The 55,478-nt window shown below is 74.0% G+C and carries 56 protein-coding genes and 1 pseudogene (2 of these 57 only partly in view); 41 read left to right on the top strand and 16 right to left on the bottom strand.

Features of this window, described 5'->3' with window-relative positions:
- The 9 genes from car to ACH414_RS17555 all read left to right on the top strand — a co-directional run.
- Nucleotides 1-631: the final stretch of a carboxylic acid reductase gene (car, locus tag ACH414_RS17595; RefSeq protein WP_398942351.1), read on the top strand. Its footprint begins 2,771 nt before the window's first position; only the last 631 of its 3,402 coding nucleotides appear in the window; the start codon falls outside the window, past its left edge; its stop codon occupies nt 629-631.
- The gene (locus ACH414_RS17590; RefSeq protein ID WP_398942349.1) at nt 628-1,413 is read left to right on the top strand and encodes a glucose 1-dehydrogenase; all 786 of its coding nucleotides are present in this window, start codon (nt 628-630) and stop codon (nt 1,411-1,413) included. The genes car and ACH414_RS17590 overlap by 4 nt, the downstream gene beginning before the upstream one ends.
- Nucleotides 1,414-1,534: 121 nt before the next feature.
- The gene (locus tag ACH414_RS17585) at nt 1,535-2,227 is read left to right on the top strand and encodes a ScbR family autoregulator-binding transcription factor (protein ID WP_398942623.1); all 693 of its coding nucleotides are present in this window, start codon (nt 1,535-1,537) and stop codon (nt 2,225-2,227) included.
- A gap of 347 nt (nt 2,228-2,574) precedes the next feature.
- Nucleotides 2,575-5,286, top strand: coding sequence for a class IV lanthionine synthetase LanL (lanL, locus tag ACH414_RS17580; protein ID WP_398942348.1), 2,712 nt, complete (start codon nt 2,575-2,577; stop codon nt 5,284-5,286).
- Between the two features lie 45 nt (nt 5,287-5,331).
- Nucleotides 5,332-5,487, top strand: a complete 156-nt coding sequence (locus ACH414_RS17575; RefSeq protein ID WP_382534038.1) for a VenA family class IV lanthipeptide — start codon at nt 5,332-5,334, stop codon at nt 5,485-5,487.
- A 132-nt stretch (nt 5,488-5,619) separates the two neighbouring features.
- Nucleotides 5,620-6,750: an ATP-binding cassette domain-containing protein gene (locus ACH414_RS17570; protein WP_398942347.1), complete on the top strand. Its 1,131-nt coding sequence runs from the start codon at nt 5,620-5,622 to the stop codon at nt 6,748-6,750.
- Complete coding sequence (locus tag ACH414_RS17565) at nt 6,747-7,601, top strand: ABC transporter permease (RefSeq protein ID WP_398942345.1); 855 nt, start codon at nt 6,747-6,749, stop codon at nt 7,599-7,601. Before ACH414_RS17570 ends, ACH414_RS17565 begins: the two co-directional genes overlap by 4 nt.
- Nucleotides 7,602-7,701: 100 nt before the next feature.
- A complete protein-coding gene (locus ACH414_RS17560; RefSeq protein WP_382534043.1) occupies nt 7,702-8,739 on the top strand; it encodes a vWA domain-containing protein in 1,038 nt (345 codons plus the stop codon).
- A gap of 161 nt (nt 8,740-8,900) precedes the next feature.
- Nucleotides 8,901-9,086: a CsbD family protein gene (locus ACH414_RS17555; protein ID WP_382534045.1), complete on the top strand. Its 186-nt coding sequence runs from the start codon at nt 8,901-8,903 to the stop codon at nt 9,084-9,086.
- Nucleotides 9,087-9,147: 61 nt separating this feature from the next.
- Here the strand turns inward: ACH414_RS17555 and ACH414_RS17550 are convergent, their stop codons facing one another.
- Nucleotides 9,148-9,474, bottom strand: a complete 327-nt coding sequence (locus ACH414_RS17550; protein ID WP_382534047.1) for a plasmid stabilization protein — start codon at nt 9,472-9,474, stop codon at nt 9,148-9,150.
- A 177-nt stretch (nt 9,475-9,651) separates the two neighbouring features.
- Here ACH414_RS17550 and ACH414_RS17545 point away from each other — a divergent pair, with 177 nt between their 5' ends.
- The 3 genes from ACH414_RS17545 to ACH414_RS17535 are packed head-to-tail and all read left to right on the top strand — an operon-like array spanning nt 9,652 to nt 14,286.
- Nucleotides 9,652-10,626 (top strand): LLM class F420-dependent oxidoreductase, encoded by a 975-nt coding sequence (locus ACH414_RS17545; RefSeq protein ID WP_386566837.1) that lies wholly within the window; start codon nt 9,652-9,654, stop codon nt 10,624-10,626.
- Nucleotides 10,623-12,422, top strand: coding sequence for a thiamine pyrophosphate-requiring protein (locus tag ACH414_RS17540; RefSeq protein ID WP_398942344.1), 1,800 nt, complete (start codon nt 10,623-10,625; stop codon nt 12,420-12,422). The genes ACH414_RS17545 and ACH414_RS17540 overlap by 4 nt, the downstream gene beginning before the upstream one ends.
- 4 nt (nt 12,423-12,426) lie before the next feature.
- On the top strand, nt 12,427-14,286 hold the full coding sequence (locus tag ACH414_RS17535; protein WP_398942342.1) for a glycoside hydrolase family 15 protein: 1,860 nt from the start codon (nt 12,427-12,429) through the stop codon (nt 14,284-14,286).
- On the opposite strand, the gene ACH414_RS17530 is transcribed toward ACH414_RS17535, so the two are convergent.
- Together ACH414_RS17530 and ACH414_RS17525 are read right to left on the bottom strand one after the other, a co-directional pair.
- Entirely contained in the window at nt 14,215-14,721 is a 507-nt protein-coding gene (locus tag ACH414_RS17530; protein WP_382534055.1) for a hypothetical protein, read from the bottom strand. The genes ACH414_RS17535 and ACH414_RS17530 overlap by 72 nt on opposite strands.
- A gap of 5 nt (nt 14,722-14,726) precedes the next feature.
- Nucleotides 14,727-15,827, bottom strand: coding sequence for an SDR family oxidoreductase (locus ACH414_RS17525; RefSeq protein ID WP_382534057.1), 1,101 nt, complete (start codon nt 15,825-15,827; stop codon nt 14,727-14,729).
- Between the two features lie 158 nt (nt 15,828-15,985).
- On the opposite strand from ACH414_RS17525, the gene ACH414_RS17520 reads away from it, so the two are divergent.
- From ACH414_RS17520 to ACH414_RS17510, 3 genes are all read left to right on the top strand, one after another.
- Entirely contained in the window at nt 15,986-17,086 is a 1,101-nt protein-coding gene (locus tag ACH414_RS17520; RefSeq protein ID WP_391768819.1) for a glutamate--cysteine ligase, read from the top strand.
- 57 nt (nt 17,087-17,143) lie between these two features.
- On the top strand, nt 17,144-17,479 hold the full coding sequence (locus ACH414_RS17515) for a DUF3040 domain-containing protein (RefSeq protein ID WP_382534060.1): 336 nt from the start codon (nt 17,144-17,146) through the stop codon (nt 17,477-17,479).
- Nucleotides 17,480-17,643: 164 nt separating this feature from the next.
- Entirely contained in the window at nt 17,644-18,315 is a 672-nt protein-coding gene (locus ACH414_RS17510) for a HemK2/MTQ2 family protein methyltransferase (RefSeq protein WP_382534062.1), read from the top strand.
- Nucleotides 18,316-18,371: 56 nt separating this feature from the next.
- On the opposite strand, the gene ACH414_RS17505 is transcribed toward ACH414_RS17510, so the two are convergent.
- The 3 genes and pseudogenes from ACH414_RS17505 to ACH414_RS17495 form a co-directional block, all read right to left on the bottom strand.
- Nucleotides 18,372-19,076, bottom strand: coding sequence for a UdgX family uracil-DNA binding protein (locus ACH414_RS17505; protein ID WP_382534064.1), 705 nt, complete (start codon nt 19,074-19,076; stop codon nt 18,372-18,374).
- Entirely contained in the window at nt 19,060-20,343 is a 1,284-nt protein-coding gene (locus ACH414_RS17500) for a cytochrome P450 (RefSeq protein WP_398942337.1), read from the bottom strand. The genes ACH414_RS17505 and ACH414_RS17500 overlap by 17 nt, the downstream gene beginning before the upstream one ends.
- Nucleotides 20,344-20,646: 303 nt before the next feature.
- Nucleotides 20,647-21,105, bottom strand: a pseudogene (locus ACH414_RS17495) (SRPBCC family protein); the annotation flags it as partial.
- Nucleotides 21,106-21,312: 207 nt separating this feature from the next.
- Here ACH414_RS17495 and ACH414_RS17490 point away from each other — a divergent pair.
- From ACH414_RS17490 to ACH414_RS17455, 8 genes are all read left to right on the top strand, one after another.
- Nucleotides 21,313-21,762, top strand: coding sequence for a CDGSH iron-sulfur domain-containing protein (locus ACH414_RS17490; protein ID WP_398942335.1), 450 nt, complete (start codon nt 21,313-21,315; stop codon nt 21,760-21,762).
- Entirely contained in the window at nt 21,759-22,799 is a 1,041-nt protein-coding gene (locus tag ACH414_RS17485) for an iron-containing redox enzyme family protein (RefSeq protein WP_382534068.1), read from the top strand. Before ACH414_RS17490 ends, ACH414_RS17485 begins: the two co-directional genes overlap by 4 nt.
- A 50-nt stretch (nt 22,800-22,849) precedes the next feature.
- Nucleotides 22,850-23,554 (top strand): hypothetical protein, encoded by a 705-nt coding sequence (locus ACH414_RS17480; protein ID WP_398942333.1) that lies wholly within the window; start codon nt 22,850-22,852, stop codon nt 23,552-23,554.
- Nucleotides 23,555-23,594: 40 nt separating this feature from the next.
- Nucleotides 23,595-23,957 carry a BON domain-containing protein gene (locus ACH414_RS17475; protein ID WP_398942332.1) on the top strand — a complete coding sequence of 121 codons (363 nt, stop codon included), beginning with the start codon at nt 23,595-23,597 and terminating at the stop codon, nt 23,955-23,957.
- The gene (locus ACH414_RS17470; protein WP_398942330.1) at nt 23,954-24,742 is read left to right on the top strand and encodes a metallophosphoesterase; all 789 of its coding nucleotides are present in this window, start codon (nt 23,954-23,956) and stop codon (nt 24,740-24,742) included. The genes ACH414_RS17475 and ACH414_RS17470 overlap by 4 nt, the downstream gene beginning before the upstream one ends.
- A 25-nt stretch (nt 24,743-24,767) precedes the next feature.
- On the top strand, nt 24,768-27,176 hold the full coding sequence (locus ACH414_RS17465; protein ID WP_398942329.1) for a SpoIIE family protein phosphatase: 2,409 nt from the start codon (nt 24,768-24,770) through the stop codon (nt 27,174-27,176).
- 102 nt (nt 27,177-27,278) lie between these two features.
- Nucleotides 27,279-28,469, top strand: coding sequence for a zinc-dependent alcohol dehydrogenase (locus ACH414_RS17460; protein WP_382534077.1), 1,191 nt, complete (start codon nt 27,279-27,281; stop codon nt 28,467-28,469).
- On the top strand, nt 28,466-29,497 hold the full coding sequence (locus ACH414_RS17455; RefSeq protein WP_382534079.1) for a DNA topoisomerase IB: 1,032 nt from the start codon (nt 28,466-28,468) through the stop codon (nt 29,495-29,497). Before ACH414_RS17460 ends, ACH414_RS17455 begins: the two co-directional genes overlap by 4 nt.
- A 16-nt stretch (nt 29,498-29,513) precedes the next feature.
- Here the strand turns inward: ACH414_RS17455 and ACH414_RS17450 are convergent, their stop codons facing one another.
- Together ACH414_RS17450 and ACH414_RS17445 are read right to left on the bottom strand one after the other, a co-directional pair.
- Nucleotides 29,514-30,215, bottom strand: coding sequence for a DUF6766 family protein (locus ACH414_RS17450; protein WP_398942326.1), 702 nt, complete (start codon nt 30,213-30,215; stop codon nt 29,514-29,516).
- Nucleotides 30,216-30,296: 81 nt separating this feature from the next.
- Nucleotides 30,297-30,710, bottom strand: a complete 414-nt coding sequence (locus ACH414_RS17445) for a hypothetical protein (protein WP_382534082.1) — start codon at nt 30,708-30,710, stop codon at nt 30,297-30,299.
- Between the two features lie 195 nt (nt 30,711-30,905).
- Here ACH414_RS17445 and ACH414_RS17440 point away from each other — a divergent pair, with 195 nt between their 5' ends.
- From ACH414_RS17440 to ACH414_RS17410, 7 genes are all read left to right on the top strand, one after another.
- Nucleotides 30,906-31,466: a hypothetical protein gene (locus tag ACH414_RS17440; protein WP_382534084.1), complete on the top strand. Its 561-nt coding sequence runs from the start codon at nt 30,906-30,908 to the stop codon at nt 31,464-31,466.
- A 15-nt stretch (nt 31,467-31,481) separates the two neighbouring features.
- Nucleotides 31,482-32,123 (top strand): hypothetical protein, encoded by a 642-nt coding sequence (locus tag ACH414_RS17435; RefSeq protein WP_398942324.1) that lies wholly within the window; start codon nt 31,482-31,484, stop codon nt 32,121-32,123.
- A 58-nt stretch (nt 32,124-32,181) separates the two neighbouring features.
- Nucleotides 32,182-33,522: a cytochrome P450 gene (locus tag ACH414_RS17430; protein WP_398942322.1), complete on the top strand. Its 1,341-nt coding sequence runs from the start codon at nt 32,182-32,184 to the stop codon at nt 33,520-33,522.
- A gap of 130 nt (nt 33,523-33,652) precedes the next feature.
- Nucleotides 33,653-34,216 carry a type 1 glutamine amidotransferase domain-containing protein gene (locus ACH414_RS17425; RefSeq protein ID WP_398942319.1) on the top strand — a complete coding sequence of 188 codons (564 nt, stop codon included), beginning with the start codon at nt 33,653-33,655 and terminating at the stop codon, nt 34,214-34,216.
- Nucleotides 34,217-34,483: 267 nt separating this feature from the next.
- The gene (locus ACH414_RS17420; protein ID WP_398942317.1) at nt 34,484-35,449 is read left to right on the top strand and encodes an LLM class F420-dependent oxidoreductase; all 966 of its coding nucleotides are present in this window, start codon (nt 34,484-34,486) and stop codon (nt 35,447-35,449) included.
- Between the two features lie 12 nt (nt 35,450-35,461).
- Entirely contained in the window at nt 35,462-36,136 is a 675-nt protein-coding gene (locus tag ACH414_RS17415) for an HAD family hydrolase (protein ID WP_391768807.1), read from the top strand.
- A 102-nt stretch (nt 36,137-36,238) separates the two neighbouring features.
- Nucleotides 36,239-36,790: a DUF6328 family protein gene (locus ACH414_RS17410; protein ID WP_382534095.1), complete on the top strand. Its 552-nt coding sequence runs from the start codon at nt 36,239-36,241 to the stop codon at nt 36,788-36,790.
- Nucleotides 36,791-36,926: 136 nt separating this feature from the next.
- Here the strand turns inward: ACH414_RS17410 and ACH414_RS17405 are convergent, their stop codons facing one another.
- Nucleotides 36,927-38,681, bottom strand: coding sequence for a VanW family protein (locus ACH414_RS17405; RefSeq protein ID WP_382534097.1), 1,755 nt, complete (start codon nt 38,679-38,681; stop codon nt 36,927-36,929).
- 161 nt (nt 38,682-38,842) lie between these two features.
- Here ACH414_RS17405 and ACH414_RS17400 point away from each other — a divergent pair, with 161 nt between their 5' ends.
- From ACH414_RS17400 to ACH414_RS17375, 6 genes are all read left to right on the top strand, one after another.
- Nucleotides 38,843-39,622, top strand: a complete 780-nt coding sequence (locus ACH414_RS17400) for an IclR family transcriptional regulator (protein WP_382534099.1) — start codon at nt 38,843-38,845, stop codon at nt 39,620-39,622.
- 46 nt (nt 39,623-39,668) lie between these two features.
- Entirely contained in the window at nt 39,669-39,989 is a 321-nt protein-coding gene (locus tag ACH414_RS17395) for a putative quinol monooxygenase (protein ID WP_382534101.1), read from the top strand.
- 171 nt (nt 39,990-40,160) lie between these two features.
- Entirely contained in the window at nt 40,161-41,198 is a 1,038-nt protein-coding gene (locus ACH414_RS17390) for a phosphoesterase (RefSeq protein WP_382534102.1), read from the top strand.
- A 45-nt stretch (nt 41,199-41,243) separates the two neighbouring features.
- A complete protein-coding gene (locus tag ACH414_RS17385; protein ID WP_391768803.1) occupies nt 41,244-43,469 on the top strand; it encodes an NADP-dependent isocitrate dehydrogenase in 2,226 nt (741 codons plus the stop codon).
- 98 nt (nt 43,470-43,567) lie between these two features.
- Nucleotides 43,568-43,858, top strand: coding sequence for a hypothetical protein (locus tag ACH414_RS17380; protein WP_382534106.1), 291 nt, complete (start codon nt 43,568-43,570; stop codon nt 43,856-43,858).
- Between the two features lie 138 nt (nt 43,859-43,996).
- A complete protein-coding gene (locus tag ACH414_RS17375) occupies nt 43,997-45,583 on the top strand; it encodes a sigma-70 family RNA polymerase sigma factor (protein WP_398942313.1) in 1,587 nt (528 codons plus the stop codon).
- Between the two features lie 203 nt (nt 45,584-45,786).
- Here ACH414_RS17375 and ACH414_RS17370 read toward each other — a convergent pair whose 3' ends face one another.
- Complete coding sequence (locus tag ACH414_RS17370; protein ID WP_398942311.1) at nt 45,787-46,191, bottom strand: STAS domain-containing protein; 405 nt, start codon at nt 46,189-46,191, stop codon at nt 45,787-45,789.
- 110 nt (nt 46,192-46,301) lie between these two features.
- Between ACH414_RS17370 and ACH414_RS17365 the strand changes: the two genes are divergently transcribed.
- Together ACH414_RS17365 and ACH414_RS17360 are read left to right on the top strand one after the other, a co-directional pair.
- Complete coding sequence (locus ACH414_RS17365; protein ID WP_382534112.1) at nt 46,302-46,691, top strand: helix-turn-helix transcriptional regulator; 390 nt, start codon at nt 46,302-46,304, stop codon at nt 46,689-46,691.
- A 189-nt stretch (nt 46,692-46,880) separates the two neighbouring features.
- Nucleotides 46,881-48,356 (top strand): glycoside hydrolase, encoded by a 1,476-nt coding sequence (locus tag ACH414_RS17360; protein WP_386570158.1) that lies wholly within the window; start codon nt 46,881-46,883, stop codon nt 48,354-48,356.
- Between the two features lie 5 nt (nt 48,357-48,361).
- Here the strand turns inward: ACH414_RS17360 and ACH414_RS17355 are convergent, their stop codons facing one another.
- From ACH414_RS17355 to ACH414_RS17340, 4 genes are all read right to left on the bottom strand, one after another.
- Nucleotides 48,362-49,045 (bottom strand): CAP domain-containing protein, encoded by a 684-nt coding sequence (locus ACH414_RS17355; protein WP_398942310.1) that lies wholly within the window; start codon nt 49,043-49,045, stop codon nt 48,362-48,364.
- Between the two features lie 106 nt (nt 49,046-49,151).
- The gene (locus tag ACH414_RS17350) at nt 49,152-50,039 is read right to left on the bottom strand and encodes a universal stress protein (protein WP_386570153.1); all 888 of its coding nucleotides are present in this window, start codon (nt 50,037-50,039) and stop codon (nt 49,152-49,154) included.
- Nucleotides 50,040-50,164: 125 nt separating this feature from the next.
- On the bottom strand, nt 50,165-51,556 hold the full coding sequence (locus tag ACH414_RS17345) for an acyl-CoA dehydrogenase (RefSeq protein ID WP_382534120.1): 1,392 nt from the start codon (nt 51,554-51,556) through the stop codon (nt 50,165-50,167).
- A gap of 156 nt (nt 51,557-51,712) precedes the next feature.
- Nucleotides 51,713-52,171 (bottom strand): RrF2 family transcriptional regulator, encoded by a 459-nt coding sequence (locus ACH414_RS17340; protein ID WP_382534121.1) that lies wholly within the window; start codon nt 52,169-52,171, stop codon nt 51,713-51,715.
- A 390-nt stretch (nt 52,172-52,561) separates the two neighbouring features.
- Between ACH414_RS17340 and ACH414_RS17335 the strand changes: the two genes are divergently transcribed.
- A complete protein-coding gene (locus ACH414_RS17335) occupies nt 52,562-53,443 on the top strand; it encodes a glutathione S-transferase C-terminal domain-containing protein (protein ID WP_398942306.1) in 882 nt (293 codons plus the stop codon).
- Between the two features lie 4 nt (nt 53,444-53,447).
- On the opposite strand, the gene ACH414_RS17330 is transcribed toward ACH414_RS17335, so the two are convergent.
- Nucleotides 53,448-54,485, bottom strand: coding sequence for an NAD-dependent epimerase/dehydratase family protein (locus ACH414_RS17330; RefSeq protein ID WP_382534125.1), 1,038 nt, complete (start codon nt 54,483-54,485; stop codon nt 53,448-53,450).
- 164 nt (nt 54,486-54,649) lie between these two features.
- Here ACH414_RS17330 and ACH414_RS17325 point away from each other — a divergent pair, with 164 nt between their 5' ends.
- A complete protein-coding gene (locus tag ACH414_RS17325; protein ID WP_382534126.1) occupies nt 54,650-54,916 on the top strand; it encodes a DUF5133 domain-containing protein in 267 nt (88 codons plus the stop codon).
- Between the two features lie 60 nt (nt 54,917-54,976).
- Nucleotides 54,977-55,300, top strand: a complete 324-nt coding sequence (locus ACH414_RS17320) for a DUF3040 domain-containing protein (protein ID WP_382534128.1) — start codon at nt 54,977-54,979, stop codon at nt 55,298-55,300.
- Between the two features lie 52 nt (nt 55,301-55,352).
- On the opposite strand, the gene ACH414_RS17315 is transcribed toward ACH414_RS17320, so the two are convergent.
- Nucleotides 55,353-55,478, bottom strand: the 3' portion of a protein-coding gene (locus tag ACH414_RS17315; protein ID WP_382534247.1) for a DUF6058 family natural product biosynthesis protein. The gene runs 408 nt beyond the window's last position; 126 of the gene's 534 nt are visible here — the last part of the coding sequence; its start codon lies off the right edge, out of view — the gene reads right to left on this strand; it ends in the stop codon at nt 55,353-55,355.

Genomic DNA, 55,478 nt, shown 5'->3' with positions numbered 1-55,478 from the left:
GTGCGGACTGCCCGTCACCACCTTCCGCTCCAACATGATCCTCGCGCACAGCCGGTACGGCGGACAGCTCAACGTCCCCGACATGTTCAGCCGCCTGCTCCTCAGCGTCCTCGCCACCGGGATCGCGCCGCGCAGCTTCTACCGCGCGGACGGGGACCGGGCCCACTACGACGGGCTGCCCGTCGACTTCACGGCCGCGGCCGTCGTCGCCCTGGGCGGGCGAACGGGCCGGTCGGCCGCGCCCCAGTACCGGACGTTCAGCCTGGTCAACCCGAACGACGACGGCGTCTCCCTCGACCGGATCGTGGACTGGCTGACGGAGGAGGGACACCGCATCGAGCGGGTCGAGGACCACGCGGACTGGTACGTCCGCTTCGAGTCGGCCATGCGGGCCCTGCCCGAGTCGCTGCGGGCGTACACGGCGCTGCCCATCCTGCACGGCTTCGAGCACCCTGAGGAGTCGGTACCGGGCTCCGTCATCCCCTCCGACCGCTTCCGCGCCGTCGTCCAAGCCGGCCGAGTGGACGGCCACGAGGACATACCGAGCCTCGGCCGCGGCCTCGTCGCCAAGTACGCGAAGGACCTGAAGGGCCTGATGGACGCCTCGACCGGGGTAGGCACGCGGGCATGACCACCATCACGAAGAACACGCACGGCGATCTCCTCGCGGGGAAGGTCGCCCTCGTCACCGGAGCGAGCAGCGGCATAGGCGCCGCAGCGGCGCGGCTGTTCTCCCAGGAGGGCGCCACCGTGGTGCTCGCCGCGCGCCGCGAGGAGCGCCTCGCGGAACTGACCGAGGAGATACGCGCCAAGGGCGCCGAGGCCGCGTACGTCGTCTGCGACGTGACGCGACCCGAGGACGCCGCGCGCGCCGTGGAGTTCACCGAGGAACGGTACGGACGGCTCGACGCGGCCTTCAACAACGCCGGCATCGGCGGCGACCGGACCCCGCTGCACCTGATGCCCGACGACGTCTACGAGACCGTCATGGACGTCAACGTGCGGGGCGTCTGGAACTGCCTGCGCCCCGAGATCGCCGCCATGCTGCGGCACGGCGGGGGAGCGATCGTCAACAACAGCAGCGTGGCCGGGCTCGTCGCCATCCCGGCCGCCGCGCCCTACATCGCCGCCAAGCACGCCGTGGTCGGGCTGACCAGGGCGGCGGCGGACGAGTACGCCAAGGAGGGCATCCGGGTCAACGCCCTCGCCCCGGGCACCACCCGGAGCGAGATCACCGAGGACTGGTTCCGGCGCAACCCGGGTCTCGAGCGGACCGTCAACTCCATGACTCCGCAGGGCCGTACGGCGGCACCGGAGGAGATCGCGGCCGCGGCCGCCTGGCTCCTCAGCGACCGCTGCCCGTTCCTCACCGGGACGGTGCTGCCCGTCGACGGCGGTTTCGTCAACCAGTAGGCGAGCCGCCCCCGGTCGCGGGGCGGAGGGACCCCCGCCCTCCGCCCCGCGTCCCCCAACAGGCCCTTGGGAACGCTTGGTAACATACCGAGCCTTCGTCAGCCCGCCGCCGGCGGCCACGGTGCCGTCGGGGCGTGGGGGAGAGCCGAGGAGAGTCCGAGGGGGCGGCCGAGTGGCGCGGCAGGAGCGGGCCATCCGCACGCGGGATTCCATCCTCGAGTCCATGGCGAGCCTCTTCATCGAGGTCGGCTACGAAGCCGCCACCATCGCCGCCCTCGTCGAACGGACCGGCCTGACCCGCGGCGCCCTGTACTTCCACTTCCCGACCAAGGAGTCGATGGCCCACGGGGTGCTCACCCGGGCGGTGACCCGCGAGGGCCTCCAGCCGCAGACCTACAAGCTCCAGGAATGGGTCGACCTGGGCCTCCTCCTCGCCCACCGGCTGCCCCGCGAGCCGATGCTGCGCGCCGCCGTCCAGCTCTCCGTCGACCCCAAGGCCCGCAGCCTGTTCGGCACCCGCTGGCCGGACTGGATAGCCCTGGGCGAGGACCTCCTCGCCGAGGCCGGCCGACGCGGCGAACTCCTCCCGCACGCCGTGCCCGCCGAGATCGCCCGCCTGGCCGTCGGCGCCTGGACCGGCGTCCAACTGGTCACCGAGGCCCTGCCGGACGAGCGGACCCTGTCCGAGGAGATCGCCCGGCTCTACCAGCTGATCCTCCCCAACATCGCCAGCATCGGCGTCCTCGCCAAGCTGGACACCTCGGCCTACCGCGCGGAACGCCTGCTCCGCTCGGCGGAGGAGTTCACGGGCTGACCATCCGGCCTGCGCGGGCGCGACGCCGAGCGCCCCGTGCCCTCCCGGGGCGGCCCGGCCGAAGGAGCGGATCCGCGTCCCGGCGACCGCCTCGCTCGTCCGGCGCAGCCCCGCCTCCACCCCCTCCCGCGCGTCCCGGGCCGCCGGCGGACGCGTTTCCCGTGCGTGGAGGGGTTGGCGCTGCTGAGTGAGCGTCAGTGCGCCCTTCTGCGCCGGTAGCGCCACAAGGTGGCACAACGGAGCCGTGCGCTCGCCGAATCAAGTGAATCCAGCGGGGTGTGTGTTGGTATGACAATGCCCCCGGGCACCTTCCCGCCAGCGGTACTCGCCGTTGAGAGGGATGGGGCATGACGAGCCAAGCCACCGAGTCCGAGCTGGAGACCTTTCTCCACCGCGCGCTGGATGCCACGGGCACCGGCACGCGGTGGACGACCGAGTCCGACGAGATGTGGTGCCGTCTCGCGCCCCGGTCCGGGTCCCCGCTCGAGCAGGGCTGGAAGCTGCACGTGTCGGCGACGGTCGCCTCCGCGCCGACGGTGCTCGCACGGGCCCTCGACGTGCTGCTGCGCGACGAGTCGGCGTTCAAGTTCGCCCGCTCCCTCGAGCAGGTGAGCGCGCTCAACTCCCGGGCCACCCCCCGCGGAAGCTCGGGCAAGTTCCTCACGGTCTACCCGCGCTCCGACGCCGACGCCGCCCGGCTCGCCGAGGCACTCCACACGGCGACGGCCGGTCTCGCCGGCCCCCGGATCCTGTCCGACCAGCCGTACGCGGCCGGCAGCCTGGTGCACTACCGCTACGGCGCCTTCGTCGGGCGACGGCGGCTCTCCGACCAGGGCCTGATGGTCTGGTACATCGTGGACCCCGACGGCAACCCGGTGGAGGACAAGCGCACCGGCCACTACTCCCCGCCCCCCTGGGCGGTCAGCCCCTTCCCCGCCTCGGTGCCCGTCACCCCGCGCAAGGCGGAGGCTCCCAAGGGCCCGGTGCTGCTCGGCGGCCGCTTCTCCGTACGGGAGGCCATCCGGCACACCAACAAGGGCGGTGTCTACCGGGGCAACGACGTCAGCACCGGCGCCCCCGTGGTGATCAAGGAGACCCGGCCCCATGTGGAGGCCGACAGCTCCGGCTCCGACGTCCGCGACTGGCTGCGCGCCGAGGCCCGCACCCTGGAGAAGCTGAAGGGCACGGGGCTCGCCCCCGAGCCGCTGGCGATGTTCGAGCACGCGGGGCACCTGTTCCTGGCCCAGGAGGAGGTGCCGGGCATTCCGCTGCGCACCTGGGTCGCCGAGCACTTCCGCGACGTCGGCGCCGTGCGCTACCGCGCCGACGCGCTGGCCCAGGCCGAGCGCCTGGTGGAGCTCGTCGAGGCCGCGCACGCCCGCGGGTGCGTGCTGCGCGACTTCACCCCCGCCAACGTGATGGTGCGCCCCGACGGCCGGCTCCGTCTCATCGACCTGGAGCTCGCCGTCCTGGAGGACGACGTGGCCCTGCCGACCCGGGTCGGGACCCCGGGCTTCAGCGCCCCCGAGCGCCTGGAAGACGCGCCGGTCTCCCCGACGGGCGACTACTACAGCCTCGGCGCCAGCGTGTGCTTCGTCCTCACCGGGAAGGTGCCGAACCTGCTGGACGAGGAGCCGGCCGACCGGCCGGCGCAGGAGCGGCTCGCCGAGTGGCTGGACGCCTGCGCCGCCTCGCTCGACCTGCCCGACGGCCTGCGGGAGATGATCCTCGGACTGATGAGGGACGACCCCGCCGAGCGCTGGGATCCCGCCCGGGCCCGCGAGGCCCTCCGGGCGAGCACGACCGGGGCGCCCGCGCGGGAGGGTGCGCCGCTCGCGGCGAGGCACTCCGGCACGGCCGGCACCGATGCCGCCGCTCGGGCGGACTCCGACGCCGAGGTGACGGAGATGGTCGTGGCCGGGATCGTCGACCACCTCGTCGACTCGATGACACCGGACGACGAGCGACGGCTGTGGCCCGTCTCCACCAAGGCGGGCGAGACCGACTCCTGCACGGTGCAACAGGGCGCCGCCGGGGTCCTGGCCGTCCTGACGCGGTACTTCGAGCTCACCGGCGACACCCGGCTGCCGAAGCTGATCTCCACGGCCGGCCGCTGGATCGTGGAGCGCACCGACACCCGCTCCGTCCGTCCCGGCCTGCACTTCGGCGGCCGCGGCACCGCCTGGGCGCTGTACGACGCGGGCCGCGCCGTCGACGACCGGACGCTCATGGACCACGCCCTGGCGCTGGCCCTCGCACCCCAGGAGGCGACGCCCAGCCACGACATCACCCACGGCTCCGCGGGCAGCGGCCTCGCGGCGGTCCACCTGTGGCACCGCACCGGCGACCCGCGCCTCGCCGAGCTCGTCGTCGACGCGGCCGACCGGCTGGCCGCCGCGGCACGGCGCGAGCCGTCCGGGGTGAGCTGGCCGGTGCCCGCGGAGGGCGTGGTCGAGGAGGCCGGGAAGCGCTATCTCGGCTTCGCGCACGGCACCGCGGGCGTCGGCTGCTTCCTCCTGGAGGCCGCTGCCGTCTCGAAGAACCCCGAGCACCGGGAGCTGGCCGTGGCGGCGGGCGAACACATGGTGGCGCACGCCGTGACGGTCGGCGACGCCGCCCACTGGCCGGCCCAGGAGACCGACCCGCCGACCGCCCCCTACTGGTGCCACGGCTCGGCCGGTATCGGTTCCTTCCTCGTACGGCTGTGGCGGGCGACCGGTGACGAGCGGTACGCCGAACTCGCCCGGGGGAGCGCGCGGGCCGTGGCCGAGCGCACCTCCCGCGCCCCCCTCACCCAGTGCCACGGCCTCGCGGGGAACGGCGACTTCCTCCTCGACCTGGCCGAGGCCACGGGCGACCCCGCCTACCGGGCGACGGCCCGGGACCTGGCCCGCCTCATCGTCGCCGAGCGGTCCCACCGCGGCCGCCACGTCGTCTTCCCCAACGAGTACGGGGACGTCTCGACGAGCTGGAGCGACGGCTCCGCGGGAATCCTGGCGTTCCTCCTGAGGACACGCCACACAGAGCCCCGGCACTGGATGGTCCAGCAGCCGGTCTGAGCGGCAGGAACGCCTGTCGCCACGTCACTAGAGAAGGAGATTGTCATGGAGAACCAGGACTTCGAGCTGCTGGCCCACCTGCACGCCCTTCCGGAGACCGACCCGGTCGGCGTCGACGGCGACTCGTTCAGCGGAACGTGCGCGTGCGTCGGCCTGCTGACGCTCCTCAACACCGTCTGTATCGGCATCAGCTGCGCGTAGCGGCAGCACCCTCCGGCCGGCGGGCCGCCCCCACGGGCGGCCGCCGGCCGGAGCGGGCCGACCGCCCGGCTCCCCGCACACCGGGTCGGCCGCCTTCGCCGACCCGTGGACGACGGACGAGGACCAGACCACATGCAGCTCTCCGCCGGTGACGACGATCTCGCCGCAGCCCCCCTCATGACCGCAGCCGCCGGCAGCCCCCTGCCGAGGGACCGTCCGCACGCCTCCGGCTACGCCATCAGCACGCGGGGACTGGTCAAGTCCTACCCCGGCCCGGGCGGCACCGGCACCGGCACCGACGCGGTGGGCGGCCTCGACCTCGATGTGCACCGCGGGGAGACCTTCGCCTTCCTCGGCCCCAACGGCGCCGGGAAGTCCACGACCATCGCCATGCTCTGCGCCCTGGTCCGCCCCACCTCCGGCCATGCCACCGTGGCCGGCTTCGACGTGCTCACCCGGCCGCACGACGTCAGGCGCCAGGTCGGCATCCTCTTCCAGCACAGCGCCCTCGACCCGGACCTGACGGTCGAGCAGAACCTCCGGGTCCACGCGCGCCTCTACGGTCTGCGCCGCCGCGAGATCCGCCGGCGGACGGCCGAGGTGCTCGAACCCGCCGGACTGACCGACCGCCGCCGTTCCCCCGTACGCACCCTGTCGGGCGGCATGCGTCGGCGTCTCGAGATCGCCCGCCAGTTGCTGCACTCCCCGAGCGTGCTGTTCCTGGACGAGCCGACGACCGGACTCGACCCGCATGCCCGCGCCCAGATCTGGGAGCACCTGAGGTCCCTGCGCGAGCGGCACGGCAGCACCCTGTTCGTCACCACGCACTACCTGGACGAGGCGGAGAACTGCGACCGCATCGCCATCATCGACCGCGGCCGGCTGGTGGCCCAGGGCACCCCGCGGGCGCTCAAGGAGGCGATCGGCGACGACCGGGTGGTGCTGCGCACCGGTGACGACACCCGCGCCCGGAAGGTCGTCACCCAGGCCGCCCCGCCCGACCGGCCCGTCACCGTGGACGGCGACGGGCTCTGGCTGCGGGTGCCCGACGGCAGCGGATGGATCCCCCGCCTGTGCGGGGCGCTCGCGGACCACGGCATCGCCGTGCACGCCGCCTCCGCCACCCCGCCCACACTCGACGACGTCTTCTTCCACCACACCGGCCGCAGCATCGACGCCGCCCGGACCGCCCCCGACCCGGCCGCCGCCCCCGACCCGACCGCCCCCGACCCGACCGGCGCCGCGAGCGGAGGAGGCCGATGACCGCCCTCACCCTTCCGGCGCCCGACACCACGGACACCGGGCGCCCGCCCCGGCTGCGGCACGAGCTGCGCGCGATCCACGCCCTGGTCCACCGCGACCTGCTGCGCCTGGCCGGCCAGCCGGCCCACACCGCGCTGGTGCTGTTCCAGCCGGTGCTCTACCTCCTCGTCCTGGGCGGCGGGCTCGCCACCCTGATCCCGAACGCCTCGCTGGGCACGGGCTACCAGACGTACCTCTTCCCCGGCATGCTGATGATGACGGTGCAGACCCCGGCCATCATGGTGGGCATCCGGCTGATCACCGACCGGCAGAGCGGCTATCTGCGCGAACTCCTGATGGCCCCGGTCAGCCGCTCCGCCCTGCTCCTCGGCAGCTGCGCGGGCGGCACCCTCGTGGCCGCGGCGCAGGGGGCCGTCCTGCTCTGCCTGGCCGGCCCGGTCGGCCTGCCCTACGACCCCGTCCTGCTGCTGCTGCTCTTCGGCGGGATGCTCCTGGCCTCCTTCGCCCTCACCGCGCTCGCCCTGGCCCTCGCGGTGTCGCTGCGCAGCCCGGAGATCTTCCACGCGCTGCTCAGCCTGCTGATGATGCCGCTGCTCTTCCTGTCCGGCGCCTTCTTCCCGCCGGCCTCCCTGCCGGGCTGGGCGCAGGGCCTGGCCGCCCTGAACCCGCTCGCGTACGGGGTGGACCTGCTGCGCCGCTCCATCGCCCTGCGGGTGCCGGACCAGGCGGCCGTCGGCGGCATCGAATGGGCGGGCCGGCAGCCTCCGCTCGCCCTGGAGGCGGGGCTGCTCCTGACCGTCGGGCTGCTCACGCTGCTGTGGGCCGCGCGTCGGTTCAGCCGCCCGGAATGACCTCGTTCTCCCGGCGCTCCTCGCACGCCTGACCGATTGTCAGTGGCGGGTGAGACGGTAGGAACATCGCCGAACGGGATTCGAACGAGGGGGATTTGTCATGGCCGGAACGCAGAACTACATCAACCACGTCGCTCTGGTGCTGGACGCGAGTTCGTCCATGTCGCACCTGCGGAACAAGGTCGTCGAGGTCGCGGACCAGCAGATCGCGTACCTCGCGCGGCGCTCGAAGGAGCTGGACCAGGAGACCCGCGTCACGGTGTACGTCTTCGCCGACAAGGTGGAGTGCGTCATCTACGACAAGGACGTGCTGCGGATGCCCTCGCTGAAGCAGCTGTACCGGGTCGGCGGGATGACGTCCCTGCTCGCGGCGGCCCTGAAGTCGCAGCGGGAGCTGGCCCAGACCGCCCAGCTGTACGGCGACCACAGCTTCCTGACCTTCGTCCTGACGGACGGCCAGGAGAACGCGAGCCACCGCTGCCCCGACGCCCCGGCGCAGGATCCCCGGGTGCTCGTGCAGGCCGTGGCGAACATGATCGAGACGCAGCAGGACAACTGGACGCTCGCGGTCCTCGTCCCGGACCAGATGGGCAAGCGCGAGGCCACGCAGTGCGGCTTCCCGAAGGACAACATCGCCATCTGGGACGCCACGAGCACCCAGGGCCTCGAAGAGGCCGGGCAGGTCATCCAGGAGGCCACCGAGAAGTTCATGGTGGGCCGCACCAAGGGCATCCGGGGCTCCCGGTCCGTGTTCTCCGCGGGCGGGGCGGTCAGCCGGCAGACCATCGAGGCGGCCGGCCTCACCCCGGCCGACCCGTCGGCCTTCGCGCTGGTCCCGGTGGCCCGTGACGTGGCGATCCGGGAGTGGGTCGTCGAGAGCGGCCACACCTACCGCACCGGCTGCGCGTACTACCAGCTGAGCAAGTCCGAGAAGATCCAGGCGCGCAAGCAGATCGCGGTCCTGGAGAAGAAGACCGACCGGGTCTACACGGGCCCGCAGGCGCGCGCCCTGCTCGGCCTGCCGAACGAGGAGGTCCGGGTCAAGCCGGACCACAACGACGAGTTCACCATCTTCGTGCAGAGCACCAGCGTCAACCGGAAGCTCGTGGCGCAGACGCGGCTGCTCGTGATGGTCTGAGGCCCGCTGCGGACGACGTCCGGGCCCGCGTCCAGCGCCGCCCCCGCCCGCGAGACCCCACGGTCCCGCGGGCGGGGGCCGTGGCGCGCCGCCGACGAGCGGCGCCGCCCGCCCGAACCTAGCGTGGGAGGGAGGGCCGGTGGAGTGACAGGAGCACGGGCATGAGCGACGCCATGGACAAGGCCAAAGGCAGGCTCAAGGAGATCGCCGGAAGGATCACGGGGCACGAGCGGCTGGAGGCGGAGGGCAAGACGGATCAGGCGAAGGCGAAGTTCCGCCGGAAGATGACCAGCGCCCGGCGCCGGGCCGAGGGAGTGATGGACTCCCTCAGGCGCGACCACCGCTGAGCGTCGCCGCCCCCGTCGGCCCCCGGGCCGGTCGCGCCGGCCGTCCCCCCTGCCGGCTCCGTCAGCGATTGCCCAGGCTTCGCTTCAGCTCGGCCTTGTTCATCGAGGACCGGCCGTGGATGTTGCGGCGCTGGGCCTCCGCGTACAGCTGGTCGTACGTCGGCCCCTCGGAGCCGCTGTGCGAACGCTTCCCGCCCCGGCGCGAGGACGACATGTCCTGAGTGGAGCTCTTGCTCGCCGTCTTGGACTCGCCCGCGCGCGCCCGTTCCTTGTTCACGGTCCGGGCCGCGATCTCCTCGGCACGCTTCTCGCTCTCGCCGCGGTCGAGGGCGCTCTCCTTGATGTGTTCGTACTGGCGTTCCCGCTTGGCGTTCGACCCTCTGGGCATCGTCCCGCTCCTCTCCGGACACAGGGGCCCCGCTCCGGACGGTGGGGCCTTCGTCCGGCGCCTGCCCGCATGCCGGCGCCCCATGCACGGCGCAGCCGCACGTTTCTCACCCGGCCCCCCGGGCAGCCGCCCGGACGACCGCGTACGGAGCGTCGACCCGCACCCCGTGGAGGTGCCATGACCGAGTTCGGCTACTTCCTGTCCTGTGAGGAATTCGGGCCCGCCGACCTCGTCGAACAGGCGCGGATGGCGGAGGACGCCGGTTTCCGCTCGCTGTGGATCTCCGACCACTACCACCCGTGGAACGACGCCCAGGGACACAGCCCCTTCGTGTGGTCGGTGATCGGCGCGCTCTCCCAGAGCTGCGGACTGCCCGTCGAGACCGCCGTGACCTGCCCGACCACACGGATCCACCCGGCCGTGATCGCCCAGGCGGCGGCCACCTCCCAGGTCATGCTGGACGGGCGCTTCCGGCTCGGCCTCGGCAGCGGCGAGGCCCTCAACGAGCACGTCCTCGGCGACGCCTGGCCCCCCGCCGACGTGCGCCTCGCCATGCTGGAGGAGGCCGTGGACGTCATCCGGAAACTGTTCACCGGCGAGCAGATCACCCACCGCGGCCCGTACTACACCGTCGAGAACGCCCGGATCTACACCCTGCCCGAAACACCGCCGCCCCTCGACGTCTCCGCCTTCGGCCCCCGGGCCGCCGAACTCGCCGCCCGGATCGCCGACGGCTTCGTCACCACCGCCCCGGACGCCGACATGGTCGCCCGCTTCCGGGCCGGCGGACCCCCGCGGCCGGCCTTCGCCGCGACCAAGGTCTGCTGGGCCGAGTCCCGCGAGGAGGCGGTCCGCACCGCCCACCGCCTCTGGCCGAGCGAGCACCTGCCCGGCGAGCTCAACCAGATCCTCCCCACCCCGCGCCATTTCGAGCAGGCCTCCGAGCTGGTCACCGAGGAGACCGTCGGCGCGGCCGTGGCCTGCGGACCCGATCCGGAAGAGCACGCGCGGCACCTGAAGGAGTACGTGGACGCCGGCTTCGACCGGATCCACATCGGCCAGATCGGACCCGAGCAGCGCGGATTCTTCGACTTCTACCGCAAGGACGTGCTGCCGCTCCTCGACGGAACGGACGGAGGCGACCGGCCATGACCAAGGCGACCGTCGGCGACCACCTGCTCGACCGGCTGCGCGCCTGGGGCGTCGCGCATGTCTTCGGCTATCCCGGCGACGGCATCAACGGTCTCCTCGCCGCCTGGGCGAGGGCCGACGACGACCCCCGGTTCATCCAGGCCCGGCACGAGGAGATGGCCGCCTTCGAGGCCGTGGGTTACGCCAAGTTCTCCGGCCACGTGGGCGTCTGCGTCGCGACCTCGGGCCCCGGAGCGGTCCACCTCCTCAACGGCCTCTACGACGCCAAGCTCGACCACGTGCCCGTCGTCGCCCTCGTCGGCCAGACCGACCGCAGCGCCATGGGCGGCTCGTACCAGCAGGAGATCGACCTGCACACGCTGTTCAAAGACGTCGCGAGCGCCTTCCTGGAGACCGTCAACGTCCCCGAACAGCTGCCGAACGTCCTCGACCGGGCCATGCGCACGGCCTACGCCCGGCGCGCCCCCACCGCCGTCATCGTCCCCGCCGACGTCCAGGAACTGGCGTACGCGCCCCCGCAGCACGCCCACAAGATGGTCCCCTCCAGCCTGGACTCGAGCGGCTGGGCCCCGGTGCCCGACGACGCCTCGCTCCGCCGCGCCGCGGCCCTCCTCGACGAGGGCACCCGGGTCGCGATGCTGATCGGCCAGGGGGCGGCCGGCGCCGGTCGCGAGGTCGAGCAGACGGCGGAACTCCTCGGCGCCGGCGTCACGAAGGCCCTGCTCGGCAAGGACGCCCTCAGCGACGAACTGCCCTGGGTGACGGGCTCGATCGGACTGCTCGGCACCCGCCCCTCGTACGAGATGATGCGCGACTGCGACACCCTGCTCACCGTCGGTTCCAACTTCCCCTACTCCGAGTTCCTGCCCCCGTACGGGCAGGCCCGCGCCGTCCAGATCGACATCGACCCGCATCTGGTCGGCCTGCGCTACCCCTACGAGGTCAACCTCGTCGGCGACGCGGCCGCCACCCTGCGCCGGCTGCTGCCGCTGCTCACCCGCAAGGAGGACCGCCTCTGGCAGCACAGCGTGATCACCGGAGTGGAACGCTGGCGGTCTGTGATGAAGCGACGCGCCGAGCTCGCGGCGGACCCCGTCAACCCCGAGTACGTGGCGCACGTCCTGGACGCACTGCTCCCCGACGACGCGATGATCACCTCCGACGCCGGCTCCGTCGCCACCTGGTACGCCCGCCACCTCACGATGCGCCACGCCATGCGCGGCTCGCTCTCCGGCACGCTGGCCACCATGGGCAGCGGCGTGCCGTACGCGATCGGCGCCAAGTTCGCCCATCCCGACCGGCCCGCCATCGCCCTCGTCGGCGACGGGGCCATGCAGATGAACGGCATGGCCGAACTCGTCACCGCCGCCAAGTACGCCGGCGAGTGGACCGACCCCCGGCTCGTCGTCGCCGTGTGGAACAACCAGGACCTCAACCAGGTCAGCTGGGAGATGCGCGCGATGGGCGGCACCGCGCCCTTCGCGCCCTCGCAGTCCCTCCCGGACGTCCCGTACGCCGACTTCGCCCGGTCCCTCGGTCTCGACGGCATCCGCGTCACCGACCCGGCCGACGTCGAGGACGCCTGGCGCAGCGCGCTGGCCTCGGACACCCCGACCGTCCTCGACTTCCGCACCGACCCGGACGTGCCGCCCATCCCGCCGCACTCCACCTGGGAGCAGATCGAGTCCACGCTGGCCTCCCTGGTCCGGGGCGACGGCCACCGCGGCCACCTCGTCGCCCAGGGCCTCAAGGCCAAGGCGCAGGAGCTGCTGCCGCGCCGCTCGACAGGGCGGTGAGCCCGTGCCGCCGGGTGGCCGCACGGGAGGCGGTGACCCGAGGGAGGCCACGACACCGTCGAGCCCTGCGCACCGGCCCCGGCCGCTGTGCGACTACGCCCTGCTCGCGGACGGCGAACGGGGCGCCCTGCTCGGGCCGGAGGGCGACCTCGTCTGGCTCTGCGTGCCCGGCTGGGCCGATCCCGCCGTGTTCTCCGAGCTGATCGGCGGCGCCGGGGCCTTCCAGGTGTGCCCCGAGGACCCCTGGCGCGTCTCCGAGGGCTCGTACCGCGACGGCTCCCTGATCTGGACCGGGCACTGGACCCTCGCCGACTCCGTGATCGAGTGCCAGGACGCCCTGGCCGTCCCGGCCGACGCCCACCGGGCGGTGCTCCTGCGCCGGATCCGGGCGGTGCGGGGCACGGCCGTCGTCACCGTCCGGCTCACCGCGCGCGGCGGCTACGGCGCCGACCCGCCGCTCGTGCCGCACCGCACGGGGCCCGACACCTGGGAGGCCGGCCGCGGCGTCCTCCGGGAACGGCTGCGCGGGCTCGGGGACGCCCGGCTCGCGGCGACGGGCGCGCTGACCGCCCGGCTGACCGTGCCCGAGGGCGAGCGGCGCGACCTGGTCCTGGAACTCTCCGACCGGCCCCTCGGCCCGCCCGTACCCCCCGACGAGGCGTGGCGGGCCACCGACGCGCACTGGAACGCGGCCGTCCCCGACTGCACCGCGCTGCCCGCCGCCAGGGACGTCCGGCGGGCGTACGCGGTCCTCACCGGACTCACCAGCCCGCGCACCGGGGCCATGGTCGCCGCGGCCACCACCTCGCTCCCCGAGCACGCCGGCTCGGAACGCGACTACGACTACCGCTACGCCTGGCTGCGCGACCAGTGCTACGCCGGCCTCGCCGTCGCCGCCCACGGCCCGCACCCGCTGACCGACGCGGCCGTGCGGGTGGCCACCGCACGGGTGCTCGCCGACGGCGACCGGCTGCGGCCCGCCTACCGCGTCGACGGAGGGCCCGTACCCGACGAGTCCACCCTGCCGCTCAGCGGCTATCCCGGCGCGGCCGACCGCGTCGGCAACCGGGCCGGCGCCCAGTTCCAGCTCGACAGCTACGGCGAGATCCTCGAACTGCTGGCCGCCGCGGCCCGCCAGGACCGGCTCGACCGGGACGGCGTCCGCGCCGCCCACACGGCCGTCGCGGCCCTCCGGGCCAACTGGTCACGCCCCGAAGCGGGCCTGTGGGAGCTGGCCCCGGCCTGGTGGACGCACTCCCGCCTCGCCGCCGTCTGCGGACTCCAGGCCGCCGCCCGGGACATCCGGACGCACGGCGCGGACCGCTGGCGGGAGCTCGCGGACACGATCCTCGCCGAGACCCGCCGCCGCTGCACCCACCCCTCCGGGCGCTGGCAGCGCGCCGCCGACGACCCGCGCCCCGACGCCGCCCTCCTGCGGCCGCTCGCCTCCTCGGCCTGGCCCGCCGGCGCGCCCCTGCTCGGCGCCACCCGCCGGGCCGTGGAACGGGAGCTCGGCGACGACGGCTTCGTCTACCGCTTCCACAGCGACGACGCCACGGAGCTCGGCGGGGCGGAGGGGGCCTTCCTGCTCTGCGGGTTCTTCATGTCGGCCGCCTGCCGGGCCGAGGGCCGTCCGGTCGCCGCGGCCCGCTGGTTCGAACGGACCCGGGCCGCGACCGGGCCCGCGGGACTGTTCTCCGAGGAGTTCGACGTCGACCGCCGACGCCTGCGGGGCAACCTGCCCCAGGCCTTCGTCCACGCCCTGCTCCTGGAGAACGCCGTGCGGACGGCGTCAGGACCGGGGGGAGTACGCGGGGTCCGCGGGGCCCGGGGGAGTGCCGGAGTCGTACGCCACGCGCGGTGACACCAGGGGGTCGGACGCGTCGGCGCCCCGCTCCATGGCCTCGCCGCCCGGCAGGTGCGTGACGCGGAGGCGGTGGTGCTCCAGGGCCAGCTCACGACCCTGGCCGTCCTGGATCCGCCCGGACACCTCGTACACCCCGCAGTGCGCCCGGCCGACCGGCAGCCGCTCCGCCGGAAGGCGCACCTCGTACGGGCCGCCGGCCCGGAAACCGCCCAGCACCGTGCGGGTGCCGCCCAGCGCGACTCCGTCCCTGACCCGCGAGTCCTCGAAGGTCACCCCCTCGATCTCCTCGCCGAGCCGGAAGGTGAGCCCGAGGCTCACCACCGTGCCCTCCGGCAGCGCCGGCGGCTCGGAGTCCTCCGCGGCCCGCAAGGGGACCTGCAGACGCCCCTCCTTCGTGTACAGGGACACATCCAGCAGTTCGAAGCCACGCATGGCCGTCACCGTCCTTCGGCAGGGGACCGGCGCACGGCGCGGGCGAGCAGCGCCGAGGCACCGGCGGCCGCGCCGACGGCGGCCCCGGCGGCGGCCGGATGGCGGGAGAGCACGCTGTACGGCGAGCGGGCGGCGGACTCGTCGTCGAAGACGCCGTGGGCGCCGTAGTCCCTGCCGTCGGCACCGTCCAGCGGCTCCCAGAGGTTGTGCGGACCGTGCCCGGCGGGCTCGTCGGTCTGCTGGGCGTCGTACCCCGTCCGCGCGAGGTACCGGTCGAGGAGCCCGGGGGCCGTCCGCCGGGCGAGCACCGAGGCCGTCGTGGAGAGCCCGACCCGGTACTCCTTGCGCCGGGGACGACGGGCGGCGTGCAGCACGGCCCTGGCCGCGACCTCCGGCTGGTAGACGGGTGCCACGGGGCGGGGCCGGCGCGGAAGCCGCGACAGGGCCCAGGAGAACTGCGGGGTGTTGACGGCCGGCAACTGGACCAGCGTGACGGCCACCCGGCTGTGGCGGTGCAGCAGTTCGAGCCGCACCGACGCGGTGAACCCGTTCACCGCGTGCTTCGCACCGCAGTAGGCCGCCTGCAGCGGCACGGACGTCTCGCCCAGGGCCGAGCCCACCTGGACGATCGCCCCGCGGTCCCGCGGCAGCATCCGCCGCAGGGCGGCCCGGGTGCCGTTGACACAGCCGAGATACGTGACCGCCGTGACCCGCTCGTACTCGTCGGCCCCGACGGCGAGGAAGGGCGCGAAGACCGAGGTGAACGCCGAGTTCACCCACACGTCCACGGGACCCAGCCGCTCCTCGACCAGGTCCGCGGCCTCCTCGACCCGCCCCGGGTCCGCCATGTCCACCGGCACGGCGAGCGCCTGCCCGCCGGCCCGCTCGATCTCCTCCGCCGCGGCCGCCAGGCCGACCTCGCCACGGGCCAGCAGGGCCACCCGTGCCCCGGCCGCGCCGAAGGCACGGGCCACCGCGCGCCCGACCCCGGCGCTCGCCCCGGTGACGACCACCGTCCGTCCGGTGAAGGGACCCGCGACGTCCCGCGCCCTGTGCAGCACGACGACTCCTTCCAGGAACGAGCCCAGCTCGGACGACCGGATCATGACCACACTCCTCACCTCGCCCCCCGACGGGCGAATGCCCCGCCGCGTGCGAACCACGCGCCGGGCTCCGGACCGGGCGAAACCCGGGTGGACCACGGGTGGACCACGGGTGGAACGGCGCGGTCCGGGTAGACGCGGACCGACACGAGGAGACGACGATGAAGATGTTGACGATGGGCGTCGAAGAGGAGTTCGTCCTCGTGGACCAGGCCGGCCGCGTCCCCGTCGACCGGGCCCCGGACGTCATCGCCTCGGCCGCGCTGGTCCTCGGCGACCAGGTCCAGCGGGAGTTCTTCAACGCCCAGGTGGAGACCTCCTCCCAGCCGACCGCCTCCTGCCGCGACCTGCGCGACGACCTGGTCCGGCTGCGCGCCGCCGTCGGCACGGCCGCCCGGGCCGAGCGCTGCCGGCCGGTCGCCACCGGAACGCCCGTGCTGCCGCCCCCGCGGCCCCTGACCGTCACCGACACCGAGCGCTACCGGCGCATGGCCCACCGTTTCGCCTCCCACTTCAGCCCGATCGACGGCCTGGTCTGCGGCTGCCACGTCCATGTGGGAACCGTCGACCGCGACACCGCCCTGGGGCTCTCCCGCCGCATGGCGCCCTGGCTCCCCGTGCTGCAGGCGCTCACGGCCAACTCGCCCTACGCGCGCAACCGCGACACGGGCTTCGACAGCTGGCGTTCGGTCGAGCACGCCCGGTGGCCGACCGTCGGTCCCGCCCCCGCCCTCGACGAGCCCCACTACCTGGCCCGGGTGGACGACCTGGTGCGGACGGGCAAGCTGCTCGACCGGCGGATGATCTACTGGTACGCCCGGCCGTCCGAGCACGTCCCCACCCTGGAGATCCGGGTGGCCGACGCCAACGCCGACGTGGACACCGTCGTCCTCCTCGCCGGCCTCGTCCGCGGCCTGGCGATGACCCTGCTGCCGGAGGTGCTGGCGGGGCGCCGGGCCCCGCGCACACCGCCGGGGCGCCTCCTGCTGGCCCACGAGCTGGCCGCCCGCTACGGACTGTCCGGCTACGGCATCGATCCGTACACGGGCCGCGAACGCCCCGCCGTCGAACTGGTGGAACGGCTCATCGAGCGGGCGCGCCCCGGGCTCGACGCCGCCGGGGACACCGGTGGGGTGCTGGAGCAGTGGGGACGCCTGCGCGTCGGGGGCGCGGGCGCGAGCCGGCAGCGCGCCGCCTACCGCAGGCACCGGCGCCTGACCGACGTGGTCGATTCCCTCGTCGCGCAGACCGCCGCGGCCTGACACACCCCGGCATGCCGACGGTCTCCGTGGGCAGCCGCACGGCAGGAGGTGTCCGCCATGGACGAAGTCCGGCTCTCCGCGCACGAGCGGCGCGTCCTCGCCGAGATCGAGGAGGTGCTCCGGCGGGACGGGGCCCTCGACCGCCGACTGCGTTCGATGCGGCGGGGGTTCGTGCCGAGTGCGCCGGCCTGGCTGCGCGCCCTGCGCCGCAGACTGCTCACGCTGGGCGTGATCCTCGCCTTCGCCGGCTCCGCCGCGCTCGTGGTCCCGGCCGCCGGCACCGGACGCCCGGACCTCGTCTGGGCCTTCGCCGGTGCCTGGGCCCTGGCCATGGCCGGCCTCGCGGTCCTGGTCGTGCGCTGGTGCCGCCGCTGGGCGCTGTTCGGGCGCTGACCGGAGCGGGACGCGACACGCGACCGGTGCCGGACGCGCCACGCGACCTGGGCGCGGGACACGACACCTGAGCCGAGCGAGACACGGCACCTGACCTGGGCGAGACACGACACCTGACCCGAGCGAGACAACGACACACGTGACCTGTGAGAAGGGTGATGAGCATGCGAGTGGTCCGAGCACCGGGGGTCTACGGCCCGCAGGGCGACACGGCCCTGCTCATGGAGAGCCTCGCCAGAGAAAAGCTGCGGCCCCGGGCGCGCACGCTCGACCTGTGCACCGGCACGGGGGTCCTGGCCCTCGCCGCCGCCCGCAGGGACGCGGAGGCGACGGCGGTCGACATCTCGGGCACCTCCGTCGCCACGGCCCGCCTCAACGCACGGCTCCACGGGTGCCGGATCAGGGTCCTGCGGGGAGACCTCGGGGCGCCGGTGTCCGGCGAACGCTTCGATCTCGTGACGGTCAACCCGCCGTACGTGCCGGCCGTCCCGACCGGGGGCGCGGTCCGCGGCCGGGAGCGTGCGTGGGACGCCGGGCCGGACGGGCGCCTCCTCCTCGACCGGATCTGCCGGGCGGTCCCGTCCCTACTGGCGGCCCACGGCGTCCTGTTGCTCGTCCAGTCCTCGCTCAGCGGAGTCACCGACAGTCTCGCGGCCCTGGCGCGCGCGGGGCTGAGGGCTCACGTGGCCGCGCGCCGCACCCAGCCGTTCGGGCCCGTCATGAGGGCCCGGGCCGCCTGGTTCGAGGAGCGGGGGATGATCCCGCCGGGGGTGCGCGAAGAGCAGCTGGTGGTCATCCGCGCCGTCCGCGACACCGCCCCGGTACCCGCTGCCTGAGGCGCGTCACACCGGCCCGGGCCCCGGGTGGACTCGCACCCGGGGCCCGAGCCGGGTCACAGCAGACCGGCCGCGGTGCGCAGGTCGGTGACCAGACCCGCGTACATCTCCTCCCCGTCCAGCCCCCGTGCGCGCAGCACGGCAGCCGGATGCAGGGTCGGCAGCACCTGGACCCCCTCGTGCCCGCTCGGGTCGAGGCCGCCCGTGCCGACCGCGTCCGCGAGCGACCTCGGCACACCGCGATGGGTGCCGATCCGGAAGGAGTTCCCCAGTAGGGCGCGACCCGCCGTGGCCCCGAGCGTGACCACCAACGCCGGTGCCACCAGGCGCAGTTCGGCGTCGAGCCAGGGCCGGCAGGCGAGCGTCTCGCGCAGGGTCGGGGCCTTGTGGATCCGTCGCTTGCGGGGCTCCTCCCGGGTGAACTTGAAGTGCTTGACCGCGTTGGTGACGTACACGCCCTCCTCGTCGATGCCCGCCTCGCGCAGCGCCTTGCCGAGCAGTCGGCCCGCGGGCCCCACGAACGCGGCCCCCTCGCGGTCCTCCCGGTCGCCGGGCTGCTCCCCGACCAGCATCAGCCGGGCGTGCGGATCGCCACGCCCGAAGACGGTCGCCGTCGCCTCGCGGTGCAGCGGGCAGCCCTCGCAGTCGGCGGCGGCCCGGCGGTGCGCGGGCAGCCCGCCGCGGGCCGGCAGGAAGGGCGTGGCGTCGTACGGCTCGGGCGCGGCGCCCGCCGAACGGCCACCGTCATGCGCGGTGCCCACCGGGAGACCTCCTCGGGCCGCTCCGGACGGTATCCGCCCCCGCGCCCACCACCAGCCGGAGGCCGTCGCGGGGGCGGGTGGGGATCCGGTCGAGCGGGATCCGCAGATCCTGGTCCGGCACCGTGAAGTCGAGCCGGGCCAGTTCGCGGGCCAGCGCGGACAGCACGGCGACCGTGATGTCCTCGCCCGGGCACCGGTGCCCCTCGCGCGGGCCGCCGCCCTGCGGGATCAGCGCGTCGGAGTGCGGGGACGCGCCGAGGAACCGGTCCGGCACGAAGCGGAACGGCTCGTCCCACAGGGCGGGGTCGTGGTTCTGCCCGTACACGTCGAGCAGCAGCATCGTGCCGGGCGGCACCCGCTCGCCGCCGACGGTCAGGCCGTCCGTGGCGAGTGCGCCGACAAACGGGAAGAACGGGTAGAACCGGCGTACCTCATGCGCGAACGAGGTGGCCGAGCCGGCCGGTTCGTCCTCGGCGAGGCGTCGCCGCAGCGCGGCACCGTCCCGCATGGCATGCGCGGCGAAGGTCGCGAACCAGGTGATCGCCACGGTGGGCCGCACGATGTTCAGGAGCTCCACCGCGGCCGTCGCCGGATCGAGCAGGCCCCCGTCGGGCCCTCGGTGCGCCACGACCGCCTCGAAGGGGGTGCGCGGCGGGCCGCTCGCCTCGGCCCGGCCCTCTCTGGCCGCGACGACCGCCCGGCGCAGCAACGCCTCCTGCCGCGACCGGGCCCGCCGGGCGCGCAGATGGCGCGGTCCCGGCGTCGCGAAGCCGTCGACCATGGCCACGCAGTCCCGGGCGAGCCGCTCGGTGCCGGCGTCGTCGTACCCGGGCAGCCCGGCCCAGTCGCGCACCGCCCGGGCGAGGACGAGGGCGCACGCGTCGAAGAGCACGACCTCCCGTCCCGGCAGCCGCCCGAACTCCCTCCGGAACTCCTCCGTTACGCGCGCCGCCAGTGCCCGCACCGCCCGCGGCTCGGTGAGCCAGGACAGGAACAGCGCCTTGCGGGCGCGGTGCTCCGCGCCGTCCAGGGTGTGGACGGCGCCCCGCCCGAAGAGGGTGTCGAGGACCGGGCCGGGCAGCGCCCCTTCCCGGCGCGCGTGCCGCTCGTCGTAGAAGAAGGCGACCGCGTCGGTACCGTGCAGCACCCTCACCGGCTTCCCGAGGAGGCGCGTCGACGCGGGGCCGGAGCCGTCATGGCCGCCGCGGACGCGGGGGAGCCACGTATAGCCCCTGAGCAGCAGGGAGAGGGTGCTGTCGAACGGCATGAACCGCCTCCAGGGCAGGGCCCTTTCGGGTCACTCGCGGGGGTCGGACGGAAGCGGACCCGGATACGGTCCCGGCCGCTCGGGCGGAGTGGGGGGCGTGTCCGTGGACCGGTCACCGGTGCCCATGCCGGGGTCCTGCCCCATGCCGGGGTCCTGCTCCATGCCGCGCTCGAGGCCGGGGTCCGTGTCGGGGTCCATGCCTCGGTCCATGCCGCGGTCCGTGCCACGGCCCATGCCATGGTCCATGCCGCGGTCCATGTCCGGGGAGATGCCCATCTCCTCGCCCGTCTTGCCGGTCGCGTGGTCGCCCGGCCGGATCCGGCCGCGCCAGCCGCCGGTCGCTCCGTCGCGCTCCTCGATGAAGTGCTTGAACCGCTTCAGGTCTCCCTGGACCCGGTTGCCGAGCACCCCGAGGGCGGTACCGGCCTTCTCGGCCATCCCCTGCGGCTCGACGTCCATCGCCAGACTGACCCGGGTGTGGCCCTCGTCGACGCGCTGGAAGGTGACGACGCCCTTCTGGCGTACGTCACCGTCGACCGTGCGCCAGGAGATCCGCTCGTCGGGCAGCTGGTCGATGATCTCCGTGTCGAACTCTCGGGTCACGCCCGCGACACGCGTCCGCCAGTGACAGTGCCGGTCGTCGAGCTGCCGAACCTGCTCGACGCCGTCCATGAAACGGGGAAACTCCTCGAACTGGGTCCACTGGTCGTAGACCTCGCGCAGCGGAGCATCCACCCGAATGCTTTCCTGCACCATGCTCATGGGGTCCTCCTCGAAGGATCCGGGGCAGCGGGACGGGCCCGCTGACTGAGGGGACACCGGATCTCGGCCTGCGGGTACCCGGGATCACGGCACTCACGCGTCGCCCTCCGTCCGGCATACCGGAGGGCGAACCGGGCATCCGCCCTCTTGTCGTCCCTGTGACCTCGTCCCTGTGAGCGACCTCGTCCCTGTGAGCGGAGGTATCCCGTGACCCCCACCGACGAACGTGCCGTGCACGGCGGTCCCGTGGACCGCCCGTCCGACCTGGTGCGACTCTCCTTCCTCGGGGAAGGCCCGCTGCTGGTCGAGGGGCCGGTGGAGATCGTCCTCGCCGACGGTACGGTCCGCCGATGCGACCGCCCCGTGGTCGCGCTCTGCATGTGCCGGCGCAGCCTCCGGGCCCCCTTCTGCGACACCAGCCACCGCCCCCGCCTGCGCCCGTCGGCACGGAAGGGGCCGGCCCGCGACAAAGCCGCCCGCGACAAAGCCGCCCGCGACGAATCCGCCCGCGACGAATCCACCCGCGACGGAGCGGACCGGGCGGACGGACAACGGCGAGGGAGCCCACCGTCCGCGCCCCCGCCCCCGCCTCCATCCCTGCCCCCGTCCCCGTCCACGTCCCCGTCGCCCTCTCCGTCGGCAGAGGAGGCCTCATGACCACCACGGCCCCGCGCCCGACGACAGCCCGACGGCCGGCCCTCCCGCCGCCGCGCGGTGTGCTCTCCGAGGCCGTCACCGCCTATCTGCGCGCGCCGGGCGGCGCCCTGCCCGGGCCCCGCGAGGTGTCGGCCGCCGACCCGTACGGCGAGGATCTCCACCTCGCCCTCCACCTCGCGTACGCGCTGCACTACCGCGGCTTCGCCGACGTGTCGGACGAGCTCGAGTGGGACCCGGAGCTGCTGCGGCTGCGCGCGCTCCTCGAACGCCGGTTCGAGGACGCGCTGCGTGACGGCTGCGGGCGCCACGGCGGGCTGTCCGAGGTGTTCGACGCGCTTCTGACCGAACCGGTCGACGGCCACGGCGCCTCCTGGTACCTGCTCCGGCACGGCACTTTCGCGCATCTGCGGGAGTACGCCGTCCTGCGCTCGGTCTACCAGCTCGGGGAGGCCGACCCGCACCAGTGGGTCGTCCCGCGTCTCGAAGGCCGGGCCAAGGCCGCCATGATGGCCGTGCAGTACGACGAGTACGGCTGTGGAAGGGCCGAGCGGATGCACGCACGGCTCTACGCGGACCTGATGGAGGCGCTGGACCTCGACCCCGCCTACGGCCGTTATCTGCCCCTGGTGGGCGCACCCGCGCTCGCCCTGGTGAACCAGATGTCGCTGTTCGGACTCCACCGGCGCCGCCGGGGCGCCCTCGTCGGCCACTTCGCGGCCCTGGAGGTCGGCTCCCCGCCGGCGGCGTCCCGCATGGTCGCCGCGATGCGCCGGATCGGCGCCGGGGAGGCCGCGATCCGGTTCTACGACGAACACGTCGAGGCCGACGCCGTCCACGAGCAGCTGGTGCGGCGCGAGGTCGTCGGCGGACTGCTCGCGGAGGAACCGGGCCTCGCGGATGACGTGGCCTTCGGCGTCCAGGCGACCGTCCTCCTGGAGGAGGCGTTCGCCGAGGCGACCACGCAGGCCTGGGCGGCCGGTGAGACCGCTCTGCGGACGCCCCTCGACGACGGGGACGTCTCCGGTCCGACGGAGTAGAGGCAGGGCCCGCCTCCTACTGCAGGCGGCCGGCCCCGGGAGGAGGACCCATGCACCTCACGGAAGGGCGCCGCGACGGCGTCCACGTTCCGCAGCACCCCGCCCCGCAGGACGCCCCCTCGCCGCGCGACGGGCGGGCCCTGCCGGCGGACCACACCCAGGCGATCCTGGAGGCCACGAAGGAGATCGGGGCGGTCCTGAAGAAGTCGGGCTGCCCGTTCGCCCTCGTCGGCAGCGTCGCCGCGTACGCGCACGGCATCCCCGTGCCGCTCCAGCACGACACCGACTTCGCCCTCCTCCGGGAGGACGGCGAGACCGTCACCCGGCTGCTGCGCGAACGCGGGATACAGATCGTGGAACCGCCGGAGGACTGGCTGGTCAAGGCCCGCAGCGGGGGAGAGGAGATCGACCTGATCTTCGCCCTGGCCGGCCGGCGGGTCACGAAGGAACTGCTGGCACGTGCCTGGACGCTGCCCGTCGACTCCGTGCACATGCCGGTGATCGACCCCACCGACCTCATGGAAAGCCGGCTGGCGGCGCTCTCCGAGCACCACTGCGACTTCGGCGCCCTGCTGCCGGTCGCCCGCGGACTGCGCGAACGGGTCGACTGGGCGCGGGTGCGCGAGGCCACCGGCGACCGGCCGATGGCCAAGGCCTTCCTCTATCTGCTCGAACTGCTCGACGTGATCCCCGCCGCCGGGCAACAGGACGAAGCGGCGGCGCCCGGCGGGCGAGGAGGCACCGGCGATGACTGAGCGACCGGTCGGAGCGAACGGGGCGACCGCGGCTGACAGTATGAACGGAGCGAACGGACCGCTCGGACCGAGCGTGCAGAACGGGCCGGACGGGCCGGACGGGCCGGACGGGCCGGACGGGCCGGACGGGCCCCATGGACTCAACGGACCGGACGGAGCGAACGAGGACGAGTACCGCGTCGCACGGCTGCGCGAGCGGCTCGCCGGCGACGACCTGGCCGAGCTCGGCGTCCGGGTCGAACAGCGCGGCGCCGCCGTGGTGCTCACGGGCACGGTGCCCACGACGACGCGGCGGTCGGAGATCGTGCGGATCGCCCACGACGAACTCACGGGGTTCACGGTGCACGCGGACCTCGAAGTGGCGTGCGCGGACGCGCCGGACCGCTGGGAAGAGCTGTCGTGACCGCCACCACGGGGCCCGCGGCCGAGGCCGTCCGGGTGGCGGCGGTGGGCGACATCCACCTGGGCGCGGACTGCGAGGGCCTGCTGCGGCCGGCCTTCTCCGTGCTGCCCGAATGCGCGGACCTGCTCCTCCTCGCGGGCGACCTGACCCGGCACGGCACGGCCGACGAGGCGGCGGTCGTGGCGGGGGAGGTGCGGGACTGCGGCGTCCCGGTCGTCGCCGTGCTCGGCAACCACGACTACCACTCCGGCCAGGAGGCCGAGGTGACCCGCGTGCTGCGCGACGCCGGGGTGACCGTGCTGGAGGGGGAGTCGGCCGTGCTGCCCGTGGCCGGGGCCAGCGTCGGCGTCGCGGGCGCGAAAGGCTTCTGCGGCGGCTTCCTCGGCCGGAGTGCCGGTGAGTTCGGGGAACCCGAGATGAAGGCCTTCGTACGGACCACCCGGCGGAGCGCCGAGCGGCTGGCCGGGGCGCTCACGGACCTCGCGGCCCGGCCCTGCGCCCTGCGGATCGCGCTGACCCACTTCTCTCCCGTACCGGACACCCTGGCGGGCGAGCCGCTGGAGATCTATCCGTTCCTCGGCAGCTACCTCCTCGCCGAGGCGATCGACTCGGGCGGCGTGGACCTCGCCGTGCACGGCCACGCCCACCTCGGCACCGAACACGGCCTGACGGCCGGCGGCGTGCGCGTCCGCAACGTTGCCCAGCCGGTCATCGGCCGGGCCTTCGCGCTCTACCGGCTGCCGCTGGACGGGCGTGCCGGGACGGAGCAGGCAGGGCGCCCGTGATCCGCCCTTGTGGCATGCTCGGGATATGGAGGACGTGCCTGCCTCCTCGGCCGACGGCGCACCCCCCGAGGTGCTCGCGCTGGCCAAGGTCGTCGCCAGGCTGCGGGCCGAGGTCGCGGACCTGGAGGCCGGGGCCGCGGCGACGGCTGTCCTCGAACGGGCCAAGGGCGTGCTCATGGCCCAGCAGGGGGTCACCGCCGAAGCCGCCTACGAACTGCTGCAGGAGCGCGCGGCGCAGCGCCACTGCACGCTGACCGAGGAATGCTGGCTCACCCTGGGCGGCACTCGCCCCCACGTGCTCGAAGCGGCCCCACAGCCGCCGCCCCCCTCCTCCGGCGCGGCGGCGTCCTCGTTCAGCACCGCCCGCTACTCGACCCGTGCCTCCCACGAGGGCCGGCGGGCGCTCCTGGCGCGGCTGGCCGAGGGCCTGGCGACCACGACGACCGCGAGTGAGGTGGCGGAGCTCCTGCGGGCGGTCCTCGGCCGGGCCGAGCAGGTCGACGCCGTCATGATCTACGCCCGGGCCGCCTCGGGAAGCCTGGAGCTGGTCGGCCACGCCGGCCTCGCCGCGGAGCTGGCGGAGCAGTGGAGCCACGTCCCGCCGCTGGCCGGTGTGGCGGCCCTGGAGGCGCTCACCGAGGCCCACGCGGTGTGGCTGGAGGACCTTCGGCTGGACGCGGGCCGCTATGTGCTCATCGGCGACACCCCCGCGGTGTGGCCCTCGCGCGCGTGGATCCCGCTCCCGGGCGAGCGGCCCGCGACGCTGGCGGTCGGCTTCTTCCGCACCAAGGACGGCCCGTTCGCCCACGACACCCGCAGTCTGCTGCGCGAGGCGGTCCGGCTGTGCGAAGGGCCGCTGCGCGCGCACACGGGCCGCGGCGCCCCCGGACCCGCACGACAGGACGCGGCCGTCGTCGCGGTCCAGCGGGTCTTCGACGCCCTGCCCGGGCCGGCCATCCTGCTGACGCCGCTGCGCGCGCCCGACGGCAGCGTCGAGGACTTCCGCATCGACGCGGCGGCGGCCGAGTCGCTCGACATCGCCGGGCGCCGGGGCAAGGAACTCCTCGGGCGCAGGATCCTGGAGACCTACCCGACGGTGGCGGGCAGCGAGCTGTGGGACGGATACCTCGAGACCCTGGCGACGGGGACGGTCTACGAGGGGCTTCCGTTCACGTACGAGGAGGTCGTCCTGGGCGTGCCCTACGAGTCGGTCTACTCGGTGCGGGCCTCCCGTCTCGAGGGCCGGCTGGTGGTCTCCTGGGTCCGCCACGACACCAGCGAGCGCGAGGCCCGCCGCCTGGACGACCTGCAGCGCCTGGGCAACCTCGGCTGGGCGAGCTGGAACCTGGCCACCGACACCATCACCTGGTCCGACCAGGTCTACACCATCTTCGCGCGCGATCGTGAGCTCGGGCCCATGACCCTGGAGGAGCTCCCCGCCCATCTGGTGCCGGACGACCTGCCGCGGCTCGGCGCGGCCGTCCAGCGCCTGCTCGCCGACGGCGCGGCGGTCGACCAGCCCTTCCGCATCACCACCCCGCACGGCGTGCGCCACCTCAGGATCGTCGCCGAGGCCCACGTGGACTCCGCCGGCACCCCGGTCGAGGTCCACGGCTTCTTCCAGGACCTCACCACCCAGCGCGGCACCGAGATCGCCCTGCGCGAGAGCGAACGCGACAACCTCATCCAGCGGGGCATGCTCAAGGCCGAACGGGCCCTCGCCGCCCGGCTCCAGGAGACCCTGCTGCCGATCCCCGAGCAGTCCCTCGAGCTCACCGGGCTGCGCGTCGACGTCGCCTACCTGCCCGCGGACGAGGGCGTGAACGTCGGCGGAGACTGGTACAGCGCCATCGCGCTCCCCGACGGCGGTGCCCTCTTCGTCGTCGGAGACGTCGCCGGCCACGGACTTACGGCCGTCGGCACCATGGCACAGCTCCGGTTCACCGCCAAGGGCATGGCCATCACCGGGTCCCGGCTGCCCACCGTCCTCGGCCGCCTCAACGCCCTGCTGCTGCACACGGCCACCGAACCCCCCGGGGCCACGGCGACCATGGTGATGGCGCGCTACCGCCCCGAGGACCACCGGCTGACCTGGGTCAGGGCCGGGCACCTGCCGCCCCTGCTGATCCGCGACGGCGAAGGACGATTCCTCCCGCAGCCCGAAGGGCCCCTGCTCGGCGCCTCGTTCGACGCGCCGTACGGCGAGGCCACGCTCGTCCTCCAGCCGGGCGACCACCTCCTGCTCTACACCGACGGCCTCGTCGAGGAACCCGACGAGGACATCGAGACGGGCCTCGCCGGCCTGGCCGCCACCGCCGCCCGCCTGGTCCGGCAGGGCCGCGACGAGAGCCTCGCCCGCACCCTGGCCGCCGGGCGTGAGCGCAGCCGCGACGACATCTGCGTGCTGGACATCCACCTGCCCCGCACGCCCTGAGGCGGGAGCGGGAGACCGGAACGGACGCGGGCGGTGCCCTGCCGGGCATGGTCCGGCGCGCAGCGGGCAGTCGCGCCGTACGCCACCGAAGGAGGGACCGTCATGCGCGCACTGACCTGGCAGGGCCGCGAGGACGTCCGTGTCGAGACCGTTCCCGACCCCGTCGTCCAGGACCCCACCGACATCGTCGTGAAGGTCACGTCGACCGGCATCTGCGGCTCCGACCTGCACCTCTACTCCGTGCTCGGCGCGTACCTGGACCCGGGTGACATCCTCGGCCACGAGGCCATGGGCATCGTGCAGGAGACGGGGCCCGAGGTGCGCACCCTGACCCGGGGCGACCGCGTCGTGGTGCCCTTCAACGTCTCCTGCGGCTCGTGCTTCATGTGCGACCAGGGCCTGCAGTCCCAGTGCGAGACCACCCAGGTCCGCGCCTACGACAAGGGGGCGGCCCTCTTCGGCTACACCAAGCTCTACGGGCAGGTGCCCGGCGGCCAGGCCGAGTACCTGCGGGTGCCGTTCGGCGACACCCTGCCCGTCAAGGTCCCCCACGGGCCGCCGGACGAGCGCTTCGTGTACCTGTCCGACGTCCTGCCCACCGCCTGGCAGGCCGTCGAGTACGCCGACGTCCCTCCCGGCGGCTCGCTCGCGATCCTCGGGCTCGGGCCCATCGGCCAGATGGCGGCCCGCATCGCCCTCCACCGGGGCGCCCGGGTGGTCATCGGCATCGACCTGGTGGACGCCCGTCTGGCCAGGGCCCGCGACGCCGGCGTCCATGTCCTCGACCTGCGCGAGGCGGACGGGAACGGCGGTCTGAAGGCGGCCGTCGCCGACCTCACCGACGGGCGCGGGGCCGACGCGGTGATCGACGCCGTCGGCATGGAGGCCCATGGCTCCGGCCCGGCCGCCCTGGCGCAGAAGGCCACCGCCCTGCTTCCCGACCGGCTGGCCAGGCCGCTCATGGAACACCTGGGCGTCGACCGGCTGCAGGCCCTCCACACGGGCATCGAGCTGGTCCGGCGCGGCGGCACGCTGTCCGTGTGCGGGGTCTACGGCGGCGCGGTCGACCCGATGCCCCTGCTCACACTGTTCGACAAGCAGATCCAGCTCCGCATGGGCCAGGCCAACGTGCGCGCCTGGACCGACGACATCCTGCCGCTGCTCACCGACGGCGACCCGCTGGGCGTCGAGGGCTTCGCCACCCACACCCTCCCGCTGGAACAGGCCCCCGAGGCCTACGCCCGGTTCCAGGCCAAGGAGGACGGCATGATCAAGACGCTGCTCGTCCCGTGACGGCGCGGCTGCGGACGAGCGCCCCGGACCGGCCGGGCTGGCGAAGGGTCCGGCAGGGCCGCGGCTTCCGCTATCTGGACGAGCACGGCCGGCCGCTCACCGCCGAGCAGCGTGCCCGGGTCACCGCCCTCGTCATCCCGCCCGCCTGGCGGGACGTGTGGATCTGCCCCTGGCCCAACGGGCACATCCAGGCCCTGGGAACCGATGCCGCGGGCCGCCGCCAGTACCTGTACCACGAGCGCTTCCGCGAGCAGCGGGAGGCGGCCAAGCACGCCCACGTCCGCCGCGTCGCGGCGGGCCTGCCGCGGCTGCGCCGGGCCATCGCCGACGACATCGCCGGCCGGGGCCTGGGCCGTGACCGGGTCCTGGCCTGCGCCGCCCGCCTGCTGGACCTGGGCTTCTTCCGGATCGGCGGCGAGCGCTACGCCCGGCAGCACGACAGCTACGGGCTGACCACCCTGCTGCGCGAGCACGCCGAGTGCCGACGGGGCGAGGTCTGTCTCAGCTTTCCCGCCAAGTCGGGCCGCCACCAGCACCGGGCCCTGGTCGACGATCCGGCGTTCGCGGTCGTCCGGGCACTGCTGCGGCGAAGGGAACCCGGCGAACGGCTCTTCGCCTACCGGGAGGGGCGGGACTGGCGCGAGGTGCGAGCCGAGGACCTCAACGCCTATCTGCGCGAGCGCTCCGGACGGGACATCACCGCCAAGGACTTCCGCACCTGGCACGCCACCGTGCTCGCCGCCGTCGCCCTCGCGGTGTCCGAGCCGGCCGCGAACGGGTCGCCCACGGCCCGCTCCCGGGCCGTCACCCGGGCCGTCCGCGAGGTCGCCGACTACCTGGGCAACACCCCGGCCGTGTGCCGCGCCTCGTACATCGACCCGGTCGTCATCGAGCACTTCGAGAACGGCCGGACCATCGCCCGCTCGCTGGGCCGCCTCGGCGAGGACGCCCGGTTCGGCCGCCCGGCCACCCAGGGCGCCGTGGAGCGGGCCGTGCTGCGCCTGGTCCGCGAGGAACCGGGCGCGTGAGGGCGCCCGCCCTGCCTCAGCCCTCGACGCCGGTGGCCGTGTGCGAGGCGCCGACCGGCTTCGACTCGGGGGAACCGCGCTGGCGCAGATAGATGGAGAGCACGACCATCGCCGCGACGGCGAGGAGCTCGGACTGCCAGTTCTGCAGGGTCCGGTTCCAGAAGTCCGCCGTGGCCACATAACCGGCCCAGCTGACGGGCTCCTCCAGCTGACGCAGCTGCACGCCGTTGTACGCGGCCGTGCCGGAGACGGACTGCGCCAGCCAGGACAGGACGAACAGCGAGCCCATCACCGTCCCGAGGGAGCGGGAGTAGAGGGTCTGCCGCCAGTCCCCGGCGCCGGCCCAGCGCGGGGAGTCCTCCCGCGCATGGACGCCCACCCGCTGCTCCTCGTCGCTCTCCGGACCCGCCTTGTGGACCTGCTTGGACTCGGGGGAGCCGCGCTGGACCAGCCAGACCGTGCCGAAGATGTAGAGGAAGAACTGGAGGAACTCCGACTGCCAGTTCTCCGTCACGTCCACGGCGAAGTCCGACGACGTCACGTACTCGGCGAAGTCGATCTGCTGCAAGCCCGCGACCGCGAGCTGCTCGTTGTACTCGACATGGCCGACGACGGCCTGGAAGGCCAGGGTCACCAGGAAGGCGATCCCGAAGACGAGCGTCAGGCTGTTGTCGCGCAGGAAGCTTCCGTGCCGTGCGCGGTCGCGCGGGTCCGTCATCGCTGGAGCACCCCGATGGTGATGAAGTAGCCGAGCCCGCCCAGGATCACGGCGAGCGTGGCGCAGAACAGGACACGCACCTCAGGCCCCCTTCACCAGACACTCGTACGGCTCGTCCGGCCGCGGCGTGCAGCCCGCGGCCACGACCTTCCAGCCGCCGGTGAACAGCGACAGGAACAGGGTGTCGCCCGACAGACGGACCATCGCCTCCCTCCCGTACGCCTCCACGGCCCGCATCCCGCGGGCCCGGGGCAGATCCTCCGCGGCGAGCGCCTTCGCGCAGGCGCTCTTCTCGTCCCGCACCAGCTGGTCGCGGGTGACCGGGGCCAGCAGGGCGCAGGCCCCGGCGTGGTCGTCGGCCTTGAGGGCCGCCTCGAAGGCGAGCGCCACCCGCCCGGCCGCGTCCTCCCGGGCTCCGGGCGACTCGCACGCGCTCAGGGCGAGGGCGGCCACGCACAGTACGGGGAGCAGGCGCAGCCGCTTGTGTTCGAGCACGGGGGGACTCCGCTGGGGCGAGGCGAGACCAGGACTCGTGCATCCTCGCGCCGCCGTGCCGGACCGGGATCCGCACACGCCGCCGCCCGGGCGGGCGTCACCCGGCCGGCGGCGCCGGTGTCCGTGCCCGTTTCGCGTTCCTGTCGGCGGGCAGCCGCAGGAGACAAGGGTCCATCGACGTCCAAGGGGGCGACCATGTCAACGGGAACTCTGCTGGCGATCATCATCCCGGTCGCGGTGGTGATCGTCCTGATCGCCGTGGCGATCGCCGTGAACCGGCGCCGCCGGCGTCGGCTCCAGGAACGGTTCGGCGCCGAGTACGACCGCACGGTCGACGAGGCCGGCAGCCGGCGGGCCGCCGAGCACGACCTCGCCGCACGCGAGGAGCGGCACGACTCCCTCGACATCCGGCCGCTCGACCCCGACCAGAGGCAGCGGTACGCAAGCGAGTGGCGCGCGGTGCAGGAGCGCTTCGTGGACAGGCCCGAGTCGTCGGTCCACGACGCGGACCGGCTGGTGACCAGCCTCATGCACGAACGCGGCTATCCCACCGACGACTTCGAGCAGCGGGCCCGTGACCTCTCCGTGGAGCACGGCCGCACGCTGGAGCACTACCGCGCGGCCCACGAGGTGGAGCGGATCAGCTCCGACCACCAGGCCACCACCGAGCAGTTGCGTGGGGCGATGATCCACTACCGGGTCCTGTTCGAGGAACTGCTCACCGACGGAAGCCCGTCCGGTTCCGGCCGGGCCTGAGAGGCGGCACTCGCCATGCGCGACGACATACCCGAGACCAGCGGCACCGACCTGTCGACCGACGACATCGCCCGCTCCCGCGAACGCGACACCGCCCCGGAGACCGACCGGGACCCGACGACCCGGGAGGCCCGCTCGGCGCCCGTGTACCCGGGCGAGGCCACGAGCACCGTCGGCCTGGGGAGCGAGGAGAACGCGGAAGGGGAGGAGAGGGAAATGAGCGAGGAGAGGGGGCAACGGGAAGGGGCCGGAGAGCGGGAACAGGGCGGCGGCGAGGACGAGTTCCGGCTGATGGACCCCGGTGACGCGGACGAGTTCCGGTCCCGGTGGCACGAGCTGCAGAGCCTGTTCGTCGACGATCCGCGCCGGGCCGTCAAGGAGGCCGACGAGCTGGTGGCGGCGGTCATGCAGAAGCTCGCCGGCTCCTTCTCCGCCCACCGCAAGCGCCTGGAAGGGCAGTGGCGCGAGGGCGAGGACGTCGACACCGAGCAGCTCCGCACGGCGCTGCGCCACTACCGCGCCTTCTTCCACCGCCTGCTCAGCACGGAGCGAGCCGGCGGAGACCGGCCAGGCGGAGACCGGCCCGGCGGAGACCTGCCCGACGGAGGTCGACCCGGTGGCCGTCAACTCGACGCCGACCGGGGTGACACCCACTGACCTGCCGTTTCCCGGGGCGGGCGCAGGCGGCACCACGGGGGCGCGCTACATACACGCGATGAAGGTCGTCTCCTCCCTCCCGACCGCTCCCCGAGCACTCCCCCTCATCGGGCACGTCATCCCGTTGCTGCGCGACCCGCTGGCGTTCCTGAACTCGCTGCCCGCCCTCGGGGAGCTGGTCCGCATCCGGCTCGGCCCGCTCTCCGTGGTCGTGATCTGCGATCCGGAACTGACCCGGCAGGCCCTGCTGGACGACCGGGTCTTCGACAAGGGCGGGCCCCTGTACGACCGCCTGCGCGAGGTGATCGGCGACGGCGTGGTGTCCTGCCGGCACCAGGATCACCGCCGGCTGCGTCGCCTGTCGCAGCCGGCCTTCCACCCGTCCCGGCTGCCGGATTACGCGCGGGCGATGACCGCCTGCGTCCAGGAGACGACCGAAGCGTGGCGGGACGGCCAGGTCCTCGACGTGCCCGCCGAGATGATGGCGACCAGCGCCAGGATCATCACCGCCACGCTGTTCTCCGACGCCCTGCCGGCCGCGGCGCACGGCCGGCTCGCCGCCGATGTCACCACCGTGGTCAAGAGCCTGTACCAGCGCATGTTCCTGATCCCGCCGCTGGACCGTCTGCCCACACCCGGCAACCGCGCCCACCTCGCCGCCCGCGCCCGGCTCCACGGCACCGTCGAGAACCTCATCGCCCGGCGGCGCGCGGACGGCGCCGACTACGGCGACCTGCTCTCGGCCCTGATGGCGGCGCACGATCCCGAGGACGACCGCCCCGGTATGACCGGTGCCGAGATCAGCGACACCATCGTCTCGTTCGTCCTGGCCGGCATCGAGAGCACCGCCGCCACCCTGTCCTCGGCGCTGGACCTGGTCGCCCGCCACCCCGAGGTCGAGCGGCGGCTGCACGCCGAGGTCGACTCCGTCCTGGACGGTGCCCCCGCCACGTACGCCGATCTGCCGCGGCTGCCGCTGAGCGAACGCGTCATCACCGAGACCCTCCGACTGCGCCCGCCCGGCTGGTTCTTCACCCGCGTGGTGACGACCGACACCCGGCTCGGCGGGCATCTGCTGCCGGCCGGGACCAGCGTCGCGTACAGCCCCTATCTCATCCACCACCGGCCCGACCTCCACGCCGATCCGGAGGCCTTCGCCCCCGACCGCTGGGACCCCGCGCACCCCCGGCCGCAACGGCACGCGTTCCTGCCGTTCGCCACGGGCGCCCGGAAGTGCGTCGGCGACTCCTTCAGCATGGTCGAGGCCACCCTCGCCCTCGCGACCATCGCGGCCCGGTGGCGCCTGGAGCACGTGCCGGGCCGCCGGGGGCGCCTCGCCCCCTCCGTGACGCTCGAGGTGCGCGACCTGCGGATGAGCGCCCACTCCCGGCGGCCCTGACCCGTCTCACGGTCGGGTCCGCCGGGTGCATGCGCCCACTGCTCGATCCGCCGGATCCACGAGGTTTGCGGGGCGCCTGCGCGGTCACGCGCAGGCGTACCAAGCCGCATCTTCCGAGAGGAGACGTACCGTGTCGCTCGATGGACAGAACGTGCTCGTCCTCACCACCAACTACGGAACCGAGCAGGACGAGCTGACGAAACCGGCGGCCGTCCTGCGGGAGAACGGGGCCCGCGTCACGGTCGCCGCACTGAAGGACGAACCGGTCCAGACCCTCGTCTCCGACCGCGAGCCCGGCGCCGTCGTCCAGCCGGACACGACGCTCGCACAGGCCTCCGCGGAGGCGTACGACGCCGTCGTCGTGCCCGGTGGCACGCTGAACGCAGACCGGCTGCGGACCGACGCCGACGCGCGCCGCCTCGTCTCGGCCTTCGCCGAGTCCGGGAAGCCCGTGGCCGCCGTCTGCCACGGGCCGTGGCTGCTCGTCGACAGCGAGCTCGTCAAGGGCCGGGAACTGACCTCGTACCCCTCGCTCCGGCCCGATCTGGAGAACGCCGGAGGCACCTGGACGGACCGGGAGGTCGTCGTCGACAACTCCGGCGGTCACCCCCTGATCACCTCCCGCAAGCCGGACGACCTCGACGCCTTCTCGTCGGCGATCGTCCACGCGCTCGACGGCGGCGGGAACCCGTAGGCGGGGCGTCAGCCGCGGTTGATCGTCTCGCAGGTGCCCGTGACCCGGTCCAGGGCCACGAGCTCCGCGGTGACGGTCTCGTCGCCGCCGCTCCCCACCCGTACGGCCGCCCGCGCCGCCGCCGGCGTACGCCGCGGCGGGCGTCGCCGGCAGGAGCAACGGCCGCCCGGCCAGTGCGAGGGTGAGGGCGGAGGCGACGGCGCGCGCCACGGGCCGCGCGCGGCACCCGCCCGTTTCGGAACCCCCGCTCGCGGCAACTCGCGGAGCATGATGCACATCGGATACACGATGATGACCGAGCAGGCGGGCCCGCGCGAGCTGGTCGGACACGTGGTCGAGGCGGAACGCGTCGGATTCGACTTCTCCGTGATCTCCGACCACTCCTTCCCCTGGCTGCCGGCCCAGGGACACGCCCCGTACGCGTGGAGCGTCCTGGGAGCGGCGGCGCAGGCCACCTCCCGCATCCCGCTCATGACCTACGTGACCTGTCCGACCTTCCGCTACCACCCCGCGGTGGTCGCCCAGAAGGCCGCGACGCTGCAGCTCCTCAGCGAAGGGCGCTTCCGGCTCGGCCTCGGCTCCGGCGAGAACCTCAACGAGCACATCGTCGGCCGCGGCTGGCCCTCGGCCCGGGTGCGGCTGGCCATGCTGGGAGAGGCCGCCGAGATCATCCGCGCCCTGTTCTCCGGCGAGTACGTGACCTGGCACGGACGCTACTTCCAGGTCGACGACGCCCGGCTCTGGGACGTGCCCGAAACCCCACCGCCCCTCGGCATCGCCGTCTCCGGGCCCCGCTCCTGCGCCCTCGCCGGACGCCACGCCGACCTGGTGATCAGCACCGAGCCCAAACGCGAGCTCCTCGACGCCTTCGACGCCGCGGGCGGGGCGGGCAAGCCCCGGATCGGACAGCTGCCCATCTGCTACGACACCGACCGGGACGCGGCCATGGCCCGCGCCCACGAACAGTTCCGGTGGGCCCTGGGCGGCTGGCGCGTCAACGCCGAACTGCCGCTGCCGGCGGGCTTCGCCCAGGCCTCCGCGCACACCCGTCCGGAGGACGTGGCGAAGAGCATCCCCTGCGGCGACGACGTGGACGCCGTCCTTGCGGCGGCCCGCGGCTACGCCGAGGCGGGGTTCACCGATCTGGCCCTGGTCCAGATCGGCGGCGACCACCAGGCACCCTTCCTCCGCTGGGCGGAGTCGACCCTGCTGCCCGCACTGCGCGACCTGTAGGGAGGCGGAAACATGGACCGCGCCGCACTCTTCGACGTCGACGGCACCCTGGTCGACACCAACCACCTCCACGTCGTCGCCTGGTGGGAGGCCCTCCGGCAGGGCGGCCACCGGGTGCCGACGCACGCCGTGCACCGTGCCATCGGACTGCCCGGGGAGCAGCTCATCGAGCACCTGCTCGGTCCGTCCCGCGACCGCTCGGAAGACGCCCGCCTGAGCGCGGCCCACGACACGCTCTACGGCACGTTCTTCGAGCGCCTGCAGGCCTTCGACCGGACGGCGGAGCTGCTGCGGACACTCGCGGACGACGGCTGGAAGGTCGTCCTGGTGACCTCGGCCAAGGACCGCGAGCTGAGCGCCCTGCGCCGGGCCGTCGACGCCGACGACGCCCTCACGGACACCGCGAGCGCCGACGACGTCGAGCGGGGCAAGCCCGCGCCCGACCCGATCGAACACGCCCTCTCGCTCGTCGGCGTGCCCGCGGACCGGGCCGTGTTCGTCGGCGACAGCGTCTGGGACATGAAGGCCGCGCGCCACGCCCGGGTGGTGAGCGCCGGGCTGCTGTGCGGTGGCATTCCGCGCGCCGACCTCACCGAGGCCGGCGCCGCCGCCGTGTACGACGACCCGGCCGACCTCCTCGCCCATCTGCACAGCAGCCCCTTCGCGGAGGTCGCGGAAGACGGATAGGCGGCCGGTGCCGGGGTCCGGCTCGGCCGTTTGCGCGACCGCCTGCCGGGCACCGCACTGCGCAGGACGGGGACGCGCCGAGCCGAGGCCCAGGAGGCCGTCATGACCACGACGAGACGCCCGACGGAGGCCGAGTGGCGGGCCGTGCCGGAGGAGACGTCGCCCGCGCCGCCGCCGCGCCCACCCGAAGGCGCCCGGGAGCGGGTCAACAGACGGTGGCAGGAGATCCTGCAGGAGACCCGGGTGGCCCAGACCGGGGTGCAGATCCTGTTCGGTTTCCTGCTCAGCCTCGCCTTCACCGCGCGCTTCCGTGAACTGGGCCCCTTCGACCGCGGACTGTACGTCGTGACGGTCGTCCTCGCCGCCTCCTCGACGGCCGCCCTGATCGCCCCGGTCTCCCTGCACCGATGCCTCGCGGGACGGCGCCTGAAGGAGGAGGTCGTGACGGCCGCCGGGCGGCTCATGGTCTGCGGCCTGCTGCTTCTCGGCCTGACCGTCGCCTGCACGCTGATGCTCATCCTGAACGTGGTCCTCGGCGGAGCCCTCGCGGCCGGGATCGTCGTCGGCGGCGTGATGGGGTGGTTCGCGCTCTGCTGGTACGGCGCCGCCTACCGCGTACGCCGCCGGGCGCTGTCACGGACGCAGGACCACTGACCGGGACCAGGGAGACCAGGGAGACCAGGGCGATCCCGACGAGGACGGGACGTAGCCCGTGACGCGAAGGGCCCTTCTCCACGGAGAAGGGCCCTCCGCATGCCGCGTGCCGTTCACTGTTCCCGTCGTGCGCCGGTCACTGTTTCGCGTCCCCCGTGCACGTCACCTTGTCCCGGGGCGTGTAGTGCGTCGAGAACGTCTCCCGCTTCACCTCGGTCCCGCCGTTCTTGAAGACCCGGTCGACGTTGATGTCGAAGCCCTCCAGCGGTTCCTGGACCTCGCACTTCTCGCTGGGGTCCTTGCGCTCGGCGGGCGGCTTCACGTTCGTACGCGGGCCCGCGACCGCCTCCACGGAGTCGTACTTCTTCGTGCCGAGGAAGCTGACCGTCACCGAGGAGTCCGTCGAACTCGCCTTGATGTAGAGGGGGTTGCCCGAGTCGTTGCGGAACTTCAGGTCGAGCGTGCCCCACGCGACCGTCGCCTCGCGGCCCGCCGGATAGCGCTCGATGTAGAACGAGTGCGCGCCGTGCTCGATCGGCTGGACCCCGGCGAAGAACAGGGCGTTGTAGACGGTGGTGGCGACCGCCGAGACGCCGCCGCCGGGCGCCTTCTGGTACTGGCCGTCCATGATCATCGTGCCGTCCACGAAGCCGTTGGCCTTGGTGCGTTCGCCGACGGTGCGGTTGAAGCTCCACACCTCGCCCGGCTGCACGACCGAGCCGTTGATGAGCTCGACGGCCCGGCCGATGTTGGTGGTCCGGTACGGAGCGGTCGGGAAGTTCACCGTGAACGTCGACATCTGCTCCTTGATGCCCAGCTGCGCCAGCGACCTGGCCGACAGCTGGGGCTCGGTCACCTTCGTGGCCACCGGCGCCGTACGGGCCGCCGCGCCCTCCTTGGTGAGCAGCGGCTCGACCGCCCGGCCCAGGGCCTTGGCCGACACCTCGCGGCCGGGGCGGCCGTCCTGCTCGACGACGACCTTGCCGTCCCGGACGCCCAGCCGCGCCTCGACCGGGGCGCCGGTGAGGGCGTCCAGGGGGCGGGCCACGTCGGGGTCCCGCAGCAGGGAGGAGGTGTCCAGGGACGAGCTCAGCCGGCCGCCGGCGGACGTCACCTTCAGGTGGTCGCCGAGGGTGGCCGCCGAGATCGCGAGCCGCTTGTCGCCCGCCGTGAGCGTGACCGGACCCGACATGGCCGGGGTCGCGAAGTCCTTCATGAAACGGGAGACCTCGGCCGCCGTCACCTTGGGCTGGGTCACGGAGACCGGCAGCACCACCGGGGCCGAGCCGCCGGCCGCGGGGAACGCGCCGCGCAGCGCGTCGACGGCCGCCGTGGTGTCGAGGGCGCGCCCCTCGCGCGGCGGGGTGGCGACCGCCTTGCCGTCCTTGAAGGCCACCGCGCCCTCGCGGACCGTACGGTCGTGCTCCTTGGCGGTCGCGGCGACGGCCGCGTCGGCCTTCGCGGCGTCGAAGGAGACCACCGGCTCGATGTTCCGCTCGCCGGGGGAGAAGAGGCGGCCGATCACGGTGAAGGGGTCGCGGGACGGGTCCGCGGCCTTGTCGGCGGTGGCCGCCACGTCCACGGTGAGGCCGGCGGCCGCCGGATCCACGGTCGCGTCGGTGTCGCCGATGCGGACCTTCAGCGGGTCCTTCCAGGCGGCGGGCGCCGCGTTCGTGAGCCGGGCGGCGGCCTCGGCGCGGCTCAGCCCGCCGATGTCCACCCCGTCGACGCGGGTCCCGGCGGATATGTCGTCCCCGGTGGCGACGAGGCCGGCCACATAGAGCCCTCCGGCGACGGCCGCGACCGCGCCGGTCGCGAGCGCCGCCTTGCGTATGTGGCCGCGGCGCCCCGAGGGGCCCGCGGTGGCGTGGTCGGTCGTGGAGCGGCGCACACACCCTCCCGGTGCGGTAAGGATCAGAGGTGGATCAGCCGGATCGGGCCGAAACGGCCCGGATCGGCGCAGATCACGAACTGACACCGTACGTCCAAACGGGCGAATCGGGCTATGAGCCACATCTCACCCATCCCTCGGTGACCCTCTAAGGTGGATCGGTGCCCTCGTCCCCTCCCGGACCCCAGTCCGTCGACCGCGCCCTCGCCCTCCTCGACGCCGTCGCCGACGCCGAACGGCCCGTCCCCGCGAAGGCGCTCGCCCGCATGCTCGGCTGCGCGCTGTCGACCGTCTACCACCTGACCGGCCCGCTGATCGCCCGGGGCCACTTGGTCCGCACCCCCGAGGGGTACGCCCCCGGGCCCCGCGTCCCCGCACTCCACCGCGCCTACCAACGGCACCACGGTCTCGGCGGCGGCGGGGCCGGAATCGGCGAGCTGCTCGGGCTGCTGCGCCGCACCTCCGGCGCCGAGGCGTACTTCACCGCCTACCACGACGGCCGGATCACCGTCGTCGACACCACGGCCCCCGTCACGGACACCGCCCACCCCTTCGTCCCCGGCACCGAGGACCGCGCCCACGCCACCGCCCACGGCAAGGCCCTGCTCGCCGCGCTGCCAGGAGCGCAGCGCCGGCGCTATCTGGCGGACCACGGCATGGCCCGTTTCACCGAGCGCACCATCACCAGCCCCGAGCGCTTCGAAGCCGAGCTGGCCCGGGTGCGCGAGCGGGGCTTCGCCGTCTCCGTGGGGGAGGCGGACCCCGCGTACACCTGTCTGGCGACCACGCTCCCGGCGCGCGGCGACGGTGTCGTGCACGCGCTGTCGGTCTCGCTGCCCACGGCCGAGTTCCGGCGGCGGCACGGCGCCGTGCGCGCGGCGCTCGCCCGCGCCGTCCCGCTCTTCGCCCCCGCCGCCTTTCCGACCCTGCCGGAATCCTGACCCCCTCCACTGGCCGGGGCCACGGGTGGCGGCGCACCGTGGGGGCATGATCTTCATCGCCGTACGGTTCACCGTCCGCCCCGAGCACGCCGACAGCTGGCTCGAGCGCGTCGCCGACTTCACCCGCGCCACCCGCGAGGAGCCCGGGAACCTCTTCTTCGACTGGTCGCGCAGCGTCGACGACCCCCACCAGTACGTGCTCCTGGAGGCGTTCGCCGACGCCGAGGCCGGTGCCGCCCACGTCGCCTCCGCGCACTTCAAGGCCGGCCTCGAGACGATGGCCGGCGCCATCGCCGCCACCCCCGAGATCATCAACGTCGAGGTGCCGCAGCAGGGCTGGGGCGCCATGGCCGAGCTCGCCCGCTGACACCGGCCGGACTCCCGGGCGCGGCGGGGCGCCGCGCCACCGCGGCGCGCGGCGCCCCGCCGCGACCACCCTGCTGACCCCCGGGCCCTGATCCGTGCCGTCCGTCCCCGACGCGTGTCGTTCGGGTGCCTCCAGCGGGCGGACCGGGCCGGGGCGGGGTCGAATCGAGGCATGGCACCCTTCGACAGGCCCCGTACCGGCGGCTCCGCGCGGAGCGTCGCGACGGCGGGCGACACCTGGTGGTACGCCGCCGTCGCCGCCGAGGCCGCCGGATCGTTCAGCGCCCGCATCCGCATACGCATGCGGCGCGCCTGCCTCGCCGCCGTGCTCCTGCTCACCGTCGCCTACGCCGGACTCGTCCTCACGGCGACCGGCCGGCGCTGGGGGGACGCGGCGCTCGCCGGGCGGCTCGCCGACCCCGCCGTCGCCCGGTTCCTGCGCGAGCACCCCTCACTGCGCGGCATCGGCACCCTCTCGCTGGTCCTCGCGGTCCTGCTGCTCGTCGCCGTCGGCGCCCTGCGCAAGCGGTACGCCCTCACCGGCGCCGTCCTCGGCACGCTGGCCACCGCCCTGGTCGCCGCCGAACTCCTCCAGCGGTACGCACCGGGGCCCCGCTTCGTCGACGCGTCGGGTGCCGCCGTCCAGAGCGGCTTCCCCGGCAGCGCCTCCGTGGTCGCCGCCGGCACCGCCCTCGGGTTCATCGTGATCGTGCCGCACCGGCTGCGCGCGGTCGTCGTGGGCCTCGCGACCCTGTGGGCCGCCGCCCTCGGCGCGTACGCCATCGCCTCGGGGCGGCACCGCCCCGGCGACGTGATCGCCGCCGACCTGCTCGTCCTCGCCGCCTTCGCCGCGCTCGTCGCCCTGCTCGCCCGCAAGGGCAGGATCCGGCCGGCCCCCCGGGGCAGCCTGTCCCGGCGCCGGCTCCTGGTGGCCGTCCCGCTGGTCCTGGTCGCGGCGGCGGGACTCGGCGTCGGCCTGTATCTGCTGCCGGGCTGCCTGCCGGGCCCCGGGCCCGTCCCCGCCGAGCTGCCGCGCATCGCCCACCGCTGCGGACAGGCCCTCGCGGCCGGCACCGGGGCGGGCGTCGCCGTGGCCCTGCTCGCCCTCCTGCGGCACGTCGACCTCGACCGGGGCGCCGCCCCGTACCGACTCGCGAGTCCGGTTCCCGAGGACCCCTTTCCCGAGGAGCCCGATCACGAGATATCTTGATGTCGAGCAATCTCGCAGACGCAGACGTGGAGCGGAGCACACCCGGTGACTGACTCGACCATCATCTACACGCACACTGACGAGGCGCCCGCGCTGGCGACCTACTCGTTCCTGCCCGTGATCCAGGCGTACGCCTCGACCGCCGGCGTCAACGTCGAGACGCGTGACATCTCCCTGGCCGGGCGCATCATCGCCTCCTTCCCCGAGCGTCTCGAGGAGGGCCAGCGCATCGCTGACGCCCTCGCCGAGCTCGGCGAGCTGGCCAAGACGCCCGAGGCCAACATCATCAAGCTGCCGAACATCTCGGCCTCGATCCCGCAGCTGAAGGCCGCGATCGCCGAGCTCCAGGCGCAGGGCTACGCCCTCCCGGACTACCCGGACGACCCGCAGACCGACGAGGACAAGGACGTCCGCGCCCGCTACGACAAGGTCAAGGGCTCGGCCGTCAACCCGGTCCTGCGCGAGGGCAACTCCGACCGCCGCGCCCCCGGCGCGGTCAAGAACTACGCGAAGACCCACCCGCACCGCATGGGCGCCTGGACCCCCGAGTCCAAGACCAACGTCGCCACCATGAGCGAGAACGACTTCGCCTCCACGGAGAAGTCGACCGTCATCGCCGAGGACACCACCCTCCGCTTCGAGCACGTCGCCACCGACGGCACCGTCACCGAGCTGCGCGCCCCGCTCAAGGTCATCGCCGGCGAGGTCGTCGACGCCTCCGTGATGCGCGCCGCCGCCCTCAACACCTTCCTCGCCGAGCAGGTCGCCCGCGCCAAGGCCGAGGGCGTGCTGTTCTCCGTGCACCTCAAGGCCACCATGATGAAGGTCTCCGACCCGATCATCTTCGGCCACGTCGTGCGCGCCTTCTTCCCGCAGACCTTCGCCAAGTACGGCGAGGTCCTGGCCGCCGCCGGCCTGTCCGCCAACGACGGCCTCGGCACCGTCCTCAACGGCCTGGCGTCCCTCCCGCACGGCCTCGGCGAGGAGATCAAGGCCTCCTTCGACGCCGAGCTGGCCGAGGGCCCGGCCCTCGCCATGGTCGACTCCGACAAGGGCATCACCAACCTGCACGTGCCGTCCGACGTCATCGTCGACGCCTCGATGCCGGCCATGATCCGCACCTCCGGCCACATGTGGGGCCCGGACGGCCAGGAGGCCGACACCCTCGCCGTCCTCCCGGACCACTCGTACTCCGGCGTCTACCAGGCCGTGATCGAGGACTGCCGTGCCAACGGCGCCTTCGACCCGGCCACCATGGGCTCCGTCCCGAACGTCGGCCTCATGGCGCAGAAGGCCGAGGAGTACGGCTCCCACGACAAGACCTTCGAGATCGCCGCGGCCGGCACCGTCCGCCTCGTCGACCCGGCCGGCAACGTGGTCCTGGAGCAGGAGGTCGCCGAGGGCGACATCTTCCGCTCCTGCCAGACCAAGGACCTGCCGATCCAGGACTGGGTCAAGCTGGCCGTCACCCGCGCCCGCGCCACCGGCGCCCCCGCCGTCTTCTGGCTGGACGAGAACCGCGCCCACGACGCCCAGCTGATCGCCAAGGTCAAGACGTACCTCGCCGAGCACGACACCGAGGGCCTGGACATCCGCATCCTGTCCCCGGTCGAGGCCACCAAGTTCTCCCTGGAGCGCATCCGCCGCGGCGAGGACACCATCTCGGTCACCGGCAACGTCCTGCGCGACTACCTGACCGACCTCTTCCCGATCCTGGAGCTGGGCACCAGCGCCAAGATGCTCTCGATCGTCCCGCTGATGGCGGGCGGCGGCCTCTTCGAGACCGGCGCCGGTGGCTCCGCCCCCAAGCACGTCCAGCAGCTGGTCAAGGAGAACTACCTGCGCTGGGACTCGCTCGGCGAGTTCTTCGCCCTGGCCGCCTCCTTCGAGCACCTGGCCACCACCACGGGCAACGCCCGCGCCCAGGTCCTGGCCGACACCCTCGACCGCGCCACCGGCACCTTCCTCAACGAGGACAAGTCGCCGACCCGTCGCGTCGGCGGCATCGACAACCGCGGCAGCCACTTCTACCTGGCCCTGTACTGGGCCCAGGAGCTGGCGCAGCAGACCGAGGACGCCGAGCTGGCCAAGGCCTTCGCGCCGCTCGCCGAGACGCTGTCCGCCAACGAGCAGAAGATCGTCGACGAGCTGATCGCCGTCCAGGGCTCCCCGGCCGAGATCGGCGGCTACTACCAGCCCGACCCGGCCAAGGCCGCGGCCGTGATGCGCCCCTCGGCGACCTTCAACGAGGCCATCGCGACGCTCGTCTGATCACCGAGGCGACGCCCTGACCGCCCCGGCCGGACATCCGTCCGGCCGGGGCGGTCGCGTCGGTGGCGCATATGACGTCCGGGTGTGAGTCTGGATGGATGAGCTGGGCATCATGGACGACCGCCGGTGTGTACACCGGGCGTGGCGGGGTGCTGACCGACGAGGTCGGTGTCGTCACGGGCGATGTGACCGTGCACACGACCTACGCCGAGGGCGAAGCACGTGTGGCCGTGCAGTACAGCGGCGCCTCCGACTGGTTCACCATGTCGGGCAGTCCGGTTCCCTGCGGATCGGAGGAGGCCAGCCGCGACCTGCACGACGCCGTGGTCGCGGCGGTACGGGAAGGGGGCGGGGCGAGGGTGCCGATCCTGCCGCATCTGTCGGGATAGCGGCCTGCGGGACGGCCCGTCCCGTACGGACGCCGGGACACCTGCCGGGATAAGTGTTGTCCCGGCCGCTCCCGGGGGTCTCCCGAAGACGGCCCGCACCGGGCGGGTACCGTCACCGGGGACGAGGGAGCACAGCACATGAACAGCGTCGAGCACCGCACCGCCGAGCTCGTCGAGGCGGCGCGGGCCGGTGACGCGCGCGCCGGGGACGAACTCGTACGGGCCTATCTGCCGCTCGTCTACAACATCGTCGGGCGTGCCCTCGACGGCCACGCCGACGTCGACGACCTCGTCCAGGACACGATGCTCCGCGCCCTGGACGGTCTGCCGGGACTGCGCGACCCGGCCCGCTTCCGCTCCTGGCTCGTGGCCATCGCCATGAACCGGATACGGCACCGCTGGCGGGAACGCCAGCAGGCGCCGCTGCCCGGCCTCGACGGGGCCGTGACCCTCGCCGACCCGGCCGGCGACTTCACCGACCTCGCCATCCTGCGCCTCGGCCTGACCGGCCAGCGCCGCGAGGTGGCCGAGGCGACCCGCTGGCTCGACGAGGACGACCGCGAACTCCTCTCCCTGTGGTGGCTGGAGGCCGCCGGCGAGCTGACCCGCGCCGAACTCTCCGCCGCCCTCGACGTCCCTCCGCGGCACGCCGCCGTGCGGGTCCAGCGGATGAAGGAACGCCTGGAGACCGGTCGCGCCGTCGTCCGCGCCCTCGCCGCCACACCGCCCTGCCCGGACCTCGCCGCCACCATCGCCGGCTGGGACCACCACCCCTCCCCGCTCTGGCGCAAACGCCTCGCCCGCCACCTCGACGGCTGCCCCCACTGCGCCCCCACCCGCACGGGCCTGGCCCCCGCGGAGGGCCTGCTCGTGGGCTTCGGCCTGGTGCCGCCGCTGCTGATGTGGGCGGGGCGGGACGGGAGCGGGGGTGTGGAGACCGTGGCGTGGGCCGGTGGATCCCCTGTCCAGAACCCTGGATCCGACGGTGGTGCCCTGGATCCCGGATCCGATATCCAGCCTCCGATATCCCACCTTCCATCGGGCGACCCTGGATCCACCCTCCCGTCACCTGGACCCGACATCCCGTCCCCTGGACCCGACATCCCGGATATCGGTCCCCACCGGGCCCGCCGCCTCCTCTGGCCCGCCGCCGTCGCGGCCATCGCCATCCTCGGCGGTGCGCTGCTCCTCGTACCGCACGACCAGGAACGGCACGCGGAGACGCGGAAGCCGGCTCCCGCGCCTCCGGCGCCGGCGACCCCGGCCGCCACGCGGACCACGACCCCGCCGCCCTCGCCGAGCCCCTCGCCGCGTCCCACCCGGACCGAACGACCGCGCCCCAGCCTGGCGGAGCAGGTGAACACGCTGGTGAACGCGCACCGGGCCGAGGCGGGGTGCGCCCCGCTGCGGATGGACCCGAAGCTCTCGGCCGCGGCCCGCGCGTACGGCAGGGACATGGTGGCCCGCGGCTACTACGGCCACGACAGCCCGGAGGGCACGGACGCGGGCGCGCGGATCGAGGCGGGCGGCTACTCCTGGAGCGCCTGGGCCGAGAACCTGGCCCGAGGACAGCGCACCCCTGAGGCCGTCGTGGCCGACTGGATGTCCGACGCCCCGCACCGCCGCAACCTCCTCGACTGCGCCTACCGGGACACCGGCGTCGCCGCGGTCCCGGGCACCGACGGCACGGTCTGGGTACAGGAACTCGCCGCGCCGCTCGACTAGGAGCTGCCCGGTGGCGCGCAGGGCGCCTTGGACGTCACCTCATCCGGTGAGTCCGTCGAGTCCGTGCGACGCGTCGTCGGCCGGCGGGAAGTCATGCGCGAGGGGCGAAGAGTGACGGGTCGTGGGGATCGACGAGCGGCTGGTGCGGGACGAGTCGTGGAGCTGTTCCCGGGCCGGCTCTCCTGGCCCGTGAACGCGGTGACCTAGTCGGCGACGGCGTCGGCGATCGTGTCCCGGATGTGGAGGACGCCGTCGGCGCCGGTGATCGCGCACAGGCGCTGGACCTGCGCCGACGGTGCCGTCACGCGCAGCTTTCCCGTCCGGTGGACGAGGATCATCAGGTTCAGGGCGGACGAGTCCGCGAAGGTGATCCGGGAGGCGTCCAGGATCACCGTCGGGTGCGTCTCGACCGCCTCCCACAGCGCGTCGGCCAGGGCGTCGACCGAGTGGAGGTCGTACTCGCCCCGGGCCTCGACGACCTGTGCCCCGCGGTACTCGTACCGGACGACCGCGTGCCGCGGTGCCTCGCCCCCGGCCCGTTCCGCCGCCGGCAGCGTGCCTTCGGACCGGGGCGGGAGATCGATGATGGCGGCATCATCCCAGGGCATACGTGTACTCCCTCCGGCGCCCCTCGCGCGAGGGGAAGTGACGTCGAATGCAGGAAAACTATGTCATGGTTTTTCGTTCCGGCAAACCGTGTCACGTAGAATGCCGGACCATGCTGGAAGCTCCTGAGTCCCACACCGGATGGACGTTCATCACGAACCACGCCCGCGTCCTCGCTTCTATCGCGGACAATCCGAACGCCCGCATCCGCGACATCGCCGCCCGCTGCCGGCTGACCGAGCGGGCCGTGTCGCGGATCATCGCCGACCTCGAACAGGACGGCTATCTCTCGCATACGCGGGAGGGGCGGACGAACACGTACCGCATAGCGCCGGGCAAGGCGCTGCGCCATCCCGCGGAAGCCAACCTTCCGCTCGCCTCCCTCCTGTCCCTGCTCGTCCAGAGCGAGACGGAGCGGACCGCCGTCCAGCAGCAGGCCGACCCCCGGCAGCACGTCGCCGCCCCCCAGGCCAACACGCGGCAGCAGCCGGTCGCCGGCTGAGGGGGGTGGGCCGCGGCCTTCCGGCCAGGAGGGCCTCGGGCCCGGGCGCGGAGCGCGAATGCGCAGGTCGGCGCCGGTTCCCCGCGGCTCGGCCGGAAGGCGCGAGGTGGCTTGCCGATCTTGGTCGAAGCGTTCAGACTGAGCCGGTCGCGTCCCGCGCGGGGGCGCACGGGGAGGGGGACGCAAGCGATGGATCGACGGAGTGTGCTGCGCGGCATGGCGGCCCTGCCGGCCGCGGCGGCGGTCGTGGGGCTCGGTGCCGGCACCGCGCGGGCGGACGGGGCGACCGTCGTCGACCCCGCGTCGAACCGTGGGACGTGGGAGGGCTGGGGCACCTCGCTCAGCTGGTGGGCCAAGGCGGTCGGTCCCGACCCGGTGGTGGCCGACGCCCTCTTCGGCAGGGGATCGGTACAGCTGCTCGGCCAGACCCTGCCGGGGCTCGGCCTGAACATCGTCCGCTACAACGTGGGCGGTTCCAGCACCCACGCCATCGACGGCCGTGCGATGCGGCCCGAGCCGAGCACCGCCGGATACAAGGCGCTCGAGGGCTACCAGCTGGACTGGTTCAGCAGCGACCCGTCCTCGTCCAGCTGGGACTGGTACGCCGACGCCAACCAGCGCGACATGATGTGGCTGGCGCGGGACCGGGGCGCCGACACCTTCGAGATGTTCTCGAACTCGCCGATGTGGTGGATGCTCGAGAACGACGACCCGCGCGGCAGTGAAACGCCCTGGCACTGCAACCTCCAGGACGGCAACTACGGCCGCCACGCCGCCTATCTGGCCACCGTCGCGCGCTACGCCCACGACCACTGGGGCATCGACTTCCGTTCCGTACAGCCCGTGAACGAGCCCTGCCTGCCGTGGACGCCCGAGGAGGGACGCGGCCAGGAGGGCTGCTTCTACACCCCGGCGCAGCAGGCCCGGCTCATCGCCGAGACCCGAGCCCAGCTCGACGCCCGCGGCCTGGCGTGGATGGAGATCCCCGCCATGGACGAGAACGGCTACGACTACGCGCTCGACACCTGGAACCGCTTCGACCCCGCCACCCGCCAGACGGTCGGAAGGATCAACGTCCACGGCTACCGCGCCGACACCCGCCGCGACCTGCTGTACGACGCCGCCGTCGCGGCCGGTAAGCGGATCTGGATGTCGGAATACACCGACGTCGACGGCAGCGGGATGACGATCGCCCGCAACCTCGGCCTCGACATGCGATGGCTGCACCCCACGGCGTGGGTGTACTGGCAGGTCGTCGACAACAGCAACGGCGGCGGCTGGGGCCCGATCGAACTCGTCGACAACCGACTCGGCCTCGTCAACACGAAGTACTACGTCCTCGCGCAGTACACCCGGCACATCCGTCCCGGCATGAGGATCCTCGACACCGGCACCCCGGACGTGGTCGCCGCGTACGACTCCGCCGCACGCAAGCTGGTGATCGTCGCCGCGAACCACGACACGGACCGGTACCTGGACTTCGACCTCTCGCGGTTCACCACCGCGGCCACCGACGGCGCACTCGTGGACCGCTGGATGACGGCCACGGCGGGGTCCGAACGGTACGCCCACCACCAGGACACGTTCCTGCACGGCCGGCGCTTCTGGTCGTGGTTCCCCGCCCGGTCGGTCCAGTCCTTCGAGGTGACCGGCGTCGACCTCTGACCGTCCTAGCGGGAGGCGAAGTCCTGCACCCACCAGGGGCCGTTGGCCGCGAGGGTCACCCCGACACCGATGTCCTCGAACGCGCAGTTCAGGATGTTCCTCCGGTGGCCCTCGCTGTTCATCCAGTCCTCGACCGCCTGCGCGGGCGTGTGCGGGCCCCGGTGGATGTTCTCGCCCCAGGTGGACCAGGTGTATCCGGCCGCGGTGATCCGGTCGCCCGCGTTGCGCCCCTCCGGTGACTCGTGGGCGTAGTAGTGGCGTGCGGACATGTCGTCGGCGTGTTCCTGCGCGGCCGTGCGCAGCTTGGCGTCCGACCTGAGCGGGCCGCAACCGGCCTTCTCCCGCTCGGTGTTGACGAGGGCGACGATCTGGTCGACGTACTGCCCCGCCGACCCCGCCGACCCCGCCGACCCCGCCGACCCCGCCACAGCGGGCACCGCGTCCGCGACCGGCGCCGGGGCCAGGCGCGTGTCCGCCACCGGGGGAGTGCCCGCGCCGGCCGGTGTGCCGAGCGTCGTCACGTACACCCCGCTCGCCACCACCAGCGCGGCCGCGACCGCCCCCGCCGCCGTCCCCGCCCAGCGGAAGGACGGCGCGCCCCCGCGGTGCCTGCCGCGGCCACCGCCCCGCTCGGGCGGCCGTCCCGGACGGCCGGTGGGGGCGTCTGCGTCGTGCGCGTCGTGCTGCATGGGCTCCGCTCTCTGTTCGAGGCCGCCGGACCGTCCGGTGTCGTGGGAGAGCCACCGGGGCGACGGAAACAACACTTTCCGGCCCCGGCCGGCGCGACACCCCTCGTCAATCCTGTGCGTCAACCTCGTGCGGCACCACCGCGACCGGGCACGGGGCGAGGTGCAGCGCCGCGTGCGCCACCGACCCGATCCGCCCGCCGAGCGCCCCGCGCCGCGCCCGCCGCCCCACCACGAGCAGCTGCGCGGAGCCCGAGCCGGAGAGCAGCACCTGCCCGGCGCTGCCCAGCTCCACGTGCGCGGTGACCGGGACACCCGGGTGGCGCTCCCGCCACGGTGCGAGGGCCTCGCGCAGTGCCTTCTCCTCGTACGGCACGAGCCCGCCGGCCTCGTCGGCGAGCCGCAGCGAGGCCGGGCTGTACGCGAGGAGGGGCGGCAGGCTCCAGGCCCGTACCGCCCTGACCGCCGCGCCGCGGGCCTCGGCCGCCTCGAAGGCGAACCGCAGCGCCGGCGCGCTGTCCTCGGGGCTGCCGTGCTGGCCGACCAGGATCTCCCCGGCGGGCGGTTCGGCCGCGGCGCCGTCGCGGGCGCGGACCGCGACGACCGGGCACCGGGCGTCGGCGATGATCTGCTGCCCGTACGAGCCGAGGAGGTAGCCGGTGACGGGGCCGTGCCCGCGCGAGCCGATCACCAGCAGATCGGCCTCCCGCGCGGTGTCGAGGAGCGCGGCGACCGGTGTGTCGCCCACGACCTCGGCGGACGACCCGAGCTCCGGGTAGCGCTCGGCGATGGTCGCCTCGGCCCCGCGCACCACGTCCTGGGCGGCCTGCTGCTGGCTCGTCGGGTCCTGGAGCAGGGGCAGGTCGAGCGGCTCCCACCGCCAGGCGTGCACCAGCCGGAGGGGGAGCCCCCTGCGCAGCGCCTCTCGCGCGGCCCAGTCCGCCGCGGCCAGGCTCTCCGGGGAACCGTCCACTCCCGCGACGATCTCACGACTCATCAGGCTGCCTCCGTCGGCTCGGCTTCGGGCCGGTCGGCCGGCCGGCCCGCTGCCTCCAGCTTGGGCCCATCGGCCGCCCCGGGAGAGGGCCGGAGGTCCCGAACCGCCCTGCCGATCGGCCCGGGTTACGCCAGGAGGGTGAGCCGGGCGTGGGTGCCGTTGAGGTAGTGGTCCCCGATGTCCCGCAGCCGGTGGTCCGGCGAGACGGGGGCGGTGAGCGACCGGACGTTGCGCCAGAAGCGGTCGAAGCCCTGTCCGGTGGCGTGTGGGCGGACGGCGGTGGCCGGGTCGACGAGTTCGAGGATGCGGGTGGTGATGTCGACCGCGGCCCGGTTGGTGACGGTCTCCGCCGCCGCGACCAGGACGGCGATGTCCGCGCGCTCCTCGACGTCGAGGGCCCGCTCCTCGACCAGCCCGTGGGCGAGGGCGTCCGTGGCCCGCTCCACCACAGCCGCGGCGGCGTGCGCGGCGGTCGCCAACTCCCCGTAGGCGAGCAGGAGGTACGGATCGTCCCCGGAACCGATGTCCGCGAAGCCCGCGGCCGGATTCCGCCCGCCCGCACCCGGCCCGTCGCCGTCCGCCGCGAATCCGGCCGCGAATCCGGTCCCGAAGCCGGTCGGGAAGTCGGCGGCGAACGCGGACCTGCCGCGCGCCCCTTCGGCCGGTGGCGGCGCGGCCTGCGTGGCCCGGCTGATGTCCCGGGCCTCGGCGAGCGCGCCTTCGGCGATGCCGAGCCCGACGTGGACCAGGAGCAGCCGCAGGGCGAGCGGCGCGAGGGTCGAGTACGGGGCGACGGCGTGCTCGTCGTGCGGGAGCGCGCCGAGCACCTGCGCCGCCGTGACCGGCACCTGGTCGAAGGTGACCGTCCCGGCGCCCGCGAGGCGCTGGCCGACCCGCTCGGCGCCCGCGTCGGTGAACACCGCCGGGTGGGCCGGGTCGACCAGGACGATCAGCAGGTCCCCCGTCTCCGTACAGCGGGCTCCGACGACCAGGCGGTCGGCGACGGTCACCCCGGAGGCGAAGGCGCGGCGTCCGTCCAGGACGTAGGCGCCGCCGCCGGCCGGGGTCAGGGTGAGCCCGGCGGGCCCGGCGTCCACGCGCGGCGGCTCGACCGCCCCGGCGAGCAGCCAGCCCTCCTCGGCGGTGACGGTGTCGAGGTCCAGCGGACCGGCCGCGGGGCCGAGGAACCGCGAGGTCCAGGACAGCACGCAGTGGTGGGCGAGGAGTTCGCCGATCGAGCCGTCGGCCGCGGAGATCTCCCTGATCACCCCGCACGCGGTGCGCCAGTCGGCGCCGCGCCCGCTGGGCCCGGGCGCGGTGAGCAGGGCGGGCAGCCCGGCCTCCTGGAGCCGCGCGACCTCGTCGAAGGGGGCCTTGCCCGCACGGTCCCTGGCCAGGGCGTCCACCGCGAGGTCGTCGGCGAGCTCCCTGGTGACGCGGGGCCAGATCGCGTCGGCGGCCGGGCGGTCGACCGACGCGGAGGTGGGGCGTATCGCAGACTTCTTCGGCGTTCTCACGTCACCTCACATGATCCCTAGTATCCCCACTGGAATAGTAGGGATACTGGCAGAGGGGCCGCCCGGGCCCCAAGAGGCGTCCGCATCGCGGACAATCGCATCTCGAAAAGCGGATGAAGGTCGGGCCGACCAGGGCCGTCGCGCGGGGCCGGACGGTTACGGATTGGTCCAGGCGTCCGGGTCCTCGGCGAGGGCCACCACCTCGGGCGGCAGCTTCGCCGAGGCCAGCTCCGCCAGCGACACCCCGTCGAGCACATGGCGCACGTTCGCCCGCAGGGCCACCCAGAGGGTCAGCAGCGACTCGGCCGGACCGGTGTACGAGAGCTCGGGCGGGCGCACCCCGCGCACCGAGACCAGCGGGCCCTCCACGCAGCGGATCACGTCCGCGACGGAGATCTCCCCGGCCGGCTTCGCCAGCCAGTAGCCGCCGTTGCCGCCGCGCTGGCTCTGCACCAGGCCGCCCTTGCGCATGTCGCCGAGGATGCCTTCGAGGAACTTGTGCGAGATCCCCTGGCAGTCGGCGATGGCCTCGGCCTTCACCGGTCCGGTGTCCTGGGCCGCGGCGAGCTGGAGGGCGGCCCGCACCGCGTAATCGGCCCTGGCTGAAATGCGCATAGGAGCATTATTCCGCACCCTTGACGGGGGGCGCGGGCGATCCCACACTCGTGGACGGGAAACCGAGCGAACAGGTAGGGAACCATGGCGACCATGGGAGCCGAGGACGCGGCGGGCACGGCACGTGCCGCCCGCCTGCCGCGCACCCTGCCGCTGACCTCCCGCCGCCACATCGATCTGCTGCGAGTCTGCAGCGCGGCCTAGGGGCCGGCCCCGAGCCCGTCCCGGGGCCCGTCCGGCGCGGGCGCCACTCCCGATCGGAGCAAGCCCCCCGCGTCCCGTCCGCGTCTCGGCTCGATCTCCTCCTTCCCGTACCTCTGCTGCCTCCGGGCGCGCGCCGACGCCGTCGTGCGCCACCGCGACCCAGCACCGAGCAACCCAGGGAGAAGCATGTCCGTCGTCCGCTCCACCGCCCCCTCCACCGCCCCGTCGGTGGTCCCGTCGATCGTCCCGCTCACCGCCGTCCCGGTCTTCCGAGGCCGGATCGGCTGCGACGTCCGCAGCGGCCACTACGCCGTACCGCACCGCTACCGGCTCCATCTGGCGCCCGCCGACCCCGGCTGTCTGGGCGTGGCCGTCACCCACAGCCTCCTGGGCCTCGACGAGACGCTCCCGCTGACCGTCCTGCCCGCCCTCCCCGACACGCCCGACGGCGGCTACGCCGTGCTGCGCCCGCTGTACGAGGCCAGCGCCCACCAGTACCCGGGACCCGCCGCCGCGCCCGTGCTCAGCGACGGCTGGACCGGGCGGATCGTCTCCACCCACGTGCCCGACATCCTGCGCGACCTCGCCCTGCGCTTCCGCGGCGACGGGCCCGAACTCCTCCCCGAGGCCGACCAGGACGAGATCGCGGCCATCGCCGACCTCTGCGCGCACAGCATCCACGCCGCCGCCCAGCGCGCCGGCGAACTCGGCCTCGACGACCAGGCCGCCCACCGCGACCCGCTCACCGTGCTCTTCGCCGCGCTCGGCTCCCTCGAGCGGCGGCTCGCCCGCCACCCGTACGTGCTCGGCGACGCGCCCACCGCCGCCGACGTGACCGTCTGGGTCACCCTGGTCCAGCTCGACACCGTCCACCGCTGGCACCTCGACGCCGCCGCGATGGACCGGGTCGCCGACCACCCCGCCCTCTGGGCGTACGCCCAGAGGCTCGCCGCGCAGCCCGCCTTCGGCCGCCACCTCGACATCGACGCCCTGCTCGCCCACCACCGCGCCCACTGCCGGGGCCGGGAGGCCGCCGGCGCGGCCATGCGGATCGTCGACTGGGGCTGACGGGTCAGCCGACGCGCCGGCCGGCGAGCGGGTCCGTGGCGTCGCCGCCACCGCTGCGGACCCCGCGCAGGAACTCCTCCAGGGCCTCGACCGAGGTCCTGGACGGCTCCCACTCCAGCTCCCGCCGCGCCCGGTCGGTGGCCAGCAGCGGCAACCGCAGCACGGCGTCGAACAGCCCCGGCGACGCGGGCGCGACGCGCAGCCGCCAGGCCGCCGCGAGCGCGCCCCGCACCGCGGCGTTCGGCACCTTCACCGGACGCGCGTCGAAGAGCCCCGCGAGCGTCCCCGCGTCGACCACCGGATCGGCCGCCAGGTTGAACGCGCCCCGCACGTCCCGCAGCAGCGCCCGCCGGTAGGCGTCGGCCGCGTCGTCGGTGTGCAGCACCTGGAAGCGCAGCCCGGAGAGTTCCGGTACGAGCGGAAGCAGGTCGGGCCGGAACAGATGGCCCGGGAAGAAACGCCCCAGGAAGATCCGCCGCTGCTCGCTCGCCGACTCCTCCTTGAACAGGAATCCGGGCCGCATCCGCACCACCCGCGTCTGTGGATGGTCCCGCTCGAAGGTGTCCAGAACCCGCTCCACGTACGCCTTCTCGCGGGTGTACGCGGCGCCCGGCCAGCCGTGCGTCGGCCAGGACTCCGAGACCGGCGGGCCGTCCTTGGGACCGGGGGAGTAGGCGCCGACCGACGAGGCGTACACCAGGACCGGCACGCGCGCGGCCGCGACGGCGTCGAAGACCCGTACCGAGCCGAGCACATTGCTCTCCCAGGTCACCGCCGGATCGTGCGTCGGCTGGAAGCGCCAGGCCAGATGGACGACCGCGTCCGCGTCCTCCAGGTACTGGGCGAGGCGGGGCTCGTCGCCCGCCATCGACAGGTCCACCTCGGCCCACTCCGTCTTCGCCGGCGACAGCCGGGGGCTGCGCCGGGCCAGACCCAGCACGGAGGCGACCCGCGGCTCCCGTTCCAGCGCGCGGACCACACTCGTGCCGACGTTTCCCGTGGCGCCGGTGACGACGACACGCAGACCCTCGCTCGGTTTCATGACCTGACCTTCCGTCCTCCCTCCCCTCGACCTTCCGCCATCGGGCGCGCCCGCGCACGCGGGACGGGCCGGTGGTCACGGAGCGTGGCGCTGCGGGTCGCGCTTGTGAGCATGTGCCCCGACGATGGTGGTGCCGGGGGGCCAGGGCCGTACAGGAGGACCGGATGCTGCTGCCCGACCGAAACACGATCGATCAGCTCCTGCGGAGCTACCGCGCCCAGGAGCGACAGGTCCTGGCGCGGCCGTGCGACGTATCGGTCCGTCGCCGGTTCGAGGACACCGCGTACACGCTCTGCGTCCTCATGGGAGAGCGCACCGCCCGCGAGGCGGCCCACGCCGCCGAACGCTACCTGGCCCAGCCCCGGCCCGAGCCGCGCCCGGTCGTCGCGGTCATGGCCCCGGGGGCGGTTCGGCGCGGCCGGGCGGGGTAACGGAGGGGTACAGGGCGCGGTCGGCGACGGCCGCCCGCGACCGTCCGGGAGGTGTCGGCGATGGACGAGGCACGGCTCTCACCACGTGAACGGCGCATTCTGGCCGAGATTGAACGGGACCTGGGACAGGACAGGGCGCTCGCCCGAGGGCTGCGTACCGGCCGATGGGTTCGGCGCGTCGAAGGACCCGCCACCGCCGTCCTCGGCATCGTCGCGATCATCCTCTTCGTGCTCGCCGTCGCCACCGAAGCACCCGCCCTGATCTGGGCGTTCGCCGCCGTCTGGGTCGTGACCCTGGTGTGCCTGCTGCGCCTGCTGATGGGCTGGTCGCGCCGCCACCTCACCGGACGCGAGCGCCCGCGCCCCGACGAACCGGAGGTCTGAGGGGCGAGGGTTCGACGGCGGAAGGTCAAAACGGCAGGGGGGCGGACGGAGGTCACGGGCGCGCCCAGCGGGCCCGTACCGCGTCCACCCAGACGTCCCGGGACGTCGGCCCGCCGAAGCGCAGCCGGTCGTACGGGGCGAAGTCCGGTTCCAGACCGTCGAGCTCGTCCACCAGCGC

Source organism: Streptomyces sp. NPDC020422 (genome assembly GCF_044386705.1).
GTDB lineage: Bacteria > Actinomycetota > Actinomycetes > Streptomycetales > Streptomycetaceae > Streptomyces.
The sequence above is the reverse complement of the archived record's forward strand: the minus strand, read 5'-3'. Positions and strand labels throughout refer to the sequence as shown.

What these genes read in the sequence shown, in the direction of transcription:
- ACH414_RS17350 (WP_386570153.1), bottom strand. Translation starts at nt 50,039, where the DNA reads ATGAGTCGTGAGATCGTCGCGGGAGTGGACGGTTCCCCGGAGAGCCTG.
- ACH414_RS17570 (WP_398942347.1), top strand. Translation starts at nt 5,620, where the DNA reads ATGCAGCTCTCCGCCGGTGACGACGATCTCGCCGCAGCCCCCCTCATG.
- ACH414_RS17355 (WP_398942310.1), bottom strand. Translation starts at nt 49,045, where the DNA reads ATGCAGCACGACGCGCACGACGCAGACGCCCCCACCGGCCGTCCGGGA.
- ACH414_RS17395 (WP_382534101.1), top strand. Translation starts at nt 39,669, where the DNA reads ATGATCTTCATCGCCGTACGGTTCACCGTCCGCCCCGAGCACGCCGAC.
- ACH414_RS17530 (WP_382534055.1), bottom strand. Translation starts at nt 14,721, where the DNA reads ATGCGTGGCTTCGAACTGCTGGATGTGTCCCTGTACACGAAGGAGGGG.
- ACH414_RS17450 (WP_398942326.1), bottom strand. Translation starts at nt 30,215, where the DNA reads ATGACGGACCCGCGCGACCGCGCACGGCACGGAAGCTTCCTGCGCGAC.
- ACH414_RS17475 (WP_398942332.1), top strand. Translation starts at nt 23,595, where the DNA reads ATGAACGGAGCGAACGGACCGCTCGGACCGAGCGTGCAGAACGGGCCG.
- ACH414_RS17365 (WP_382534112.1), top strand. Translation starts at nt 46,302, where the DNA reads ATGCTGGAAGCTCCTGAGTCCCACACCGGATGGACGTTCATCACGAAC.
- ACH414_RS17520 (WP_391768819.1), top strand. Translation starts at nt 15,986, where the DNA reads ATGAAGATGTTGACGATGGGCGTCGAAGAGGAGTTCGTCCTCGTGGAC.
- ACH414_RS17335 (WP_398942306.1), top strand. Translation starts at nt 52,562, where the DNA reads ATGTCCGTCGTCCGCTCCACCGCCCCCTCCACCGCCCCGTCGGTGGTC.
- ACH414_RS17560 (WP_382534043.1), top strand. Translation starts at nt 7,702, where the DNA reads ATGGCCGGAACGCAGAACTACATCAACCACGTCGCTCTGGTGCTGGAC.
- ACH414_RS17525 (WP_382534057.1), bottom strand. Translation starts at nt 15,827, where the DNA reads ATGATCCGGTCGTCCGAGCTGGGCTCGTTCCTGGAAGGAGTCGTCGTG.
- ACH414_RS17545 (WP_386566837.1), top strand. Translation starts at nt 9,652, where the DNA reads ATGACCGAGTTCGGCTACTTCCTGTCCTGTGAGGAATTCGGGCCCGCC.
- ACH414_RS17440 (WP_382534084.1), top strand. Translation starts at nt 30,906, where the DNA reads ATGTCAACGGGAACTCTGCTGGCGATCATCATCCCGGTCGCGGTGGTG.
- ACH414_RS17380 (WP_382534106.1), top strand. Translation starts at nt 43,568, where the DNA reads ATGAGCTGGGCATCATGGACGACCGCCGGTGTGTACACCGGGCGTGGC.
- ACH414_RS17465 (WP_398942329.1), top strand. Translation starts at nt 24,768, where the DNA reads ATGGAGGACGTGCCTGCCTCCTCGGCCGACGGCGCACCCCCCGAGGTG.
- ACH414_RS17500 (WP_398942337.1), bottom strand. Translation starts at nt 20,343, where the DNA reads ATGCCGTTCGACAGCACCCTCTCCCTGCTGCTCAGGGGCTATACGTGG.
- ACH414_RS17325 (WP_382534126.1), top strand. Translation starts at nt 54,650, where the DNA reads ATGCTGCTGCCCGACCGAAACACGATCGATCAGCTCCTGCGGAGCTAC.
- ACH414_RS17485 (WP_382534068.1), top strand. Translation starts at nt 21,759, where the DNA reads ATGACCACCACGGCCCCGCGCCCGACGACAGCCCGACGGCCGGCCCTC.
- ACH414_RS17410 (WP_382534095.1), top strand. Translation starts at nt 36,239, where the DNA reads ATGACCACGACGAGACGCCCGACGGAGGCCGAGTGGCGGGCCGTGCCG.
- ACH414_RS17375 (WP_398942313.1), top strand. Translation starts at nt 43,997, where the DNA reads ATGAACAGCGTCGAGCACCGCACCGCCGAGCTCGTCGAGGCGGCGCGG.
- ACH414_RS17510 (WP_382534062.1), top strand. Translation starts at nt 17,644, where the DNA reads ATGCGAGTGGTCCGAGCACCGGGGGTCTACGGCCCGCAGGGCGACACG.
- ACH414_RS17575 (WP_382534038.1), top strand. Translation starts at nt 5,332, where the DNA reads ATGGAGAACCAGGACTTCGAGCTGCTGGCCCACCTGCACGCCCTTCCG.
- ACH414_RS17370 (WP_398942311.1), bottom strand. Translation starts at nt 46,191, where the DNA reads ATGCCCTGGGATGATGCCGCCATCATCGATCTCCCGCCCCGGTCCGAA.
- ACH414_RS17340 (WP_382534121.1), bottom strand. Translation starts at nt 52,171, where the DNA reads ATGCGCATTTCAGCCAGGGCCGATTACGCGGTGCGGGCCGCCCTCCAG.
- ACH414_RS17480 (WP_398942333.1), top strand. Translation starts at nt 22,850, where the DNA reads ATGCACCTCACGGAAGGGCGCCGCGACGGCGTCCACGTTCCGCAGCAC.
- ACH414_RS17330 (WP_382534125.1), bottom strand. Translation starts at nt 54,485, where the DNA reads ATGAAACCGAGCGAGGGTCTGCGTGTCGTCGTCACCGGCGCCACGGGA.
- ACH414_RS17460 (WP_382534077.1), top strand. Translation starts at nt 27,279, where the DNA reads ATGCGCGCACTGACCTGGCAGGGCCGCGAGGACGTCCGTGTCGAGACC.
- lanL (WP_398942348.1), top strand. Translation starts at nt 2,575, where the DNA reads ATGACGAGCCAAGCCACCGAGTCCGAGCTGGAGACCTTTCTCCACCGC.
- ACH414_RS17415 (WP_391768807.1), top strand. Translation starts at nt 35,462, where the DNA reads ATGGACCGCGCCGCACTCTTCGACGTCGACGGCACCCTGGTCGACACC.
- ACH414_RS17540 (WP_398942344.1), top strand. Translation starts at nt 10,623, where the DNA reads ATGACCAAGGCGACCGTCGGCGACCACCTGCTCGACCGGCTGCGCGCC.
- ACH414_RS17420 (WP_398942317.1), top strand. Translation starts at nt 34,484, where the DNA reads ATGATGCACATCGGATACACGATGATGACCGAGCAGGCGGGCCCGCGC.
- ACH414_RS17515 (WP_382534060.1), top strand. Translation starts at nt 17,144, where the DNA reads ATGGACGAAGTCCGGCTCTCCGCGCACGAGCGGCGCGTCCTCGCCGAG.
- ACH414_RS17590 (WP_398942349.1), top strand. Translation starts at nt 628, where the DNA reads ATGACCACCATCACGAAGAACACGCACGGCGATCTCCTCGCGGGGAAG.
- ACH414_RS17430 (WP_398942322.1), top strand. Translation starts at nt 32,182, where the DNA reads ATGAAGGTCGTCTCCTCCCTCCCGACCGCTCCCCGAGCACTCCCCCTC.
- ACH414_RS17320 (WP_382534128.1), top strand. Translation starts at nt 54,977, where the DNA reads ATGGACGAGGCACGGCTCTCACCACGTGAACGGCGCATTCTGGCCGAG.
- ACH414_RS17565 (WP_398942345.1), top strand. Translation starts at nt 6,747, where the DNA reads ATGACCGCCCTCACCCTTCCGGCGCCCGACACCACGGACACCGGGCGC.
- ACH414_RS17555 (WP_382534045.1), top strand. Translation starts at nt 8,901, where the DNA reads ATGAGCGACGCCATGGACAAGGCCAAAGGCAGGCTCAAGGAGATCGCC.
- ACH414_RS17435 (WP_398942324.1), top strand. Translation starts at nt 31,482, where the DNA reads ATGCGCGACGACATACCCGAGACCAGCGGCACCGACCTGTCGACCGAC.
- ACH414_RS17390 (WP_382534102.1), top strand. Translation starts at nt 40,161, where the DNA reads ATGGCACCCTTCGACAGGCCCCGTACCGGCGGCTCCGCGCGGAGCGTC.
- ACH414_RS17550 (WP_382534047.1), bottom strand. Translation starts at nt 9,474, where the DNA reads ATGCCCAGAGGGTCGAACGCCAAGCGGGAACGCCAGTACGAACACATC.
- ACH414_RS17360 (WP_386570158.1), top strand. Translation starts at nt 46,881, where the DNA reads ATGGATCGACGGAGTGTGCTGCGCGGCATGGCGGCCCTGCCGGCCGCG.